We start from the raw sequence: 57,350 nt of genomic DNA, 5'->3' as shown, positions 1-57,350 counted from the left end.
GATCGGGTCCTGTAACTGATTGTTGGCGTTATAGAACTTCGCGCCCTGCTTTTCCAGCTCCGGCAGCGTGGAGATATCCGCGCCCTTAACAAAATCCGCAGGCACCTGGCCGATCGGGGTGATAACCGACGGCGTGGCGGCGAGCAGAGGGGTCGCCCAGGCCAGTGCCAGGGCGATGAACAGTGATTTACGCTTCATGATTTATCCCTTTGTACTGCCTGATGTCAGGCCGGAAACGAAGTATTTTTGCAGCGCCAGATAGAGGATGGCGACCGGCACGGCGATCAGCACCGCTCCTGCGGCATAGGTGGTATAGCTGGCCCCCATTTTCTGCGACACGAGGTTGTACAGGCCGATGGGCAGCGTGAACTGATCCGGGCTGCGCAGAATGGTGCTGGAGAGGATGAAATCCCCCAGCGGGCCGGTGAAGGAGAACAGCGCCACCACCGCCAGAATTGGCTTCGACAGCGGCATAATGATCTCAATAAAGATGCGGAAGTTCCCCGCGCCGTCCATGCGCGCCGACTCGTCCAGGTCTTTCGGAATGGCGTCGAGGTAGCCCTTCATCAGATAGGTGTTCATCGGGATCATGCCGCCAACGTAAATCAGCACCAGCGCCAGGTGGCTGTTGATTAAGCCCAGCAGCTGCGACAGCACGAAGATGGCAATCAGCGCCGAGAACTGCGGGATCATCTGCAGCAGCAGGAACAGCATCAGCCCGTTCTGGCGGCCCTTAAAGCGGAATCGTGAAAAGGCATAGGCGGTACAGCTGACGCTGATCAGGGTCAGCACCATGGTAAAGAAACTGATTTTCATCGAGTTCCAGTACCAGCTCAGGTACGGCACCGTGCCGTTAAACAGATTGCGGTAGTGCTGCAGGGAGGCGTTTTCCGGAATGATCGAGCTGCTGAGCAGGCTGTTGCCCGCGTTCAGCGACGCGCCCACCGTCCACACCAGCGGATAGATAATAATAGTGGAGACGATCAGCACCACCAGCCAGGTCAGCGACAGGCGCACCCATTTTTCGCGTTTAATACTTACTGATTTCGCCATGACTGTGCCCTTACGCCATTTCATCTTGTTTGAACGATTTGGTGGCCCGGAACTGCCACAGCGCCACGCCGACCACAAAAATCGACAGCAGGATCGTAATGGTGGCGGCAATCGCATACTGCGAAGACGACATGGTCAGCTTGTAGATCCACGAAACCAGAATGTCGGTGCCACCGGCGTTTGACCCGGCCACCGCCGGGCCGCCGTTGTTAAACAGATAGATAATGTTGAAGTTGTTAAAGTTGAAGGTGTACTGGGTGATGATGATCGGCGCGATGGCGTACATCACCAGCGGCAGCGTGATGGTTTTCAGCCGCGTCCAGGCGCTGGCCCCGTCCATCATCGCCGCTTCGTACAGGTCGTCAGGGATCGCCTGCAGCACGCCGGTGGTCATGGCGAACACAAACGGGAAGCCAAGCCAGGTCTGCATCAAAATCAGCGCGGTTTTGGTCCAGAACGGATCGGTCATCCACGCCTTCGGCGCAATGCCGAAGAAGTCAAGAATCGAATTGTTGATCACGCCAAAGGTGTCGTTGAACATCCCGGCAAACACCAGAATGGTGACAAAGCCCGGCACCGCCCACGGCAGAATGAAAATGGTGCGGATCAGCGGCTTGAAGCGCAGATCTTTCTGGTTCACCAGAATCGCCAGCATCACGCCCACGCTACACTGTAACGTCGTTGCCAGCAGCGTCCAGACCACCGTCCACTGCAGTACGTCGAAGAAGGTGGAGCGCCAGATGGATAAGGTGAAGATATTGATAAAGTTCTTCATCCCCACCCAGTCAACCAGCTTCGCCGGCGGCGTGTGGTACAGGTTGTAGTTGGTGAAGGCGATGGCGAACCCGAACAGGATCGGGAACACCACCACAAACACCAGCAGGATAAACCCCGGGGTGATCATCAGATAGGGGAAGCCCTCGCGCAGCAGGATCTGATACTGCTTGCGCACCCCGTGCAGCTGCTCGCCGTTATCGCGGCGGCGACCGTTCAGCCACGCGTCGCGGAACGACAGCCCCCACAGCGTCAGGCCAAAGGCAATAATCAGCACGCTGATAATCCCCTCCGCCAGCAGGAAGATGGAGTTGTCGCGCGGCACCTCTTCCCCCAGCGTCACCAGTCCCCACAGCCCCTGCTGCAGGAAATCATGGAACACGCCGGCAAAGCTGGCGAGCAGGATTAAAAAGCACAATCCTTTCGCCCACTGGCGATGATAGAACTGGCCGAAGCCCGGCAGTAGCGCCAGCAGTACGCCCGTTACGGCGTGCTGCCGCGAGCGTTTGTTAAGCATCAGTTTTTCACTGGGGGAAATCATCACACCATTATCCTTCTTGCTTCCTGATTCGGGCCGCCATGCGACGCTGACTTACTGATTACTGGCCTGCATGGCTTCAATCTGCATGGTGATTTGCTTCACCGCGCCGTCGAGGGCGGCCTTCGGCTCCTGCTTGCCGGACACGCTCAGTTCCAGAGCGGCATTGGCCGGTCCCCACACTTCCTGCATTTCCGGTACGCCCGGCATGGCGGAGGCGCGTGCGGCCTGTACCGCAACGGCGTTAGCTTTCTCATCGTCTTTGATAATCGGGTCATTCATCAGCGCCAGCAGCGGTGGGATCTCCTGGGTTTTCTGATAGCGCTCTTTGACGTACTGCGGCTGGTTGATGAACTCGATAAACTGCTGCGCCAGCGCTTTATCCTTGCTCCAGGTGGACACCACATAGCCCTTCACGCCGAGGAATGAACTCATCGGTTTGCCGTTTGGCAGATCGGGCAGCGGTGCCACGCCGTAGTTGATGCCCGCCGCTTCATACGGCTGGAACGCCCACGGGCCGTTAATCACCGCCGCCGCTTTTTTCTCAGTAAACAGGGAATCGATGGCGTTCAGCCCGTTATCCCCGAGGATGCCGCCCGGCAGCAGGCCCTGGGTGAAGAAGCTCTTCAGGTAGGTCACGGCCTCTATGCTGCCCGGGGTGTTCAGGCCGATATCGTGGGTGTTCAGCCCGCCCTTGCCGTCCTTGCCGAAGATGTAGCCGCCCATCGGCGCAATCGCGCCCCAGCTGTAGTAAATCTGGTCGAACTTCGCCAGCAGGCCGTACTGTTTGGCTTCACGCTGCTTCTGCGAGAAGGTGCGGTACTCGTCGAGGGTTTTCAGCGGCGACGGCAGCAGATCCTTGTTATAAATCAGCACCAGAGTTTCAATCGCTTTCGGAATGCCGTACACCACGTTGTTCTGGATAAACGCGGCCATCGCCGACGGGGTATACGCCGCCTGATGCGCCGCATCCACGGTGATTGGCGATAGCAGACCCTGCACCACGGCGCTGCCGAGCTGGTCGTTCGGGATCACCAGTACATCGGGGCCGATACCGGCCGGGCCATCCAGACGCAGCTTCTCAATCTGCTGGGCGAAAGGCATCTCCTGCACTTTGACTTCAACGTTATGCTGCTTCTGGAAGTCGGCGATGGCGGTTTTGATGCCGTCCGATTTCTTAATATCTTCCCAGACGGTGAGCTGCTGCGCGGCGTAGGCGGCCTGCGTGGCCATCAGTGCGGACAGTAACAGCGAGATGCTCGTTTTCAATTTCATTGCTGACCTCATGTGAAGGTATGACATTTTTATGTTTTATCGCTGAGTTCGCAGGTCGTTAACCGGTGGAAATCAGCCTGTAGAGCGAGAGGAACCAAAACCTGTTGATGTCATACGCTACGCAAGAGCACCCGATCCCACCAGCCCATATTTATCAATGTGTGATCGGCATTGCATAAATCAAACTAGCCGGTAGGGTGCTTGTCATCAGGGGGTTATAGTCAACCCGCTTCCCACAACGGTTGAAGCGCTGAAGTGAAGATTTGTAATACGTAATACATTTAACCCTGAAAACATTCCCGATGAGGATCCGCATGTCCAGCATCAGACTGAGAAGCGTGAGCAAGAAGTTCGGCGCAACCGAAACGCTGAAAAATATTCAACTGGATATCGAAGCTGGCGAATTTGCCGTATTCGTTGGCCCTTCCGGCTGCGGCAAATCCACCCTGCTGCGGCTGATTGCCGGGCTGGAGGAAGTCAGCGGCGGCGAGATCCTGATTGGCGATGAGATGGTCAACGACGTCGCCCCCGCCCATCGCGGCGTGGCGATGGTGTTTCAGTCCTACGCGCTTTACCCGCATATGACCGTGGCGGAAAACATGGGCTACGGCCTGAAGGTCAACCGCGTACCGAAGGAGCAGATCCGCCACCAGGTGGAGATGGTTTCCAAAACGCTGCAGCTTTCCCACCTGCTGGACCGCAAACCGAAGCAGCTCTCCGGCGGGCAGCGCCAGCGCGTGGCGATTGGCCGGGCGATTGTGCGCAACCCGAAGGTGTTTATGTTCGATGAGCCGCTGTCAAACCTGGACGCCGAGCTGCGCGTTGAGATGCGCCTGCACATCGCCAAGCTGCATCAGGAACTGAAAACCACCATGGTCTATGTGACCCACGATCAGGTTGAGGCGATGACCCTGGCCGATAAGATTGTGGTGATGAACTACGGCAAGGTTGAGCAGGTCGGCTCGCCGATGGCCCTCTACTACAATCCGGTTAACCGCTTTGTGGCGAGCTTTATCGGCTCACCGAAGATGAATTTCCTGCCCGCTCAGGTCGTGGAGTGCAGCGCTACCGGGCTGCTGGTCAGCATTAACGATGGGCAAAGCACCCTGGCGCTGCCTGCCCCGCAGCGGCTGCTGCAGCCGGGTGAGGCGCTGACGCTGGGTATCCGCCCCGAGCATCTGCGCATTAACAGCGACGCCCCGCTACAGCTGGACTTCCACTGCGAGGTGGTGGAGCGGCTGGGCAACAACACCTATCTGTTCGGTCAGAGCTACGGCCACGACGGCTTTAAAATGCTGCTGCCCGGCGATGTTTCCTTCCGCCCTTATCAGTCGCTGCGCCCGTCCTTCTATCCGCACCAGTGCATGGTCTTTGACAGCGAAGGGCTGCGCGTCAGCGCCGATATTGAGATCCCGCAGGATCAGGCGGCGTAATGCCGCCGGTTGTTTTACGCGGCCCGTATTAACCACTGAAGCAATCTGGCTGTGAGTAAAATCATTTAGCCTGAAGGGATTTAGCGCCAATAAAAAACCAGACCATGAGGGTATCGGCACTTCTGCCGGGGCATCATGGACTGGTAGCCCGCTTTGATTTTGATGTCTCCCTGTACTGTGAACCCGCCCTCGCCGCGGCATGACGGCCCCTCCTGTCTTTTATCGCCCTGATTCTCGGGGTTGAGATTCAACTCGCTTGTACAGGTATCATTTTTGTTACACCTCAATAACAAATTAAAAACACATAAAAAACATAAAAACTCAGACCTCATCAAAATATAACCACGTGCTCATCTTTCGTTCTACAACCGCCGATACACTCCAATTATCAACTGAGCCTTACCCTACTTTTTATAACGACCTATAAATAAATCAGGAGATAAAATGGCGATCGCGATCAAGGATATCAGCGTTAAAGATATTCGTTTCCCAACGTCCAGAAACCTCGACGGTTCTGATGCGATGAATGCAATATCTGATTATTCCGCAACGTATGTCACCCTGATAACCGATCGGGAAGATTTAAAAGGCTACGGACTGACCTTTACTATTGGCCGGGGAAACGATCTCTGCGTCAGCGCAGTAAAGTCTTTAGCTGAATTATTTGTTATTGGCCGCACGCTGGAAGAGATCACCGCTAATTTTGGTCAGTTCTGGCACGAGCTGGTTTCCGGTGATTGCCAGCTGCGCTGGGTCGGGCCGGAAAAAGGCGTTATTCATTTAGCCACCGCGGCAATTATTAATGCGCTCTGGGATCTGTGGGCGCGCTCGGAAAATAAAACCGTGTGGAAACTGCTGGTGGATATGAAGCCGGAAGAGGTGGTGAAGTGCATCGATTTCACCTACATCACCGACGTGTTAACCCCGGAAGAGGCGCTGACCCTGCTGCGCCGCGTCGAGAGCGGCAAAACGCAGCGCGAGCAGGAGATGTTTGAATACGGCTTCCCGGGCTATACCACCGCCGCAGGCTGGCTGGGCTACTCGGAAGAGAAAATGCGCCAGCTGGCGCGCCAGGCGGTCGCCGATGGCTGGACGCACCTGAAGCAAAAAGTCGGGGCGGATCTGGAACAGGACATGCGGCGTGCGGCCATTCTGCGCGAGGAACTGGGCTGGGACCGCAAGCTGATGATGGACGCCAACCAGATCTGGGGCGTAGACCAGGCCATTGCGGCGATGCGCAAACTGGCACAGTTCGATCCGCTGTGGATTGAGGAGCCAACCAGCCCGGATGATATTCTCGGCCATGCGGCGATTAAGGCGAGGATCGGTGATATCGGCATTGCCACCGGCGAGCACGCCCACAACCGCGTGATGTTTAAACAGTTCTTCCAGGCCGGTGCCATGGACTTCTGCCAGCTCGATCCGGCCCGCCTCGGTGGCCTGAACGAGGTGCTGGCGGTGGTGCTGATGGCGGCGAAATTTGGCGTGCCGGTTTGCCCGCACGGCGGCGGTGTTGGCCTGTGCCAGTATTCGCTCAATATCGTGCTGTTCGATTATATCGCGGTATCCGCCTCGCTGGAAAATCGCGTGCTGGAATATGTCGATCATTTACATGAAAACTTTGAAGAGCCTTTAATCATTAAACGCGGAAGATATTATCCGCTACAGCAACCGGGCTATGGCGTGAAAATGAAAGCGCAAACATTACTGGATTACTCATGGCCTGATGGCCGCGAATGGTTAAAGTAAAAAACTCTCATTATTAATCCTGTCAATTTTCTGCTATCCCGCCATTAAATAATGGCGGGATAGCAGAATGCCTTATGACGTTATTATCGAAGAGACCGACTGCATAACACTCAACGTGGAAGCACTCCTATGAGTCAGACTGAAGATGATAAAGTTGTTAATTCGGCAGTACGTAAATCTATTATCCGCCTGCTGCCGTTTCTGGCACTGATGTATGTTATGGCCTATTTAGATCGCGCCAATATTGGTTTTGCCAAAGAGGCATTCCAGGTGGATACCGGTTTAAGTAATGCCGCCTACGCGTTTGGTGCCGGGGTGTTTTTTATCGGCTATGCGCTGTTCGAAGTGCCCAGCAACATTCTGCTGTATAAAGTGGGTGCCCGGGTGTGGCTTTCCCGCATCATGGTGACCTGGGGGCTGATCTCTGCGGCGATGATGTTCGCCCACGATGAGCAAACCTTTATCATCCTGCGCTTCTTCCTCGGCGCGTCCGAGGCCGGTTTTATGCCGGGCGTGATGCTGTATCTCACCTTCTGGTTCCCGTTGAACGTCCGCGCTAAGGTGGCCGGTTACTTCTGGTTTGGCCCGCCGATCGCCTTTATCCTCGGCGGCCCGGCATCCGGCGCGCTGTTAACCATCCACGATATGTGGGGCTTACACAACTGGCAGCTGATGTTCCTGGTGGAAGGATTACTGGCGGCGTTCGTTGGCGTGGTGGCCTATTTCTATCTGGACGATAAGCCTGCCGACCGGCGCTGTAAGTTCCTTAACGAAGAAGAGAAGCAGGCACTCAGCCGGGTAATTGAGAAAGAAGAGAAGGCCAAGGTCAACCACGGCCCGCAGGGGATCCTGAAAGCCCTGTGCGATCCGCGCGTGCTCTACCTGTGCATGATCTGCTTTACCATCCAGGTGGGTTCCTACGGCATTGCGTTCTTCCTGCCTTCGCAGGTAGCCGCCCTTTCCGGCCAGAAAGTCGGCTTTATCGTCGGCGTGCTGTCCGGCATTCCCTGGCTCTGCGCCCTGTTTGCGGCCTGGTACATTCCGCACCTGTCGACGAAGCGCAAAGAAAGGCGCTGGATCGGCACTATCACTCTGCTGTGCGGCGGCCTGGGTGTGGCGCTGTCGGGGATGTTAGCGGCAACGCCGGTCTGGGCATTTGTCGTGCTGTGCATCGGCTGCGCTGGCCTGCTGGCGGTGCAGCCGATCTACTGGACCTTCCCCACCAGCTATCTGGGCGGTGCGGCGGCGGCGTCAGGGATTGCGCTGATCAACTCGCTGGGCAATCTGGGCGGTTTTGTTGCACCGAATATCCGCGTATGGGCCGAAAACACCTTCAATTCATCGGCGGCGGGGCTGTATCTGCTGGGCGCGATTGCCATTCTCGGTGCGCTGATGCTGTCCGGGGTGTTCCGCATCGGCATCCGCCGCGATCTGGACAGCCCGGCACCGGACAAAAACCGGGATGCACCAGCGGAAAACAGCGCGACGCTGACTTCGGGCTCGCTGAAGTAACGATGAAAGGAAACTACCCCGCCGATGCGGGGTATTGTTTTAACCCGGCCGGAACGCGTTCGATTTCCGCTCCGGCCGGGGAAAATAATCAACGGGGCGTATGTTCAGGCACGCGCAATGCCGCTTCCGACCAGCACTGCTGCATTCTGTCCGTGGCTGCCTGGAAACGCTGCGTCCACTGCTGCAGATAGTCCGACCGCTCTTTTTGCTGACGCTCGCGGGTGGACGGATCGCTGCTGAAGGTGCCCCACTGGCTCTGCACGGCCTTACTCTCATTCGTCAGGCTGTCCGTTTCGGCACGGCACTGCGGAATAACGATGTTGTCGAAATCAGCCACCGACACGCCGTAATCCCGGTAGATACTTAACATGCGATAGCGGTCATCGCTGCCGTCGGCATAATTTTTGGCGTTGTTATAGACTTTCATATCCAGCGCCGAGCTGCTGCGAAAATCCATCTCAATTGGATCAAGCACGGCGGACGTCGCTGTTAAATGGTAGGTTTTCACTTCACCGGCGGCGGCAGATGGTGCGGCACCGGGCTGCGCATTCACCGCTGGCTGTTGCTGGCTGGCACTCGCCGCTACGCCGGTACGGCAGTCATAAAGACTGGCATCAAATCTTGGCTTCATGCTGCCTTTCACCGAGGTGAAGATAAAGCTGAGGAACCCGTTGGCCTCGCTTTTACGGTAGAAGGAGGTGGTGCCGTCCTGCTCCTGCTTAACGTTCATAAACTCCCTGCCGCGCGGTGAAATAAATTCACTGTTCATATCACCCAGCCCGTAAAAACGTTCGAAGTGAATGATAAAGCTGTCGCCGTTATCGGTGACGCGCAGCCGGTTTGGCTGGGTTTTCTGGTTGGTGATGTACTGGTCGACAGCGTCTTTACTGTAGGTGACCTGCACCTGGCAGGAGCGTTCTACCGACGCCTGGCCCGCACTCGCTACGGGTGCTGCACTCTGAGCAACGGGTGCGGCCTGTGGTACTGGTGCAACGGCTGCCGGTACAGCAGACTGAGGCTGGCTGCCGGAAACCGCCGCCGACTGTGCGCTGCCGCTGACAATCGCATTCAGGTCGTTCACGCGGTTCGCGTAGGCGTTTTGCAGCTCGGTGAATGACGTGGACTTATTACGAACCTCTTTTAACCATGCCAGCTGCGATTTTCTGATGGCGGCTTTATTATCCGGGTTTTGCTTAATGGCCTGGCCGTATAAGCCGCTGACTTTATCGTCCAGCGCCGACAGCGCGGGCGTTGAGCAGATGGTTTGTTCAACATAGCCGCTGGCTTTATTACAATCGAAGCCGGCAGCGAAAGACGCTGAACTAAAAATAACACCCGTAACAGCTAATGCAGCGAGACTCAATTTCTTATTCATATAAAGTCCGATTAATATTGTTTTGCTGGTGAAGCATTATATTCCGACAAACTCACAGGGGCGTTTGTGGAAAGTCTTATTATTTAAACTGACTGATTTAACGATGCCTTGCGGTTGAAAATTAAAAATATCTCTATTATATTCCGTTAGTTATGTCAAAGCGCTGCTGCTGGCTTCCCCATTCAGAATACGCCCGCGATTGTATAGTATGCCCGCGTCACCCTGCTACATAATTTTACTCAAGCAGGTTCTGACTCGACTGGCGGTCTGACTTCATGAATAAATGACTTAACGATAATGGCCGTAAACGTACCGGATGAAAAAGTTTTCACTGTTCACCATCACTCAGATAAATAATCAATGCGGGTAGCACATACCTTAAGGGGTATATCAATTGATGCAGCAATTTCTGGTTTCGACCTGCCAGCGATTAATCCGACCAATTCTGGGCACTGCATTGTTAAACGATCCATCCGGAATGCTCATGTTCGGGCAGGGCTATGTCACCAGAACGGTCAGTCCCTGATTGGTTCCTGCACCGTCTGTACCCCTCCCCGGCATAATGACCCCGATCACAGAAATCACTTCTGCATTTTGTAATCGATTACTTTTGATCGTAGTTTGTAATCGATTACTTATTAATAACAGGATGAAAATTGATGAAAAATTTGATGGCAACGGTGGGCCTTTTGGCGGCCCTGAGCACCGCGTCTGGCCTGGCTTCGGCGGCGCAGGTGGATGATGAAATCGCGCTGCAAATGTATACGCTGCGCAATGTCGGTACACCAGCCGAGCAGTTCGCGATGGCGCACAAGGCGGGCTTTAAGCATGTGGAGCTGGTCGGCACGCACGATCTGAATGCTGCACAGCTGAAGGCGCTGCTGGAGAAAAATCAGCTGACGGTTACCTCTTCACACGTCCAGCTGAAGGCGCTGGAGCAGGACTATCAGCAAACCGTGGCCTTTAACAAGGCGGTAGGCAACAGCACCATCGTGGTGCCGTGGATTGAACCGCAGGATCGCCCGGACAGCACCCAGGGCTGGATCGACTACGCGCAGCGGCTGGATAAACTGGGCGCGAAGCTTCACAAGGACGGCATCCAGCTGGGCTACCACAACCATAATTTTGAAATGAAGAAGTACGACGGCGTCACCGCGCTGGACATCATCTTTAAGCACTCGCAGCCCGCCAACCTGAAGCTGGAAATGGACGCGGCGTGGGTATCGCGCGGTGGTCAGGACCCCGCACGTATTCTGAAAGAGTATCCGGGCCGCGTGTTTGCTATTCACGCCAAGGATAATGCCTCGATCGGCATCCGCGATGACGAAATGAACTTTGCCCCGCTGGGCGAAGGTCTGCTGGACTGGAAAACGATTCTGCCTGCCGCGAAGGCCAGCGGCGTGAAGTGGTTTATCATCGAACACGATAAGCCGAAGGATGCCTGGAGCATCATCACCACCTCGCTGAAAAATCTGCGCGCCGCGCTGGAAAGCCTGCCGAAATAACCGCAGGTGGGCGGTCCCTGAAACGGGGACCGCATACCGTCCGAACCCGCGCCGCTATTTATCCCCGCAGGTTTGCGCCTTATCAACGGGTTTAGCGCGATGTTGGCCCGCCAGCACCCGCGTTAACCGCGAATTCTTTTCACTCGCCCTTTCCCCAATGATTACTATATGATTGCCGCCGGTCGTTAAGAACGATAACTATTTTCATTCAGATACTCCGTCTCTCTTTCATGTCCGCACAAATCTGCGGTTGTTGGGATGCCACATTGTCAGCGTTTGAGCGTTACTACACCGAACTGTTCCGCTTTCTGAGCGGCAAACTGCGGGATAAGCATCTGGCGGAAGAACTTACCCAGGAGACGTTCAGCCGCGCGCTGGCCTCCCCGGAACAGGTTTCCTCGCACCGCGGCCTGCTTTACCATATCGCCAGAAATCTGCTGGTCGATCGCTATCGCCTGCAAAAACAGCATGAAGATGCGCCGGATGTGGATACCGACGAGCTGGCGGCACCCGGTCACGAACAGCCCGACAGCCTGCTGGAAAACCAGCAGTATGTTGACCACATCGTCGCTGCCATAGAGCAGTTGCCACCCCGCTGCCGCGAAGCCTTTATCCGCCATCGCATTGACGGCCAGTCGCAGAGTGACGTCGCGGCCAGCATGGGGATTTCAATCAACATGGTGGAAAAACACATTATTCGCGCCATGCTGGCCTGCCGCGCCAGCCGTGACAGCTGGCGGGATGAAAAACAGGGAGGTCACAATGACGACGCAGGATAAGCAGGCAATAGCTGAACAGGCAATCCGCTGGCTGCTTCGCCAGCAGGAAGGCCTGAGCCTGAGCGAACAGGATGCGTTCCAGCGCTGGCTGCAAACCCCGGCACACCGTGCAGAGTATGAAGACCTGAGGGGACTGTGGCAGCAAACGGCGGCCATCCCCGCCGGAGCGGTAGATCATCTGCGCCCTGCCCCCGTTCGCCGTACCTTCTGGCGGCCCGTCGTGTACGGCTGTGCACTGGTTCTGCTGGCGGCGGTGCTGTGGCTGCCGCTGCGCGATGAGTTTGCCGCCCCGGTTTACAGTGCCAGCTGGCAGACCGGTCGCGGCGAGATGCGCACCGTCGATCTCCCCGACGGCAGTCGGATCTCGCTGGATGCCGGCACGCAGCTGACCGTGCGCTATTACCCCCGCCGCCGGGAAGTGGAGATGCCGCAGGGGCAGGCTTTCTTCCAGGTGGCACATAGCCCGCAGCAGCCCTTTGCGGTGTTCAGCGGCCCGTCGCGCGTGACCGTGGTGGGTACCGAATTCAGCGTGCGCTACCTGCCGCATACCCTGAGCGGCGACGGCACCGATGTGGCGGTCCGCAGCGGCGCGGTGCGCGTTGGCCCGCGCGGCAGCTGGCAAAACGGCTGGTGGCGGGCGATGCAGCATTTGCATCTGCCGCAGGCCCGTGCGCATCTGGCCGTGCTCCACGCTTCCGAACGTGCGACAGGCGATGCCGAAGGGCGTCTGGTTAAGCGAACCCCCCTGCCTGCCGACAGCATCGCCGCCTGGCGGGATGACCGCATCGTGCTGGACAACGCACGGCTGGACATGGCGCTGGCGGAGTTTGCCCGCTACGGCGAGGTGTCCATCAAAGCGGATTCACCGACCGTTGCCGCGCTGAGGGTGAGCGGGAGTTTTGACACCGACCGCGCCGCGAGCTTTGCGAAATCGCTGCCGCTGGTGCTGCCGGTGAAAATAAAAACCATTAAAAATCAGCAGGCTATTGTTTTATCCGCCGCTGAACAAAAAAATAATTAAAACGGACGTCAGGGTTTAGCCGTGCGCTGCGTCTTCAGAAGAGAATGATTATTATTCATCTTAAATCTGGGGATTATGAATGGCCGTTTTTTCTGCTCTACGCTCGTTTCGTACACAGCACCTTGCCGTGGTGATTGCGGCAGCGCTGCCGGTCTGCAGCACTTACGCGGCGTCAGCCCTGTCGGTTTCTCTGCCCGCGCAGCCGCTGTCAACGTCGCTGAACCAGCTGGCGAGGCTGGCGGGCGTTCAGCTGATTGCCGCACCGGCATCGCTTGACGGCAAAATGGCCCCGGCGGTGAGCGGCACCCTGTCGCTGGAAAGCGCCCTGGACCGCGTGCTCAGCGGCAGCGGCCTGACGTGGAAGCTGATCGGCGGCACCGTCTCCGTCACCCCTTCCGCCTCGGCCGACGGCACGCTCACCGTAACCGCCAGCGTGAATAACGCCGACGCCGTGCCGCAGCAAACCCTCAGCGCCACCAAAACCGATACCCCGCTGATCGAAGTGCCGCAGTCGGTGTCGGTAATTACCCGCCAGCAGCTGGATAGCCAGAACGTGCAGACCGTTACCGAGGCGCTGCGCTACGTGCCGGGCGTGAAAACCGAAACCTACGGCGTTGACCCCAAGGGCTACGACTGGATTTACATTCGCGGCTTCAACGCCCTGACCACCAATGACTATCGCGACGGCCTGCGCCAGCTGAACAACAGCTACAGCTATTTCCGCACCGAGCCCTACGCGCTGGAGCGCGTGGACGTTGTCCGTGGCCCCTCTTCCACGCTGTTCGGCCTGGGCGATGCGGGTGGGATTATCAACCGCGTCAGCAAAATGCCGGACGCGCGCGGCGTGCATGAAGTGGAAGTGCAGCTGGGGAATTTCAACCGCCGCCAGGCACAGTTTGATATGAGCGACAAGCTGGACGAGGACGGCGAGTGGCTGTATCGCGTGGTCGGCCTGGCGCGCGACAGCGATACCCAGTTCCAGTATCGCGACGGGCCGCACGTGGAAGACAACCGCGTTTACCTGGCGCCAACGGTGACCTGGATCCCCTCGGCGGACACCAGCCTGACGCTGCGTGCCGATTGCCTGCGCGACACCTCCGGCGGCACCATCGCCGTACTCACCACGCCGGGCGGCAAAGCCACCGACACGCTGCTGGGCGACTACAGCTACAACCGCTTCCGCCAGGAGCAGTACAGCGTTGGCTACGAATTCAGCCAGCAGCTGGCGGAAAGCGTCAAGTTCCGCCAGAACCTGCGCTACGGCCAGACCGACACGATTTTAAACAACCTGCTGGCGGGCGATCCGGACTTCACCACGGACAGCGTCTCGCGCAACGCCATTCGGTTTGACGAGCACATGAAGGCCTTTAACCTCGACAACCAGCTGCAGATGGATTTCAACACGGCGTCGGTCGCGCACACGCTGCTGGCCGGGGTGGATTACAGCTGGCTGGACGGGAACGCCAAACGCTTCAGCGCGGTGGCACCGGCCCTGAGCCTGAGCAACCCGGTCTACGGGCTGGATATTGCCGACCCGACCAACGCGGTGAACAACAACGATCAAACCACCCAGCAGCTGGGCGTCTATCTGCAGGATCAAATCCGCCTGACGGACCAGTGGCTGTTAACGCTGGGCGGGCGCCATGACGATATCAGCATGCGCACGCAGAACAACCTGACCAGCAGCACCTCGTGGATCGATAAAGACGCCTGGACCGGCCGTGCGGGGCTGACTTATCTGCTCGGTAACGGCGTGGCACCGTACATCAGCTACGCCGAGTCGTTTGTACCTAACAGCGGCACCGACAGCCAGAACCGCACCTTCGATCCCAGCAAGGCGCATCAGTATGAGGTGGGGGTGAAATACCAGCCGGACAGCAACCTGCTGATGACCCTGGCCGCGTTTGAAATCACCAAATCCAACGTGCTGACCAATGAGATCGTCAACGGCAGCGCAACCGGCTATCAGATCGCCTCCGGCGAAGTGCGTTCCCGTGGGATCGAGTGGGAAACCCAGGCGAAGCTGACGGATAACCTTGATGCGCTGGCGTCTTACAGCTGGACGGATGCGGAAATCACTAAAAGCAACAACGGCGACGAAGGTAAGCAGCAGGCGAACGTGCCGAAAAACATGGCCTCCGCGTGGCTCAACTACGGCTTCCATCAGGGGCTGTTTGACGGGCTGATGCTGAGTTCCGGCGTGCGCTACGTCGGCAGCATGTACGGCGATAACGCTAACACCGTCCAGGTTAAGAACTTCACCCTGGTGGATGCCGGTGCGAAATACCAGGTGAACAAAAATATCCAGGTCGGCGTCAACGTGCAGAACCTGTTTGACCGCCACTACGTGGGCACCTGCGACGGTGATACCAGCTGCTACCCGGGCCAGGAGCGCACCTTTATCGGCTCGCTGAAACTGAACTTCTGATGTCCGGGTTCAGCCGCCGTGGCTGTCTGAAAATGCTGCTGATGCTGCCGCTGGCGGCGCGTGCGGGTTTGCCGACGGTGAACCCGCAGCGTATCGTGGCGATTAACTGGGCGGCGGCGGAAACGCTGCTCAGTATCGGCGTGACGCCGCTGGCGATTTCGGACACCGGCTATTTTCGCCGGCGCATCCCGCAGCCGGCGTTGCCTGCCAGCGTACAGGACATCGGGCCGTTCTGGGAACCCAATATGGAACTGCTCGACGCCCTGCGGCCATCGCTGATTATCAGCGATGTGCTTTCCGCGCCGGTGATGGCCAAAATGGCGGCCATTGCCCCGCTGGAAACGGTCACGGCCTGGTATGCCTCGGGCAAACCGTGGCAGGCGCTGCACGACTGGACGCAGCAAACCGGGCGGCGGCTTGGCGCTGAGGCCGCCGCCACGCGCTGGCTGCAGCTGGTGGCGGGGGAACTCAACGACTTACGCCTGCGTCTCGCGGCACGCCAGCAGGCGCGGGTGCTGGTGATGGTGCTGGATCAGGACGGCAGGTACGCGACGATCTACGGCCGCGGCAGCCTGGCGGATGCGGTTATCCGCCAGCTTGGCCTGCGTAACGCCTGGCAAAAAGCGGTCAACGCTGCGCACATTGCCCGTGTACGCATCGAGGAACTGGCGGATCTGCCCTGCGACCGGCTGTTTTACACCGAGCTGCCCACGGTGATGACGCGGCTGAGGCGCGCCAGGCAGCCCGACGGCCTGTGGCAGCAGCTGCCGCTGCTTAAAAGTGACCGCGTCACGCATCTGGACCGTTTTTTCCCGTTTGGCGGACTGGCGACCGGGCTGGCGCTGGCCGGGGATATGACCCGGGCGCTGGAGGCGGAGCAATGAAGTCCGTTACCGCCGCCGTTATTCTGCTTCTCTGCTTTGCCGCCGCGCTGGCCTGCGTGGCGATCAATTATTTCGCGCTGATGGCACGCTACCCGCCGTCGCTTTCAAGCCTGCTGCTGGACCAGAGCTTTCTGCCGCGCGTTGCGGTCAGCCTGCTGTGCGGCGCGGGCCTGGCGCTGGCCGGATTACTGTTTCAGCAGGTGCTGCAAAATCCGCTGGCGGAGCCGGGCACGCTTGGCGTGGCCGCCGGGGCTAACCTGGCGATGTCCGCCGCCCTGGTCTTCGCGCCCGGTCTGCTGACCCTCGGCCTGCCCGTTATGGCGCTCTGCGGCTCGGCAATCGCCGTTCTGCTGTTAATGAAACTCGCCGCCGGTCGTCGCTTCGCACCGCTCAGCGTGATCCTGGTGGGGATGGTGCTCAGCCTGTACGGCAACTCGCTGAATACCCTGCTGGTGCTTTTTAATCACGACTACCTCAGCGATCTGTTCAGCTGGCAGGCCGGTGCGTTAACGCAAAGCGGCTGGCGGAGCGGTATTGTGCTGGCGCTCGCGCTGTGCGCAGCACTGTTTATCAGCCTGCTGTTGAACAGGCCGCTGACCGTTCTAGGCCTGTCGGAGCAGCAGGCCAGCGCGCTGGGGATTTCGGTGGTGAAGGTGCGCATTGCGGCGCTGAGCGTGGCGGTGGTGCTCAGTGCCATCATCACCAGCCAGGTGGGGATTATCAGCTTTATCGGCCTGGCCGCGCCTGCCATCGTCAGGGCCAGCGGCATCCGGCGCTTTCAGCATCAGCTCTTCGTCACGGTGCTGTCCGGCGCGGTGATGCTGACGCTGGTCGATCAGCTGGCGCTGCATTTTTCCCCCGCCGCCGGGGATATTCCGGCGGGGGCGGTCACCGCTCTGCTCAGCGCACCGCTGCTGCTGGTACTGCTGTTACGCCAGCGGGTAACGGGATCGCCCGTCGTGCAGCCTGCCGGCCCGGCCGTCGCCGATTTTAAAATCCGTCAGCTGGGCATTCTGCTGCTGCTGTTAGCGCTGGCGCTGCCCGCCTCGCTGTGGCTTAACCGGGAACCGCCGGGCGCGCTGACCTCACACCTGCTGGCCTGGCGCTGGCCGAGAATAACCGGTGCGCTCTGTGCCGGGATGATGCTGGCCTGTGCGGGCGTGCTGATCCAGCGGCTGACCGGCAACGTCATGGCCAGCCCGGAGCTGACCGGTATCAGCAGCGGTGCCGCGCTGGCGGTGCTGCTGACCGTGCTGCTGACGCCGCTGCCGATGACCATGATGCTCGCCCCGGCGATAGCGGGCAGCCTGCTGGCGATGCTGCTGCTGTTTGTGTTTGGCGCACGCAGCCGGTTTAACCCGCAGAAGGTGGTGCTGATCGGCTTGAGCCTGACCAGCCTCGCCGGGGCGCTGAATACGATCCTGATGCTGAGCGGGGATCCGCGTGCCCTGATGCTGCTGAACTGGAGCACCGGTTCTACCGCCGGGATTGATGTGCACATGGCCGTTGAATCGGTGATTGCCGCTGCCGTGCTGTGCCCGCTGGCGCTGCTGATGCAGCGCTGGCTGCAGCTTCTCGGCCTCGGCCAGCTAACCGCGCAGTCGCTGGGAGTCAGCCTGCGCCGGACTAACCTGCTGGTGCTGCTGCTGATATCCCTGCTCACCGCCGCCGGGACGCTGCTGGTGGGGCCGCTGAGCTTTATCGGCCTGCTGGCCCCGCAGTGCGCCAGGTCGCTGGGCGCGCGGGCGCTGCGCCATCAGCTCTGTGCCGCCGCGCTGATTGGCGGAACGCTGATGGTGCTGGCCGACTGGCTGGGGCGCAATATCGCCTGGCCCTGGCCGGTTTCCGCCGGGCTGCTCACCGCGTTTATCGGTGCGCCCTGGTTTCTGTGGCAGTTTTCCAGGAAGGCGAGCCGCTAAGCCTTTTTGAAATAGTGGTCGGTCAGAATTTCCGCGCCGTCATCGATCGCTTTCAGAATCAGCTTTTCGCAGGTTTCCCCATCGCCCGTCTCTAACGCGTCCAGCAGCAGGTCGTAGTTATGATGCCCCTGCGCCATCTCCGTTGACTGCGGGTAGAGATAGTTAAAGCAGGGGCCAATCTGCACCCACAGCTGCTCAATGATCGCCTCCAGCGTCGGCATTTTCGCACAGGCGTAGAGCGTAAACCGAAACGCGCGGTTGGCTTCCAGCGCCGTTTCAACGTCACCGTTCAGCTTGGCCTGCATAAAGCGCGTGCAGAGTTTTTTTAACGCCGTCAGCTGCTTTTTCGTCACCAGCGGCGCGGCGGTCCTTACCGCCAACCCTTCAAGCTGCTTACGGATCAGCGTAATCTCCTGATAGCGCGCCAGCGAGATCTCCGGCACCAGAAACGCCGCAGCGGGCGTGGCGTCCAGCGCCCCGGCGGAAACCAGACGCAGCAGCGCTTCGCGCACCGGCGTGATGCTGGTCCCCAGCTGTGCCGCCAGATCGCGGGTCACCAGCCTGGCACCCGGCTTCAACTTCCCCACAATCAGCGCGCTGCGCAGCGTGGATTCAATCTGCGCGGTCAGGCTCATTCGCTGCGCTTTTTCCATCTCAATCATGCTGTTTAGTCCTTTCCCGGATATCGCAAATGGTTATTTAATTTTAATGTTTTATTGCTACTCAACCTGATTATAGGATATATCATGTATTACAAAAACACAGCATTGTCCTCACAGTATTCACTCTTTTCACTACCTTGCCGATGGCAATTTGGGAAAACGTTATGAGACTACCTGCAGTGAAGTTTGCCACTACCGCATTGCTTTTTGCTCTGCTGCCCGCCGGTGTGCAGGCGGCGGAGATCACCATTGGCCAGGCGGCATCCGCCACGGCGATGGATCCCGGTTTTCTGAAAGAATCCGCCACGCTGGTGGATAATATCTTCGATACCCTGGTGCGTCGCGGGGACGACATGTCGCTGCAGCCGGGCCTGGCTACCGAATGGAAAGCCCTCGACGCCACCACCTGGCTGTTCACCCTGCGCCCGGGCGTGAAATTTACCGACGGCGAGCCGGTGAATGCCGAAGCGGTGAAGTTCTCCATCGACCGTATTCTCGACCCCGCTAATCACGCGCCGACCATCTCCTACATCCGCACGATTAAATCCGTTGAGGCAGTCGGCGATAATCAGGTCCGCATTACCACCAACGGCCCGGATCCGCTGCTGCCAACGCGGATGAGCCGCTATCCGGCCTATATCGTCCCGCCTGCCTACGTGAAGAAAGTCGGGGCCAGCGAGTTTGCCCGTAAGCCGGTCGGCAGCGGTGCCTACAGGCTGGAAAGCTTTATTCCGGATGAAAAAGTGGTGATGGTTGCCAATGACACTTACTGGCGCGGTAAACCGACCATCGATAAGGTCACCTGGCGTCCGATCCCGGAAGCGACCGCGCGCCTGACCGCGCTGCTGACCGGCGAAGTCCAGCTGATTGAGAACGTACCGGCCGATCTGGTTCCGGCGCTGAAAAATCGCCCGAACGTGGAACTGGAGCAGGTGAAAGGCGGGGGCCTGACCATCTATCTTGGCCTGAAGGATGAGGAAAAACCGCTTAACGACGTGCGCGTTCGCCAGGCCCTGTCGCTGGCGCTGAACCGCCAGGCCTATACCCAGCAGCTGCTGCACGGATTCGGTACGCCGACCGGCACCACCGCCGGGGCGAATGACTTTGGCTATCTGCCGGTGCCGGCCACCGTGCAGGACGTGGCAAAAGCGAAGTCCCTGCTGGCGGAAGCCGGTTACCCGAACGGCTTCACCCTGCGCTTCCAGGCACCGCGCCGCTATATCGCCAGCGCCGACGTGGCGCAGGCCATCGTGCAGGATCTGGCGGCCATCGGCGTGAAAGCCCAGCTGGAAGTGCCGGAGTGGTCGGTCTACACCCAGCAGGTGGCGGCGCAGAAGCAGGCTCCGGTCTATATGCTGGCCTGGGGTTCAACGCAGACCCTGGATGCCGACGCCGCGCTGTTCCCGATCCTGCGCAGCGGCGAGCCTTACTCCACCGTGCATGATGCCGAACTCGACAAGCTGCTTGACCAGAGCCGCCAGATTGTTGATCCCGCAGCGCGTAAAAAGGTGCTGGAGCAGATCCAGCAGCGCGTCGCCGACCAGCAGCCGCTGCTGCCGCTGTATCGCGAGGATACCCTTTACGCGCACAGCAATTCGCTGGTGTTCAAAGGCCGCGTGGATGCCCGCATCCCCCTGTATGACCTGAGGCTGAAATGATTGCACCGACCGCCGTGCTGCGCCGTCGCCCAAGGCGACTGATCTATGGGGATGCCGTGATTGGCGCGACCCTGCTGGTCGCGGTTATCGCCGCCGCACTGCTGTCGCCGTGGCTGCCTCTGCCCGATGCGTTAAGTAATAATCTGCTGGAAATCTTCCTGCCGCCGGGTAGCCCCGGCGCGCAGGGTACCCACTGGCTGGGCACCGACCAGCTGGGCCGCGATCTGCTGTCGCGCATACTTTCCGGCACGCGGCTTTCGCTGCTGGTGGTGGTGCTGGCGGCGCTGATCGGCGCGGTCATCGGCACCACGCTGGGGATGGTGGCGGGCTATCTTGGCGGCTGGGTCGATGCGCTGCTGATGCGCCTGATCGACATCCAGCTGGCCATTCCGTTTATTTTGCTGATCCTGCTGGTGATTGCCCTGATGGGGGCGTCGCTGACCAATATCATTGTGATTATGGGCTGCACCAGCTGGGCGATCTATGCCCGCGTGGCCCGCGCCAAAACGCTGGAAATCCGCGAGCTGGAATATATACAGGCGGCGCGGGCGATGGATTTTTCAACCCTGCGCATCCTGTTCCGCCACATTCTGCCGAATCTGTTTACCCCGCTGGTCGTGCTGCTGACGCTGGATATTCCCCGGCTGATCGTGCTGGAAGCCTCGGTTGGATTTCTCGGTATGGGGATTCAGCCACCCACGCCGACGCTGGGTAATCTGATTGGTGAAGGGCGCTCCTATATGCTGCTGTCGCAGTGGCTGGTGCTCTATCCGGGGCTGGTGATTGCCGCTCTGGTGATCGGCTGCAACCTGCTGGGCGATGCCCTGCTGCGCCGCACGCACACGAGGCTGGATTAAGATGCTGAACCTGCTGCTCAACCGCGTCGGCCAGTCGCTGCTGGTGATGTTCGGTGTCTCGCTGCTGATTTTCTTCAGCCTGCATATTACCGGCGATCCCGCTGCGCTGATGATGCCGCCCGGCTCCAGCCAGCAGGAAATTGATACCTTTCGCCACAGCATGGGCTTCGATCGCCCGCTGCTGTGGCAGTACGGCCACTATCTTAACGGCGTGCTGCACGGGGATTTCGGTGACTCGCTGCGCTACAGCCAGCCGGTGCTGGCGCTGATTGGCGAACGGCTACCTGCCACCGCCCTGCTGGCGGTCAGCGCCCTGGCCTGGAGTTCGGTGCTGGGCCTGCTGCTGGGCATCGTCAGCGCCCTGCGCCCGCACAGCTGGCTGGATCTGCTGTGCCGCCTGGTGGCGTTCAGCGGCCAGGCAATCCCGGTTTTCTGGCTCGGGCTGCTGATGATCCTGCTGTTCAGCCTGCAGTTACAGTGGCTGCCCTCCAGCGGCTACGGTACCGTGGCCGCGCTGGTGATGCCGGCCATCAGCCTCGGAGCGTTCTACATGAGCGCGGTGGCGCGGCTGACCCGTGCCAGCCTGCTGGACGTGCTGCAAACGGACTATATCCGCACCGCCCGCGCCAAAGGCCTGAGCGCCTGGCGCATCGTTGTGCGCCACGGCCTGCGCAATGCGCTGATCCCGGTGATTACCGTGCAGGGGATGTATTTTGCCTCGCTGCTGGGCGGCGCGCTGGTCACGGAAATTATCTTCGCCTGGCCGGGTATTGGCCGGCTGGCGATTCAGGCGATACAAAACCGCGACTTCCCGCTGGTGCAGGCCATCGTGCTGCTGGCCGCGCTGGTGTTTGTGGTGATTAATCTGCTGATCGACCTGCTGTATCTGGCGCTGAACCCAAGGATCCGCTTATGAGCCGCCTCAATGCCACCCTGGACCTGCTGAGTGAACTCACCCGCTGGCGCAGTGTGGCGGGTGAGAAGGAAGCACAGCGTGGGCTGGCCGCCTGGCTGGAGCAGTGGATGGTCGACCGGCTTGGTGCCGCCGTGGTGCTGCCGGTGGCTGCACAGTCGCACGACACGCCGCCGCTGGTTCACGTGCGTATTGATAACGGCGGTGAGCGCACCGTGGTGCTTTACAACATGTACGACGTGATGCCCGCCGACGACAGCGGCTGGGACGTGCCCCCATTTGTGGGTGGTCTGTGCGACTGGCCCGAACTGGGCCGGGTGTTTGTCGGGCGCGGTGCCGAAAATAATAAAGGCCCGGTCGCGGCGATGCTGATCCTGCTCTGCGAGCTTCAGCAGCAGCGGCGGCTGGACTTCAATATTGAAATCCTGCTGGAAGGCGAAGAGGAAGTCGGCAGCGGCACCCTGCGCCGCTATCTGGCGCAGCAGCCCTGCCCGATCGCGCCAGCAGAAGCGGTGCTGTTTCCCTCTCTGTGCGAATACGGCGGCGGCGCTCCGCGTGTCTACCTCGGATTCACCGGGCTGGCCACGGGCCGTTTAAGCGTCAGCGGCGGCGAATGGGGCGGGCCGTCTTCCGCCATCCACGCCAGCAACGCGGGATGGATTGCCAGCCCCGCGTGGCAGCTGGTCAATGCGCTGAACGCCATTGCCCCCGCCGCCGACAGCGGCGTGCTGGGCCGTCTGATGCCGGACGAAGAGGCCAACCTGCTGCTGGCTAAACTGGCCGACTCGTTCAGCCTTAAGGATGAACTACGCTTTCGCCGCAGCCAGCGGCTGATGATTGAAGGCGACACGCTGAGCTGCCTGCAGACGCTGCTCGGCAGCGCCGTACTGACTCTCGCCGAGCTGCACAGCGATCCGCCCGGCGGCCGTGGGGTGATCCCGTATCGTGCCAGCGCGGAGCTGGCGTTCCGCATCCCGCCGGGCTTTGACCAGGAGGCGATGATCGAACGCGCCCGCCAGCGGCTGGCGCAGCCCGATCTGGCCGGAAGTGAACTGGCCCTGTTCGACAGCTACCCCGGCGTTCGCTTCGCCCGCAGCGCCAACGGCGTGGATGCGCTGATCGCCAGCTATCGGGCGCTGAACGCCACGCCGCAAATCTGGCCGTGGGCGCCGGGCTGCGCGCCCGCCTACGCCTTCGCGGCGGTTGCCCCGGCCTTTCTGATCGGCGGGCTGGGCCACGGCGGTAACGCCCACGCCGTTAATGAGTTTGTCACGCTGGAAGGACTCGAACGCTTCCAGCAGTCGCTGAGCCTCTGGCTCACAGGATTCAATGATCCGGCCTCTGGCCGGGTCGCGCGCCACACCAGGGAAACACCAAAGACTATTAAAACAGGTAAAAAACCATGAAATCAGTTGAAGAGTTCGAACGCGTTCCGCTCGGCTTCTTCCCCACCCCGCTTGAGCCGCTACCCCGGCTCAGCGAGGCGCTGGGGATTACGCTGAGCATTAAACGCGATGACTACAGCGGCTTCGGCGGCGGGGGCAATAAGGTCCGCAAGCTGGAGTATCTGATGGCCGAAGCCCGCCGTTCCGGGGTCAATGTGGTGATCACCACCGGCGGGCATCAGTCGAACCATGCCCGCATGGTGGCCGCGGCGGCACGCAAGTTTGGTATGCGTCCGGTGCTGGTACTCCGTGGGAATCCGCCGTCCAGCTGGCAGGGCAACCTGCTGCTGGACAAGCTGTTCGGGGCCGAGGTGCAGTTTCTTGACCCGGACGGCTACTTCACCCAGATCGAAGGGGCGATGCAGGCGCATGCCGATAAGGCCACTGCCAACGGCGAAACCCCGCTGATTATTCCGCTCGGCGGCGCGACGCCGCTGGGCGCGCTGGGCTACGTGCGGGCGGTGGAAGAGATTGCCGCACAGCTGGAGCCTGCAGGCACCGCCGCCCCGGACTTTATCGTCGCACCGACCGGTTCCGGCGGCACGCTGGCCGGGCTGCACGTGGGCACCCGCCGCTACTGGCCGGACAGCCGGGTGGTGGGCATCAGCGTCAGCGCCAAAGCCGACTGGTTCCAGCCGCGCATTGCCGGCATGGCGCAGGACTGCGCCGATCTGCTGCAGTGGCCGCAGCAGTGGCAGCCGGAGGATATCTGGATTGAGGACGACTATGTCGGCCAGGCCTACGGCGTGCCGTCGGACGGCGGCATTGAGGCGATCTACAAACTCGCGCAGTCGGAAGGCGTGCTGTTAGATCCGGTCTATACCGGCAAGGCGATGCACGGTCTGTTCTCGCTGGTTGAACAAGGTAAAATCCCGCAGGGATCGCGCGTCACCTTTATTCACTGCGGCGGTTCCCCGGCGCTTTATCCGTTTGCCGACCGCCTGCTGGAGCAGTAGTGGACGGCCTGCTGCGCGTCCTTAACGACGCTGACGTCGCCCGGCTGGGCGGCGCGGACGTGGCGCTGGCGCTGGAGGATGTCCGCGAGGTGGTGAAGCTGATGCGGCTCGGCGAGGCGCAGATGCCCGGCGAGAACGCCGTCGATCTCGCCACGCCGCTCGGCAAAGCGTATGCGCTGCCTGCCCGCGTCGGCGGCCGCTTCAATGCCGCCGGGGTGAAGTGGACGGCGCACCGGCCGCAGCGGCCGGATGCCTTCCCCGCCGCGCTGGCCCTGACGCTGATTAACGATGCGCAGAACGGCGTGCCGCGCGGCCTGCTGGCCAGCGGCGCGTTAACCGCCGCCCGCACCGCCGCCGTCACCGCCCTGGCATTAATGCACGCCGCACCGCAGCCGGTGAAGCGCGTGCTGCTGCTCGGCAGCGGTATCCATGCACAGGCGCATTTGCAGATGCTCAGGCAGCTGTTCCCGGGCCTGGCGCAGATTGGCGTCTGGAATCGCACCCCCGAAAACATTCTTTCCGCCGCCGATCTGACGGTTGAAACCGACCTTGATCGGGCGCTGGCACAGCCGTATGACGCGGTGATCACCTGCACCAGTGCGGACCGGCCGATGTTAACCGAGACCGCCGTCCGCCCGGGCCGGATCGTCATTCAGGTGGGCTATCACGAGGTGAGCTTTGACGCCATCCGCGCCAGCGATCGGGTGGTGGTGGATGCGTGGGGCGATTTTGCCGAGCGCAGCGCCAAAAGCCTGTTCCAGATGTACCGCGCCGGGCTGTTTCAGCCGCAGGAGGTGGCCGCCGATCTGGCCGCGCTGGTGCTGGACGGCTGGCGCGCCGCACCGGACGAGAGCGTCTACTTCTCTTCCTTTGGCCTGAACGTTTTCGATATCGCCCTTGCCGCCCGCGTGCTGCAGGCTGCGGAACGGGGCGGAGTCGGGCAACGGCAGTCGCTGTTTACGGGAGCACTTCAATGATTATCTCAGCTCAAGCGCTACACCTGCGCCAGTCGCGCGGCGAGCATTTTCTGCTGATTGACGTCCGCGATGCCGCCGAATGGCAGCAGGCCACGCTGCCCGGTGCGTTACACTGTAACGTGTATGACTATTTTATTGCCGACAGCACCGAGGCGGGGCTGGCGCTGATGGCCGCTGAGGCCGCCACCGCGCTGGAGCCGCTGCTGGCATCATATCCCGCTGCCACGCCGGTCTTTTTTGAGAATCAGATCGGGATGCGTTCGCCGCGCGGTGCCTGGTTTGCCTGGCTTCTCGGCCATGAGGATGCGCTGATCCTGGACGGCGGCATTGAGGCCTGGCGAGAAGCCGGGTTTGCAACCGCTGCCGGGCAGGGGTTAAGCCGGACGATCGCGCATCAGTCGGTGGCAGAAGCGCCGTTCTGGAACCGGGATCTGGTCTGCACCCGTCAGCAGGTGCAGGAGGCCGACGGCGTTGCGGTGATTAACGTCGATGCCCGCCGGCCCAGCGAGTTCGACGGTAGCTTTGCCCACGACTGCTGCCCGCGCGCGGGGCGCATTCCGCATTCCGCGCTGCTGTTCTGGGAGGATGTGGTGGCCGGGGGGCATTTCCTGCCGCCGGAGGAAATCCGCCAGCGCGCGCTTGCCGCCGGGCTGCGCGAAGAGGCAAAACTGCAGGTTTACTGCCATCGCGGCGCGCGGGCGGCTACGGTGCTGGCGGCACTGAAACGGGCGGGATTCAACGATGTTTCAGTGTACGTCGGCTCATGGCACGAGTGGGCCGAACATCCCGAACTGCCGCTACTGCGCGGCAGCTGAGCGCTGCGCCAGCGCCTGATGGACATCGGGCGCGGCGGCCAGCAGCTGCAGGGTGTAAGGATCCTGCGGCTGGCCGATCACCCGTTCGGTCGCCCCTTCCTCCACCACTTTACCGTGATACATCACCATGATGCGGTCGCACAGCTGGCGCACCGCGCTGAGGTCGTGGCTGATAAACAGCACCGACAGGCCGAGCCTGTGGCGCAGTTCGTTAAACAGCGCCAGGATCTGGCCACGAACCGATAAATCCAGCGCGGCCACTGCTTCATCGGCCACCAGCAGCTTCGGCTCCATCGCCAGCGCGCGGGCAATCACAATGCGCTGCCGCTGCCCGCCGGAGAACGCGCCCGGCAGTCGGCCGGCATGCTGCTCCTGTAATCCCACCAGCGTTAACAGCTCTTTGACCCGGGCCTGCACGGCCGCTTCGCCTTTGCGCAGCTGCCAGACCCGCAGCGGTTCGGCAATCTGCTCGCCGACGGTGATTTTTGGATTCAGGCTGGAGTAGGGATCCTGGAAGATAATCTGACAGTGGCGGCGCAGGATTTTACGCTGCCGTCCGTGCAGCACCTCTCCCTGAAAGCGGATCTCCCCGTTATCGGCCTCAATCAGCCCGATCGCCGCGCTGCCCAGCGTGGTTTTACCGGAGCCGGACTCGCCGATCACCCCAACAATTTCGCCCTCTGCGATGCTGAGATCCAGCGGATGCAGCACGGTCTGCCGCTGAGCGGGCCAGAACGGCAGCGTGCGAGGCAGCGGATAGCTTTTGCACAGCGCGCTCAGCTCAAGCAGCGGCTGCGTTTTGACCGGGGCCTGCGACGGCAGCTGCGCCACCGAGGCCGCAACCAGCCTGCGGGTATAGGGATGAACCGGGTTGCCAAGCGTGGCAACCGTTTCCCCCTGCTCTACCAGCTGCCCCTGCTGCATGACGCAGACGCGATCGGCATAGCGGGCGACCACCGACAGATCGTGGGTGATCAGCAGAATGCCCATGCCCATTTCCCGCTGCAGATCCTGCAGCAGGCTGAGAATCTGTGCCTGGATGGTGACGTCCAGCGCGGTGGTCGGTTCATCGGCAATCAGCAGGCCCGGCTGCCCGCTTATCGCGCTGGCAATCATCACCCGCTGGCGCATGCCGCCGGAAAGCTGGTGGATATACTGCTTCGCGCGCAGCGCGGGGTTGACGATGCCCACGCGATCCAGCAGGGCAACGGCCTCCTGCTGCGCCTGCTTCCAGCTCATCCGACGGTGGCGCACCAGCACTTCGGCAATCTGCTCGCCGATGCGCAGCGTGGGGTTCATACTGGACATCGGCTCCTGAAACACCGTGGCCATGCGGCAGCCGCGCAGCGATTTCACGTTGCCGGCTTCCAGCCGCCGGCCTTCAAAGCTCAGCTCACCCGCTGCACGCTGCACGCCCGCCGGCAGCAGATCCATCACCGCCAGCGACGTCAGGGTCTTACCGGAGCCGGATTCTCCCACCAGCGCCAGAATCTCCCGCGGGTTAAGATGAAACGAAACGTCATCGACCAGCAGACGGCCGTCTGGAGTCTCCAGCGACAGGTTTTCAACGGACAGCAGGCGGGAATGCGTCATCGGAGCAGGCTCTCTTCAGGCTTAAAGAATACATGATATATTCTGCGTTATAGCGCCTCAAGAACAATAGGTTTTCGTTCTGACCCGAATGGAATAAGGCCGATCGGGCCAGGCGTTTTACTGCACGACAAGACAGATAACGCGATCGCCGCTGCGAACCAATGAACAGAGACGAGAGTCTGGGGTAATTTAAAGCGCTTTATAACGCTTCTATTTTTTATTTCCATCATTAAAGGCTTAAATAACAGCTCTTATGTTATAATTCGGATAGTGTTCTTGATGCTGCTATAAAAGTGTTCTATACAGCCGTTATGTGTCTTTAAATTGATTTGAGGCTTTTATTATGTCTCTTAAACTTTATTCCGAATCGGCGCTGATTGCCCAGCTGGGGCAACGCCTGCGCGAGCATCGGCTGCGCCGTAACCTGCTGCAAAAAGAGCTGGCCGCAAAGGCGGGGATTTCTGTCTCGGCGCTGAAAAAGCTGGAAAGCGACGGTAAGGTGACGCTGGAAAACTTTATGAAGGTGGTGTTTGCCCTGCGGCTGGAAAGAGAGATGACCGGCCTGTTTGAACTCCCGGCAATGAGCATCGCGCAGGTCGAAGCGCTGAAAGCCCCCACCCGGCAGCGGGCGGCGAAGCGCAGGGTGCGGCCTGCGGCGCAGGATGCAGGCAGAAATGAGGGAAAATAATGAATAACTACGCTCCGCTCCGGCGGCTGGACGTGATCTATGAAGGCTGGGGAGAAAACTGGGCGCTGGGTACGCTGGCCGAAGGCCGCCAGCGCGGCGAGTGGCTGTTTGAATATTCTGCGCAAAGCATCGATCGCGGCATAGAGTTTTCGCCGCTGCTTCATCCGCCCGTCAGCACCACCTATGCCGATTTTGAGCGCCATCAGGAAGGGATCCCCGGATTTATTGCCGACTCCCTGCCCGACGGCTGGGGGCGGCTGTTAATGGACCGGCTCCTGCGGCGCAATGCCATTGAGCCTGCGGCACTCTCTCCGCTGGACAGGCTGGCGATGCTGGGCAGCAACACCATGGGGGCGCTCACTTACCGGCCGGTAATGGAGGTTCCGGGACAGGCGTCGGAGCAGCATACGATTAACGATCTGCTGCTGCTGGCGCGTGAAATCGAAGTGGAGGTTGCGGGTCTGGATTCTGACGTGCTGCCGGAGCTGGTGCGGCTGGGCGGCTCGCCGCACGGTGCGCGGCCCAAGGTATTGCTGGATTTTGAACCCGCCAGTGGCAAAATCCAGTCGTCGCCGTTTGCCGGCAGCGATCCCTGGCTGATCAAATTCCCGGCGGCGCAGGAGGCCGCCTGGGTCTGCGCGCTGGAAGAGGTCTATGCCCGGCTGGCGCGAAAGGCCGGTATTGAATTCCCTGAAAGCCGCTGGTTCGCGCTGGGCGACGGGCTGGCGGCCTTCGGCGTGAAGCGTTTCGATCGCCATCAGGGAATGCGGGTGCCGACCGTCAGTATGGCGGGTGCGCTGCAGGCCGACTTCCGCCTGCCCTGTCTGGACTACAGCGATATTCTGCAGGCCACGGCGATGATTACCCGCTCGGCCACCGAACGGGAAGCGCAGGCGCGCCGCATGGTGTTTAACGTGATCGTGAATAATCAGGACGACCACGCCAAAAACTTTGCCTTCAGCCTCAACCAGAATGAGGAATGGCGCATCTCCCCCGCCTACGACATCACCTTCCAGAGCGGGCCGGGCGGCCAGCACCAGTCTTCCGTTGCCGGGCATGGAAAAAACATCAGCCGCAGGGCGCTGATAACGGCAGCGAAATCGGCCGATATCAGCGAGAAGACCCTGAACCGGATTATCGAAGAAGTCTGCGACGTTGCGGCAGCCTTTGTCGCCACGGCAAAAGAGCTGGGCGATGCCATTCCGGCGGCGGTGATTAACGAGGTGAATGCGAAGATTCAGGCCAGCATCCGGGCGCTTTAACCCGCTGGTGAGGCGAAGGGCGCTTTCGCCGCTGCCGGCAGCGGCGCTTTCGCCAGAGGGTGGAATACAGGCCGCCTGCTTTCACAGGCGGCAGTAATCATCAGAACAATACCGAATAGTTCAGGCCAAACGTCCGGCCCCGGCCCTTATAGGTATACAGCCCAGCAGCCCCGTAGGTCGGGCTGTAGAGCCCCGGCGCACGCTGTCCCCATGCGGTGGTGTAATCCTCGTCCAGCAGGTTTTCAACGCTGAAGCTCAGCTTGCCGACCGGCAGCGCGTAGCTTCCCAGCAGATCCACGGTGTTGTAGCCGTCGATTTTCTTACCGGCCTCGTCGGACAGCGAGAAGGTCTGGGTGCTTTGCAGACGCAGCGTCCAGTCACCCGGTGCCCAGCCGACCCATGCACTGACCTTCGACGGGCTGGCGCTGTCTACGGTCAGTTTCTTCCACTGGCCGTCAACGCGGGTTTCAGATTTTATGGCGTTAAAGTTGGCACCGGTACTCCATTCACCGTCGTCGAAGAAGTAGTCCACCTGCCCTTCCACGCCGTAAATCCGGCGCTTATCGTCATCGATATTAATGGTCATATCGGATTTGTTGATGCTGATGGTTTTATCCGACAGCGAATAGTACCCGGCGATCTGCGTGCGCAGGTTATCGCCGATCAGGCGCCAGCCCAGCTCATAGGAATCGACCTTAATACCATCAAGTTTGGAGTCGTTGACGTTGACGCTGTTAAGCAGGTTGTAGTGGCCGTTGTTCAGCTGATAAGTGCCAGAGCCGTAATACTTTGCCAGGTCCGGCAGCTCAAAGCCCTGTGAAAAGTTAAACCACAGCTGCTGGCGATCCGTCAGATGGCCGAGGATCCCCGCGTTGAACAGCAGATTGTTGTAATCGGTTTTGCCACCCGGCACGGCATCGGCGGAGGTCGCTTTGCCGCTGGCGATAGCCTGCTGCTGGGCGTAGCCAACGAAATCCTCAACCTTGTTTTCGGTGTACTGATAGCGCACGCCGCCGCTCAGGGTAATCGCGGCAATGTCGTAGCTGCTTTGCAGGAACGGGGCAACGTTGGTGATGCTGTAGCCCGGATAGCGGCCGACGTTATAGGCATTGTCCAGTTTCATGCCGCCGCTTTCTGCGGCCCGGGCAAGGTTGAAGAACTGCTGATTGGCATCGAAGGTTTCGTGCTCAGCATCCAGACCCCAGGTGAGTGTCAGGTCGTCCAGCGGTTTGCTGTTGATGGTCAGCTTGCCGCCGTAGAAATCGGTTTTCTGCTGCGAGGCGCCAATCGACGTAACTTTACCGGCAGAAAGCGTCGGGAATGGATAGAAGCTCAGGCTTTCATCACGATAGTAAATCTGAGCCACCAGGTCCTGGCCCCAGAAATCGGTATTGGCGTACTGCAGGTTAATCAGGTGGCGTTCGGTGCCCGGCAGCCGGTCGGAGTCCAGGTTGCCCTGGTTGTACGCACTTCCGGTGCCGGTGACCGCCGAGAAGTTTTCTCCCAGATACAGGCCGTGCTTACCGTCGGACTGGCTTTTGTAATACTGCGTGGTCAGCTGTAGCTGCTGGGTCTCGTCGATATTGATCGTGCCGGTGCCCATCAGATCCAGTCGGTCTGAATACTGCAGGCCGGTCTGGGTATTATCGATGATAACTTCGTTGCCTTTGCCGTCATACCAGCCGCCGTAGCGCTGATACGCCACCGATACGCGCCCGGAGGCTTTTTCATCACCGCCGCTGACCGCAGCGGCAATATTTTCGTCACGATCGTTATGGCTGTTAAAGCCGCTTTTCAGCCCGGTCTGGAATTCAACCTGGGTACCCGTCTGGCCCTTTTTAGTGACGATGTTGATCAGGCCGCCGGTGCTGCCGCCGCCGTACAGCGAGGTGGCACCGGAAATGACTTCAATGCGTGAAATATTAAACGGATCGATGGAGTCCAGCTGGCGGCTGTCGCTGCGCGAGGAGTTCAGGCGCACACCGTCAACCATCACCATCATCGAGCGGCCGCGCATATTCATGCCGTAGTTGGTCCGCCCCTGGCTGCTGACATCCATACCGGGGATCAGCTGCGCCAGCACTTCTTTCAGCTCTTTCCCGCCCTGTACCTGCTGCTCGATTTCGCCCTGCTCTATTACCCAGGTGGTTTGCGCCATATCGGTCACGCTGTGGTTTGCGCGGCTGGCGGCAACCACCAGCGTGTCGTCTTTCTGCCCCTCCGCCCAGCTCCCGGTGGAACACATCATCAGTAAACAAGGATTTAAAGCCCAGAGAAAACGGTACTTCATGTCATAAATTCCCTTATAAGGAGAAAAATGCGGCTGTCAGCGTCCTCCAGCCGATAAAAATCATACCTGCTAGCGATAATGATAACTTTTATTATATTAATACTTATTAACATGTAAACACCATTTGTAACAACGTGACGATCGGGGACAAGGAGAAACACGCCCAGACAGGAGGCGGACGCAGAGGGGAAATAATGCGCGTAAGGGAATTAAATTCGTATTTATGACGGCGGTGAAATGCAACTAAACGAGCATTTATCCATGCGGGATAGCATCAGAAAAATAGGGCCTCGCCCGGCTTTCTCTTCAATAAATCAGATTTATTTATCTGATAATATTCTTATCGCTAAAAATTCCAACATCATGAAATAAATGATCTTTATTAGCATTTTCTGCTGAGTACATGATAAAGTTGCTTTTAAAATCATCTATATTCTTCCTGGTGTAGAGTTATGCAGCACGAGATAGAGCAGTACATATCAGTTATTCTTAATGAATGGATTCCCCTGAGAGCGAGTCTGCGCGAGGATACCGTAGCGTTATTATCTCAAATCGCTGAGTCCGAGTCAGAAAATCTGACCGGCAAATTCTATGACAGCATGTTGAAAGATCCCGATACCGCCACGCATCTTTCTTACGAGCTGGTGCAGGTCCAGCTGAGCCGCTCGCTGATTAAATGGCTCAAAGCCGTGCTCTGCGTGAAGACCGACGAGCTGGAGCCGCTGGCGAAACAGCAGTACCACATCGGCGGCGTGCATGCGCGGATCGGCATCCCCATCCAGTTTGTTCAGCGCGGCTCCCGTCAGATTAAATATGGCATTTACCAGTATCTGAAAGAGTATGACGCCGATCGTGCGGTCATTTTTGAAGTGAAACATTACTCATCAATGGCGATTGATATGGCGATTGAACTCATGAGTCACGCTTATGCGATGTCTCATCATCGCGCCACGCAGAACGAAGAGTCCTATCGGCTGCACGTGCTGATGAACAATTCGGACCTCGAACAGGGCAAGCAGCAGGCGGCGTTATCGAGCTGGGAAAACGGCGTGATGTACGATCTGATCAGCGGCGCCAGGAAGACCGAATCGTTAATCAGCCTCTCCAGTTCCGGGTTTGGCCTGTGGTTCCGGCACAAATGCGTGAAGAATTTCGGTGAAGATCGCAAAGTGAGTGAAATTCGCCAGTTCATTGAGGCGATCGACCAGGAATTACTGGCCGTTGATGCCGGCGTGGAGCTGGAAGTAAAACAAACGCAGGAACTGCTGCGCGTCATTCATTCCAACTGCCAGCAGATACACATGAATCTGGAAATGTTATTCAGCGACGCCGCGAATATGAAGGACGGCAAAGATGCGCTGACTAATCTGCTGAATAAACGCTATCTGCCGACGATATTAAAACATGAGGTGAGTCTGGCGATTGAAAATAAGCTGCCGCTGAGCGTGGCGATTATTGATGCCGACTATTTCAAGAAGATTAATGACAAATGGGGCCATCCCGTTGGCGATCGCGCCCTGATGCATATTGCTGGTCTGCTGGGCGATAATATCCGCTCCAGCGACTATCTGTTCCGCTACGGCGGGGAAGAGTTTCTGCTGATTCTGGTGGAGGCCGGCGAGTTCGACGCCCGCACCTCGCTGGAGCGGATCAGAAGAACGATCACCAGTACCCCTTTTGAAGTGCTGCCGGGGGAAACCATCCAGATCACCGTCAGTATCGGCTACGCGATCCATAACGGCCATCCCGACTACAACCTGCTGCTGAACAATGCCGATGCTGCCCTTTACGCCGCGAAGCGCAACGGCAGAAACCGGATAGAGCGGTTTTGATTTCGAAACGGTCAGTTAGCGAATTAACCCCGTGCCGTGAGCATCCCTGCTCCACGCCACCCGGGGTCTGAGCGGAAGAGAATTAACGCAAAGGCTTGCCGCGTACCGGCGCATCGCCCGCCACGTAATAGTCGGCGGTGCTGCGCGGCAGCGGCGTGCGGCCGCGAACAGCGTCGGCAATCTTTTCACCGATCATAATGGTGGTGGCATTCAGGTTGCCGGTGATAATCAGCGGCATAATCGAAGCGTCCACCACGCGCAGGCCGTCCAGGCCATGCACGCGCCCTTCCCCGTCAACCACCGCCATCTCGTCGTTACCCATTTTGCAGGTGCCGCACGGGTGGTAGGCCGTCTCGCCGTGGTTGCGCACGAACTCATCCAGCTCTGCGTCGGTCTGGTACGCGTCACCGGGGCTGATCTCTTTACCACGGAAGGCATCCAGCGCGGGCTGATTGATAATCTCGCGGGTGATGCGGATCGCCGCGCGGAATTCAATCCAGTCCTCTTCATCCGCCATGTAGTTAAACAGAATGCTCGGGTGCTGGCGCGGGTCGCGGGATTTCAGCTGCACGCGGCCGCGGCTTTTGGAGCGCATCGACCCGACGTGGCACTGGAAGCCGTGGGCTTCGACCGCGTTGGAGCCGTTGTAGTTAATCGCCACCGGCAGGAAGTGATACTGAATGTTCGGCCAGGCAAACGCGGCGTCGCTGCGGATAAAGCCACCGGCTTCAAACTGGTTGCTGGCGCCGATACCGGTGCCGTTAAACAGCCACTCCGCGCCGATTTTCGGCTGGTTCCACCATTTGAGCGCCGGATAAAGCGAAACCGGCTCTTTGCACTCGTACTGCAGATACATTTCCAGGTGATCCTGCAGGTTCTCGCCCACGCCGGGCAGGTCGTGCACCAGCGGGATGTCAAACTGCTTTAACAGTTCGGCCGGGCCGACGCCGGAGCGCTGCAGGATCTGCGGCGAGGCAATCGCCCCGGCGGAGAGCAGCACCTCTTTACGGGCGTCGGCGCGATGCAGCGTATCGCCGTCACCCACCAGATATTCCACGCCCACGGCGCGTTTACCGTCGAACACGATGCGGTTGGTCAGCGCGTGGGTGATGATTTTCAGGTTCGGACGCGGTTTCGCCTGGTCCAGATAGCCGCGTGCGGTGCTGGAACGGCGGCCTTTCGGCGTCACGAAGCGATCCATCGGGCCGAAACCTTCCTGCTGATAGCCATTCAGGTCTTCGGTGCGCGGATAACCGGCCTGCACGCCCGCTTCCACCATCGCGGCGAACAGCGGATTGTTGCCCGCCTTCGGCGTGGTGATGCTGACCGGGCCGTCGCCGCCGTGCCAGTCGTTGGCCCCGGTGTCGCGGTTTTCCAGCTTGCGGTAGTACGGCAGGCAGTCGAGGTAGCTCCAGTTCTCCAGGCCGGGCTGCTGCGCCCAGCCGTCGAGATCCAGCGCATTGCCGCGGATGTAGCACATGCCGTTAATCAGTGACGATCCGCCCAGGCCTTTACCGCGTCCGCACTCCATCCGGCGGTTGTTCATGTGCGGCTCCGGGTCGGTTTCATAGGCCCAGTTATAGCGTTTCCCCTGCAGCGGGAAGGCCAGCGCCGCCGGCATCTGCGTGCGAAAATCAAAGCGATAGTCCGGGCCGCCCGCTTCCAGCAGCAGCACGTTCGTGTTTGCGTCTTCGGTCAGGCGGGTGGCCAGCACGTTACCTGCCGAACCCGCACCGATAATAATGTAATCAAATTCCATGAGTTGCTCCTCTAAGCTGGGATTAAAACACCGACTGGAAGGTGGCCATCTCAATCTGTACTGACTTGACCTGCGTGTAGTTTTGCAGGGTCATCACGCCGTTTTCGCGGCCGATGCCCGAGTGCTTGTAGCCGCCTACCGGCATTTCAGCAGCGGACTCGCCCCAGGTATTGATCCAGCAGATACCGGCCTCAAGCTGGTGGATCACGCGGTGCGCGCGGTTCAGGTCGCGGGTGACCACGCCGGCGGCCAGGCCGAATTCGGTGCCGTTGGCGCGGCGAATCACTTCCTCTTCCTCGTCGTAGCTGAGGATCGACATCACCGGCCCGAAGATCTCTTCACGGACGATGGTCATCTCGTCGCTGCAGTCGGTAAATACGGTCGGTGCCACCCACGCGCCGTCGTCGAAGCCTTCGCCGGTTAAGCGCTCGCCGCCGCACAGCACGCGTGCGCCTTCGGCCTTGCCGCTGTCGATAAAGCGCATTACGTTGTCACGATGGGCGAAGCTGACCAGCGGGCCGAAGTTGGTTTGCGGATCGTTGAGGTCACCGGCGCGAATGCGGGAAACGCGGAAGCGGATTTTGGCTTCAAACGCGCTCTTGAGGGCCGAAGGAATAAACACGCGGGTGCCGTTGGTGCAGACCTGGCCTGAACTGTAGAAGTTGGCCATCATGGCGATATCCGCCGCCAGATCCAGATCGGCGTCGTCGAAGATGATCAGCGGCGATTTACCGCCCAGCTCCATCGTCACCTCTTTCAGGGTCGAGCCTGCGGCGTTGGCCATCACCTTCTTGCCGCTGACCACGCCACCGGTGAAGGAGACTTTATCGATGCCCGGATGCTCGGTCAGCAGCTGTCCGGTGACCGCACCGATGCCCGGCAGCACGTTAAACACGCCGTCCGGCACGCCCGCCTCGGTATAGATTTCGGCCAGTTTCAGCGCGGTCAGCGGGGTGACTTCGCTCGGTTTGAAGATCATCGCGTTACCGGCGGCCAGCGCCGGGGCGGATTTCCACAGGGCAATCTGGATCGGGTAGTTCCACGCGCCGATGCCGGCCACCACGCCCAGCGGTTCGCGGCGGGTGTAAACGAATGAGGTTTCACGCAGGGGGATCTGCTGGCCTTCCAGCGACGGGGCCAGACCGGCGTAATACTCCAGCACGTCCGCACCGGTAACGATATCGACGCTGGCGGTTTCGCTCAGCGGTTTACCGGTGTCGAGGGTTTCCAGCTCCGCCAGCGCGTCGTTGCGCTCGCGCAGGATGTCTACCGCACGGCGTAAAATGCGTGAGCGTTCCATGGCGGTCATCGCGGCCCAGATTTTCTGGCCTTTACGCGCGGCGTTCACGGCGCGATCGACGTCGGCGGCACCGGCGGCATGCACCTGGGCCAGCACTTCACCGTTAGCGGGGTTGATGGTGTCAAAACGCTCACCGCTTTCTGCTGCGACGTAGCCGCCATCAATATAGAGTTTCTGCTCCGGGAATCGTGACATGGTATCTCCTTTCTCAGGTTATTCGGTTCGTGCAAGCTGTTGACGAATAAAGCGGCTGGTCAGCGTCAGCGCCAGCTCTTCGTCAAACGGTTTGCCGCTTAGCGCGGCACGTAGCCAGAGGCCATCAATCAGCGAGGCCAGTCCGTGCCCGGCAATGCGCGCCGCTTCTCGCGGCAGTTCCCTGCGAAATTCCACCACTAACATGCTGAACAGCCTGCCGCTGCTGACCCGCTCCAGGCGGTGTAATGAAGGCTGATGCATGCTGCTGGACCAGAAATCCAGCCAGGCCTTCATGGCGGCGCTGTGGACCTGCGTTTTATCAAAGTTCCCTTCAACGATGGCACACAGCCGGGCCTCTGCCCCGGCACCGGCCAGTTTTTCCAGCCGTGCCGCCACGGCGTCGCGCAGCTGGCGGGTCACATCACGCATGGTCGCTTCCAGCAGACCGTTCTTGTCTTTGAAGTAGTGGCTGATGATGCCGGTAGACACGCCAGCCCGCTTTGCAATCTGCACAATGGTGGCATCGTTAATGCCGACTTCATTGATGGTATTCAGCGTGGCATCTATCAGCTGTCTCCGCCTGATTGGCTGCATCCCTACCTTTGGCATATCCTCAACTCCACGAGTAAAACGAGACCCTAGTGTAACTTTTTATTGATTGAACGTTCAATATAAAATGTTTTGTTGCTAGTATGTATGTGTTGCAGGCGATTCGTTACGAACCGCAAGTAATTGTTGTTAATTCTTTTGTTGAGTCAAAACCAGAGGTAATTGATGAATAATCCACCTGCCAGTGAAAAGGACAAAATCAATCCCGTGGTGTTTTACACGTCCGCCGGGCTGATTTTGTTGTTTTCCCTGATGACGATTCTCTACAGCGACCTCATGGCGAGCTGGATACTGCGCGCCGTTAACTGGGTTTCCGCCACGTTTGGCTGGTATTACATGCTGGCCGCCACGCTGTACGTGGTGTTTGTGATTTATATGGCCTGTTCGCGCTACGGGGCGATCAAACTGGGTCCCGAACAGTCGAAGCCGGAGTTCAGCATTCTGAGCTGGGCGGCGATGCTGTTTGCCGCCGGTATCGGTATCGATCTGATGTTCTTCTCGGTAGCCGAACCGGTGACGCAGTATCTGCAGCCGCCGGAAGGCCAGGGGCAGACGATCGAAGCGGCCCGTCAGGCGATGGTCTGGACGCTGTTCCATTATGGCCTGACCGGCTGGTCGATGTACGCCCTGATGGGCATCGCGCTGGGTTACTTCAGCTACCGCTACAATCTGCCGCTGACTATTCGCTCCGCGCTTTACCCGATCTTTGGCAAACGCATCAACGGCCCGATCGGCCACACCGTTGATATCGCCGCCGTGATCGGCACCATTTTCGGCATCGCCACCACGCTCGGTATCGGCGTGGTCCAGCTGAACTACGGGCTGAAGGTGCTGTTTGATATCCCGGAAGGGCTGGGGGCGCAGACGGCGCTGATCGTGCTGTCGGTGGTGATTGCGACGATTTCCGTCACCTCCGGGGTGGATAAGGGCATCCGCATCTTATCCGAGCTGAACGTGGCGCTGGCGCTGTTCCTGATCCTGTTCGTGCTGTTCTTCGGCAACACCGAATTCCTGCTGAACGCGCTGGTGCTGAACGTCGGGGACTACATCAACCGCTTTACCGGCATGACGCTGAACACCTTCGCCTTCGATCGCCCGGTCGAATGGATGAACAGCTGGACGCTGTTTTTCTGGGCGTGGTGGGTGGCCTGGTCACCGTTTGTTGGCCTGTTCCTCGCGCGTATTTCACGCGGCCGTACCATTCGTGAGTTCGTGCTCGGCACGCTGATTATTCCGTTCACCTTTACCCTGCTGTGGCTGTCGGTGTTTGGTAACGCCGCGCTGTACGAGATTATTCACGGCGATGCGGGTTTCGGTCAGGAAGTGATGAACCACGCCGAACGCGGCTTCTACAGCCTGCTGGCGCAGTACCCGGCCTTTAAGTTCAGCGCCTCGGTTGCCACCATTACCGGTATGCTGTTCTACGTCACCTCGGCGGATTCAGGATCGCTGGTGCTGGGTAACTTCACCTGCAAACTCAAGGACATCAACAGCGACGCGCCGAACTGGATCCGTATTTTCTGGTCGGTCACCATCGGTCTGCTGACCCTGGGTATGCTGATGACCAACGGTATTTCCGCGCTGCAGAACGCCACGGTGATTATGGGGCTGCCGTTCAGCTTCGTGATCTTCTTTGTGATGGCCGGTTTGTATAAATCGCTCAAGGTGGAAGATTACCGCCGGGTGAGCGCCAACCGCGATACCGCCCCGTATCTGGCCAGCGCGCACGACCGCCTGACCTGGAAGAAACGCCTGTCGCGCCTGATGAACTATCCCGGCTCGCGCTATACCGAGCAGATGATGCAGGGCGTGGTTTATCCGGCGATGCAGGACGTGGCGAAGGAGCTGGAGCTGCGCGGTGGGAAAGTGATGCTGGAAAGCCTGCCGGCGCAGGAAGGGGAAGATCTCGGCCATCTCGAGCTTCGCGTACACCTTGGTGACGAGCAGGACTTCGTCTATCAGGTGTGGCCGCAGAAATACTCGGTGCCGGGCTTTACCTATCGCGCCCGCAGCGGCAAATCCAGCTACTTCCGTCTGGAAACCTTCCTGCTGGAGGGCAGCCAGGGCAACGACCTGATGGACTACAGCAAGGAGCAGGTGATTATCGATATTCTCGATCAGTACGAGCGCCACCTGAACTTTATCCACCTCAACCGCGAAGCGCCGGGCAACAACCTGACCTTCCCGGATATGTAAATGCAGTACCGCACGCGGCGTTCTGCCGCGTGCTCTCTCTCCTCAGTTCATCACCAGCCCGCCATCCACATTCAGCGTTTGTCCGGTAACAAACTCGCTCCAGTCCGAGGCCAGGAACAGCACCGGCCCGGTAATATCCTCCACGCCTGCCACCCGCCTGAGCGGAGTCTGTGCTTCCAGCGCTGCACGAACGTCCTGCCGCGTGGTGCGGCTGGCATCCGTCGGGTAAACCAGCCCGGGTGCCACGCAGTTGACGCGAATACCCAGCGGGCCCAGCTCGGCGGCCAGCGTACGGCTGAAGCCAATCAGCGCCGCCTTGGCGGTGATGTAGTCGTGATAGGGAACGGACGGACGGGCGACCAGATCGCTGACCAGATTGACGATGCTGCCGCGCGCGCGGGACCGCATCAGCGGCAGCGCGGCCTGACAGACCTGATACGCCGCGCCGACCGCGCCGTCGAACTGCGTTTGCCAGGCAGACCACGGCGTTTCCCAGAAGCGCAGGCGGTTATCGGTATCGAAGACGTAAGGCGCAAAGGCGTTATTGACCACGGCATCGAGGCGGCCGGATGCCGTACCGATGCGATCCATCAGCGCGGCCACCTGCTCCGCCGAGGTGACGTCGGCCTGGATCGCCAGCGCTTCCCCGCCCAGCGCCCGGCATTGTGCCACCACGTCCCCGGCGGCGGCGGCATTACGCAGGTAGTTCACCACCACCAGCGCCCCTTCGGCGGCAAAGGCTCTGGCGATTGCCGCGCCGATTCCCCGGCTGGCACCGGTGACCAGGATTGTTCGGTTGGCGAATTTCACTGGGCGGCTCCGTTCGGGATCAGGTCGGATTTCACCACCTGACTCATATCCAGCGAGCGGGAAATGATTCCCAGGCGGGTAAAGGCATCCGCGCCCTGCTGCATCAGCGCCATATCGAAATGCCCCAGCCCCGCTTTTTCCGTGGTAGCGGAAACGCTGGAGAGGTTGCGTAGCTTAATCACTTCGAGGTTGATCGCCTCATCCCGTCCGTTTATCGCCCGGGTTACGGCAATTTTTGCCGCTTCCTGCGGTTCAGCAATCATCCACGCGGCGCTGTCGCGATACGCACTCAGAAAGCGCCTCAGCAGCGGCTTTTTCGTCCGCCAGGTCTGCTCGGTGACCACAAAGATATCGCTGGGCACGTTGAGGTAGTCTTTCACCTCGATCACATTGACCTCCGGCAGCCCCTTGAGGCGGCCCGTCAGCAGGCCGGTATCGGTGGCGGCGGTGGCGTCCACCTGCCCCTGGATCAGCGGCGCGAAGTTCAGCAGCCCGGTGACTTCCAGCTTCACGTCAGCCTCGCTCATGCCCGCCTGGTTCAACAGCACCTGCAGATTCTGCCGGGTGCCGCTGGACAGGCTGTAAACGCCAATTCGTTTGCCCTTCAGATCGGCAGGCCTGGTGATGCCGGACGCTTTCGGTGCCACCACGTTGAACACGTTCTGCGGATAGATGTTGTAAATCGCGATAAGCTTCTCCCCTTTATTCAGCGCGTGATAGAAAGAGGCCGGATCGGTGAAGGCAACGTCCGCCCTGCCGGTCAGCATGGTCTGGATGGCCGAAGCACCGCCGGTGCCGGGCACATAATCCAGCGCGATGCCCTGCTTTTTAAAGAACCCTTTATCCGGCTCGGCCAGCAGGTTAGTGATTTCGCTGATCGGCTGGCTCCAGCCCGCCACGGTGACGGTTTCTTCGCCGTGCGCCAGCGTGGGCAGGCTGCCGAACAGCAGGGCAAAAACGAGGGAGATCGACGAACAAAGACGGCAGAACTGTCGGGACATTTTAATGGTTCCTGTGATGGCGCAGCAGAACGCGTTCCAGCGTCAGCGCGGCGTGACAAAAAAGCATTCCGAGAACGGTGATAACAACCAGCAGGGCAAACATCAGCGCCGAATCCATCACCCCCTGCGCGGCAATAATTGACGCCCCCAGCCCGGCGCGGCCGCCAATAAATTCACCGACGACGGCCCCGACCAGCGCCAACACCACCGCTACACGCATACCGGCGAGGATCACCGGCAGCGCGGTGGGCAGCTTCAGCCGCCAGAGCGTTTGCAGGCGCGTCGCCCCGAGCATGCGGAACAGCTCAAGACGGGCGGGATCGACCCGCGTCAGGCCAGCGACGGTGTTTTCCATCAGCGGGAAGAAGCAGATCAGAGCGGTAATCACCACCGTTGAGGTGATGCCGAAGCCGAACCAGATAATAAACAGCGGGCCGAGCGCCAGTTTGGGGATCACCTGGCTGGCGACGATATACGGATGCAGCAGCCGCCGCAGAAAGCCGACTTCAGCCAGCACGATACCGGCCGGCAGGCCGATCGCGCAGCCCAGCGCCAGGCCGAGAGACATCTCCAGCGCGGTAGTGAAAATATGCGGCCACAGCCGTCCGCTGGCGAGTTCCTGCCACAGGGTCTGGAAAACCTGGCCGGGTGCGGGGACCACCAGCGGGGAGATCCCGCCAGTGCGGCAGGCCAGCTCCCAGCCCGCCAGCAGGATCAGCAGCAGCAGGATCGCGCAGAGTCTGGCCTTCATCGCAGACTGTCCATGGCGTGGCGCAGCTGCCGGCACAGAGCGTTAAAGGGCTGGCCGTAGCGAATATCACTGCCGCGCGGCCTGGGCAGGTCGATGTCCAGCACGTCGTTCACCCGCCCTTCGCCCATCACCGCAACGCGGTCCGCCATATACACCGCTTCGGCAATATCGTGGGTGACAAACAGCGCGGCGATCTGCTGCCTGTTGCAGAGCACCAGCAGGTCGTCCTGCAGCTGTTCGCGGGTCAGGGCATCGAGGGCGGCAAACGGCTCATCCAGCAGCAGCAGGTGCGGGTCACCGATCAGCGCGCGGGCGATGGCAACCCGGCTTTGCTGCCCGCCGGACAGCTGGTGCGGGAAGCGCTCCGCCAGGTGGCCAATGCCCAGCAGGTTCAGCAGATCTCTGGCTTTCTCAACCCCCTGCTTCTGCTGACGCTTAAGGGCCAGCGGCAGCAGCACGTTGTCCAGCACGCTCAGCCACGCCAGCAGCGTCGGTGACTGAAAAACAAAGCCGGTGGACGGATCCGGGCCGTGCAGCGCCCGCCCGTTCACCCGGATGTGGCCTGCGTCCGGCGAAAGCAGTCCGGCCGTCAGTTTCAGCAGCGTCGTTTTGCCGCAGCCGCTGCGACCAACCAGGCAGTGAAAGGCACCGCGCGGGATGTGCCAGCTGACCCGATCCACCACCGGCTGCGCCCTGCCGTGGGAAAAACGCACCTCGTCAATCGCGACAAACGCCGCAGCGTCAGCGTCAGTCGGCATAGGCGGCGTACTCCTCGCTGGCGGCGTCGGCGGCCCCGTCGATCTCGGTAAGGGTGACCAGGTCGAGCAGGCTGAAGCGGCCATCGTGATGCCAGCCCGCCTCCGGCGAGGTCATGGCACCCAGCGCGGCGATGCGGGTGACGCCAGCCTGCCCCAGCCGCCCGGCAATAGCGAACAGCTCTTCCGGCGAGGCTGCCACGCCTGCGGTCTGCAAAAATCGGCGCTGCGGGGCGATCAGGCCAGTCACCTCGTCCAGCGAGTCAACCGGCACGATTTTCACCGTGCGGGCGAACGCAGAAGGCGACAGCGGTTCAGCCTGATGGGTGTACACGACCGCCCAGCCGTCGGCCGGATCGCCAAACAGCGTGCGGTCACCGCTCAGCGCGCGCATTTCCTCCGCACTGCGCCAGGTGGCAACGGCGTTCTGTTCAGCCAGCGTCAGCGCGCCTCGCGGGTATTTGCGTTCCAGGGCGGATAGCGCGTGGGCAACACAGGCGGCAAACTCCTCCGGTGACTGCACGCCGCCGCGCTCCACGAACAGCATCTGCGGGGAATAGCAGCCTGCCTGGTCGTAGCGCATCACGTCAAAAGCCGCGCGGCGGGCCAGATCCGGGCCTTTACGGCTGTCCAGCGCCGAGCGTGAAACCAGCCCGAAGCTGATTTTGTGGCCGTGGGGCAAGAATCGCGTGGTGACCGGCAGCCGCTGCCGGATGGCCGCCAGGGTCGGGTTACTGCCGTAGGCGAGCACGGTATCCGCCTGCCGCAGCCAGGCGTTTTCGGTGGCCGTTTCGCCGCCCTTCCACCAGACCACCGCCAGACAGTCGCCGAGTTTCGGGTCGACTTCCGCCAGCAGCTGCGCGAACCAGCCGGCCATCAGCGGCTCGCTGCCCGGCAGCTTGCCGAGGGTTCCGGCCTTGACCAGCAGGCCGCCGATCAGGCTCCACAGCGGCAGGCCCGGAACATTTCCGGCCCAGATATGCAGCAGCAGCGACGGGCCGTACGCGCGGGCAAAGCCGCCTTTCGGCCGTGGCTGGAAATCGTCGAGCATTTGCGGAGCGGCAAAATCCTCGGCCAGAAACCGCTTCAGCTGCGGCTGGCGAAAGGTTTTCAGGTAGCCGGTCAGTCCGAGGCGGATCGTCTCCGTGTCATAGCCGGTGACCACCGGCAGCAGCCGTTCGGCACGGATACGCAGCGGATGGCTGCGGTCCAGCAGCTTCGCCACCGCCCGGTCGATGATGCTCACGATCTGCACCACGCTGAGCGTGCTGAGGTAGTCGCGGGCATGGCGGCGGATGTGCGTGGACAGCGCCTCAATCTGCGCTTCGGTCAGCTCCGGTACGCAGACTTCCAGGCGTTCGCCCTCGCGGCTGAAGTGCAGGCTGCGCCACTGCACCTCGCTGGCGTCCAGGCCCGGCAGATAACCGGCGACCTCCCTCACGGCGTCACCTGCGCCGCGCGGAGAAAATCCTCCATCGCCAGCGAACAGCCCCGGGCATCCGTCCCGGCCACCCTGCCCAGCAGCCGGAAACCGCCTGCCACCCTCACGCCCGCATCTTCGGTCAGGATGGCGGCCGCGCAGTTAAAATGCGCCAGATCGTGATGCACCAGTACGCCAATCTCCCCCTCCGGGACATCCTCTCCGGTCAGCGGATTAACCACGCGGGAACGGATCCAGTGCGGGCCGGATTTCACCGGCGGGCAGACGGCGTTACCGTCGTCGTAGAACTGGCTGCTCAGCTCGGTCATGCCGTACATATTGATGCAGCGGCTGCGCGGTACGCCAAGCATGTCCGTCAGCGCATCATAGAATTCGTCCGGCTGAATTTCCCGCGACTGGCCTTTAAACCCGCCGGTATCCAGAATTCGGCTGCCTGCGGGCAGGCGGAAGCGGCGCTGCTGGCGCTGCATCTCATCCAGCAGGTGGACAAAGCTGTAGCTGGCCCCCAGCAGCGCATAGGGTTCGCCGGTGCTTTCCGCATGTTCCAGCGCGGCGAACAGGCGCGGCAGTTCCAGCCCGCTGTCGGCGCTGACCAGCACCTCGCTGTCCGCGGTACCAAATTCCGCCACCGCCAGGGTTAGATAGTGCGCCAGCGAAGAGTTGGGCAGCGCGCGGTTATCCGGAAACAGGATCCCCATGCGGATGCGTTCCGTTCCGGCCATAAAGCGGCGGCGGAAGTTCAGGCGCATTGACTGTTTCCACACCTCCAGCGTGGGATGGTAGCTGCGGCCCCGCACGCTGCCGGTGGTGCCGCTGGTCATAAACACCGTGGAGATTTCTTCCACCGGGCGACAGCTGAGCGTCAGATCCTTGAAGGCGGTGATCGGCACGGCGGGGATTTTCTGCCAGCTTTTTACCGTCAGCGGGGTGCGCCCTCGCTGGATGGCAAAGCGACGATAGGAAAGATTGTGTTCAAACTGATAGCTGAAGATATCCAGCGCCAGCCGGTTGAAGTCGGCGTCGGTGGTATCGTCGCGCTGCAGAAAGGTCAGTAAGGCTGAAATGATTGCCGCTTCGGTCATGTCCGTTTCCATCCTGGTATTGTGCAACGGCTCCCCGGTAACGCATGGAGAGCGAGATCTGTCCGCTGCAAAGCACAAAGATGGAAAAAGGGCGTGTGGGCACCCATTGTCCCGCATCCCTACGCCGGTATTAGCCGGATCAGGTTCGGAGGGTCACCACGCTGTTTGAACGTATCAAACCGGTGGAATCTCAGCCCCCTGACAGGGCACCCCTTGGAACAAGGCGCAGTCTAGGGCGCGCGTGGACCGGGTGTCAAGGTGATTACAATTCGTCACAAACTGTCGGGTTTAAGAGGCTCAAGGTTACGTTTCTCTGCGGCTGGCGAATGAAACAGGGTGGGGAATTAATTCCGGAAGGTTATGGATAATATATTTCTGGTGACGGATGTGTTTATTTTATTAAACAGAGAATAAGATTATTCCTGCCTTGATTCTGTCTTCAACCTCATCAACTCCTTCACTTTTCGTGAGTTATCGCTTCCCTGTTTAATTAATTGCGTTGCCAGGTTCGGATAATTCTCATAATGCTGTCAGGTAAGCATTATTTATATGGGAGGACCAATTTTTCCGTGTAACTTTATGTATACAAAAAGACGTAAAAAGACATGGATTATTACAAACAAAGGGCTTTCATTAATGTTCAACTTTAAAACGACCTTGTTACTTTCTGTTATTGCCCTCACCGCCTGCGGTGGAGGCGGCGGTGGCGGTGGCGACGACAGCGCACCGCCGGTCACCACCTCGCCGGGCGAAACCGACAACGGCAGCGGCGGCGAGAATAACGGTGGCACCACCCCAACGCTGCCCACTTCACCGGCAGCCAGCTACGCCACCGGCGGGACAATTTCCGGCTACACCTACACCACGCCGGACGGCAGTGAATACACCATGCGCCAACCGGGTCTCGTCGTGACTGGCGTATTCACCCAGATGCTGACCCGCACCGACGGCACCCAGGTTTCCGCCACGTCCTGGTGCTGCGGCACGATGAGCTACACCACCTACGGCACCTGGACGCATTTTGAAAAGGGCACGCATGACGTGTTCTACACCGGCGATGCCACGCTGGCGGCCAACGTACCGACTCAGGGCACGGCGACCTATGCCGGTAGCGGCATGCGCGAAAGCACCCGCAGCGACGCCACCTTCAACGTCGATTTCGCGGCAAAAACCATTAACGGCAACATCGCCGCCGGTGCCGATTACGGCAGTGCGGTCGCCATGCAGGGCAAAATCAGCAACGGCGGCTTTAGCGGTGACGCCCAGTCCGGCGGCGAGAACGGCACCTTTATCGGCCACTTTAACGGTCCGGCAGCCGAAGAGCTGGGTGGCATCGCGCAGTTCAACGACGCCACCAAGAACACCTCGTTTGGTGCGACGAAAAAATAATCCCTTTCCGGCCAGCCCGCCTGGCCGGTTTTCCTGTGATGGTAATTTCTATGAAAGTCCGGGCTTTAGCTGTGCTGGGATTATTGTGCCCGGTCAGCCCCCTTTTGGCCGCACCACCTGAAACCCAGTATCTTCCCGCCGCCAGTCATTTGGAGCGGCTTGCGCAGCCGACTACCACAGGCGACAGCCGCCGTACGCAGCGCATCAACAACAGCGATCTTGCGGCTCAGCCTGAATTGGCCAGAGCGATGCTGGACCAGGCCGTCCACGAAGGCCAGTGGCCGATCGTGCGCGCGATTTTACCGGTTTACGCCGCGTCCCCGCAGCCGGACGAGATACTGATTCACTTTGCCCGCGCGGGTCTGGCCCGCAGCGAGGGGCAGTACGATCGGGCGATAAAACACTACCGCGCGATACTCAGCGCCCACCCCGATTTTGCTGCGGTGCGGCTGGAACTGGCGCGGGCGATGTATGAAAACCGGCAGACCGACGCCGCGGAATATCAGTTCCGCCGGGTGCTGAGCAGCAATCCGCCGGAGAATGTTCAGCAGATTATCGCCCAGTACCTGGATCGTATTCACAAGGGCAGCCCGCTTACGGGGAGTTTCAGCCTCAGCTATCTTAACGACAGCAACGTGAATAACGCCTCGTCGGGGGACACCGTACGCATCGGCGATCGCCTGTTTATCCGCAATAAAGACAGCCTGCCGCAGCGCGGTGAGGGCGTGCAGTTCAGCGGCGCGCTGCAAAAAGACGTGGCGCTGTATAATCAGCACGGTCTGCGCTTCCTCGGCACGGTGTATGGCAAAAGCTACTGGAACAACCACCGCTTTGACGACGTCACCGGGCGCGTTTACGCTGGCTATCAGTGGCGTGATTTCCGCCAGCAGTTCGCCGTTTTACCGTTCTATGAACAGCGTTGGTACGGCACCGAAAGCTACTCCTCCGGCCCCGGCGTGCGTGCGGAATACAGCACTCTGCTCTCTCCCCGCTGGCAGATAAGCCAGGCGCTGGAGTATCAGAAACTCGGCTATGACAACGGCGACTATGCGTTCCTGCGCGGCCATAACCGGCTGTCCTCCACCACCCTTTCCCACGCGCTGAACTCGCGGGTTTCCCTGTTTGGCGGCGTGGACTTGCTGGATCAGCAGACGCTGACGCAGAGCGAGAATAACCGCCGCATCGGGCTGCGTACCGGCGCCCAGGTTGATTTGCCCTGGAAACTATCTTTCTCCGCGATGGGCGCGTTTTCCCGCCGTCAGTACGAAGCGGACAGCGATATTTTCTCCATCCGGCGCAGGGACAACGAGCAGTATTACAGCCTGGCCGTCTGGCACCGCGATCTCGACCTGTTTGGTCTTATGCCAAAGTTGAATTTCACCTACAAACGGGTAAACAGTAACATCGATTTTTACGACTACCATCAGCGCAATATCAGTATTTCGCTGGATAAAAACTTCTGACAAACCGATCGCCGCCCGGCGTTATGCGCGGCGATTAACGGCTAAGGTGGAAAAATCGATGACGACACTACGTGGTTTCAATCATCTCTGGCGTGACCGCAACGACACCTCTGCACTTAAAACGCCGCGCGTGCTGATCCGGGTTTTTGTTAAACCCGGAGAACTGGAAAGCAGCGTGGCCTTTTACGAGCATCTGCAATCAACCCGAGCGGATGGCGGATTCCCGTTCCCGGAGGCGGGCTTAAGGCTGGCGATGGTCGGCGCTTTTTTGCTGATTGAAGGCAGCGATGACGCGCTGGCTCCGTTCACTTCCACAACCGGCACGCTGCTGGTAGATGACGTTCAGCCCTGGTACGACAAACTGGTTGCTGCCGGCGCCACGATCGTTTTTCCACTTCAGGTCGTGCCGACCGGTGCAGCGTTTAATGCCGTTCATCCTGATGGCACGGTCGTAGAATACGTTCACCATCGGCCTGATGGTGAGGGTCGCTAGGGTTTATATGGTGATAAATACACGGCGATAATTGCCGTGTATTCTTAATGCAATAAACCGCTGAACACTCCCTCAACTATGCTTATGTCACTCCCTCTTCTCCGACGCAGCAAGGTGACGACCGTAAATGGACGCTTTCGACTGGCATCGATTTCTTCTTGATGATAAACCGCTTTCTTTTCTGATTGAGGTCAGCCTGCGGGTGCTGATTGCCTATGTGGTGGTGTTTGTTTTTCTCAAGGTGTCCGGGCGACGAGGTATCAAGCAGCTCTCCCTGTTCGAGCTGGTGGTGATTTTAACCCTGGGTTCGGCGTCGGGTGATGTCACTTTTTATGACGACGTGCCGGTGCTGCCGGTGCTGGTGGTTTTCCTGGTTCTGCTGCTGCTTTATCGCCTGACCACCTGGGGCATTGCCCACAGTGAAAAGCTGTCGAAGCTGATCGAGGGCGAGGTCATTACGCTGATCGTTAACGGCCTCTACGAACTGAAAAGCCTGGACGGGCTGAACATCTCCGAAGATGAATTCTTTATGGAGCTGCGCCAGAGCGGCGTTGAACATCTCGGCCAGGTGCGGCTGGCGCTGATTGAACTGGACGGGCAGCTGAGCCTGTATTATTTCGATGCTCAGGACGTGCGCCCCGGCCTCAGCGTGCTGCCGCCGGAGCATCGACCCGCGTTTACCCGGGTGCCCGATACGGGGTTATATGCTTGTACCCGCTGTGGACAAACTGGGCAAATCACCGGCGGTGAAAGCCCGCCCTGCCCCCGCTGCAAAAATGCGTTGTGGTCGGCAGCACTGGCGACCCGACGCGCGCAGTAGCAGTTAATGAGAGTTCAGTTGCTAACGTTATCGATACACGTGAACTCGAACGTGCGTGCCTTGTGGCAATCAGGAACAGAATCAAAAAAGTAGAGACAGACTGAAATCTTTCAACTATCTCAAAATCAGCGTTTTTTGCGATAGTCTGTTGTGATTAATCACCAGAACCTCGTATAACTTAGCTCAGTGCGATGGTGATACTAAATTACCAGGCCGCAGACATTTTTCTGAATCAACCATGGGAAATACGATGAAGCTACATATCTATCAGCACTGCCCTTTCTGTAACCGCGCACGTATGATTTTTGGTTTTAAAAATCAGCCCGTTGAGCTGTCGGTGATTATGGAAGGCGATGTGGAAACGCCAACCCGGATGGTGGGTAAAAAAGTAGTGCCGATCCTTGAGAAAGATGACGGAACCTATATGCCGGAGAGCATGGATATCGTGCATTACGTTGATGGTCTGCAGGGCGAACGCGTGGCGGCAGAGCCAGCGGACGAAGCGATTGTTGAGTGGAGCAAGCAGGCGTCCGGCGCGATTTATAAGCTGGCGATCCCGCGCTTTACCCGCGCTGATTTTGCCGAGCTGGCAACGGCAGAAGCCCGCGCGGCCTATACCCAGCGCGAAATCAACGCGTTCGGGAATCTGGAAGAGCTGCAGGCGCAGAGCGAGGCGTTTATTGCTGAAACGGTGGAAAAACTGACCGATATCGAACCTTATCTGCAAAACTTCAGTAAGGTATCGACCACCGAGTTTATTCTTTTCCCCGTGCTGAACAGCCTGAGCATCGTAAAAGATTTCCCGTTCAGTCCGGCCTGTTTAGCCTATCTGCAGAAGGTTTCTGCGCTGAGCAAGGTACCGTTGTTTATTGAGAAAGCGCTCTGATTCACGCTTTCGGCCCTGCACGTGCGGGCTGGCGGCTGCCTTATTTTGTTCTGCCCGCCCTCATCCGATAATAGAGAAGCGACAACAGGATCAGCGCGCAGCCCAGCATCTGCTGCAGGCTCATCATCTCTGTAAACCACAGTGCGGCGGCGACCACGGTCAGCAGCGGCTCCAGCAGCATAATCAGCGCGGCGTTGGCGGCGCTGGTCATGCTCTGCCCTTTAAGCTGTAACCAGAAGCGCAGGCTGGTGGCGATCAGCACGCTGGCGGCCAGCCACCCCCATGTGGACAGCGCAACCTGCGGCGGCCAGGTTTCCAGCAGCAGGGAGAGTACGGAAGCAATAACGCCGGTACAGATCAGCTGGAAGGACGCCAGCGGACGCACGGAAACAAAGCTGGCGTATTTGGTGTTATAGCAAAAGTAGATGGCCTGCAGGATGGCCGAGCCGAGGAAAAAGAACTGGCTGGGTTCGAATACGATATCCTTTTTCAGGGTCAGCAGCCCCAGACCTACCATCCCGACCGGCAGCGAAATCCAGAATGACGCCGACGGGCGAGCCTGCAGGATCACCCACGCCACAATCGGAACAAACAGCATCGACAGGCTCATAATAAACGCCCCCTCCCCCAGCGATCGGGTGGTGGCGACGCCGTATATCCACAGCAGCATACAGCAGGCCAGCAGCAGCCCGCTGATCAGGACCGACCGACGGTGGTGCAGAGCCTGTCTTAATTCGCTTCGTTTGCAAAAGCAGAGCAGCAGCAGGCCGGCCAGCAGGAAACGCAGGCCGAGAAACGCCATGGTCGGCATGCCGGACACCGCCTCCCTGGAACAGATCCAGCCGAATGCGGCAATCAGCGTGGTGCATACCAAAAAGATATCTGCGTGGCCCTGCCGTGACGACATGTTCAGTCCTTAAGTCGTTGAAAAGTGATGTCTGCTTTGCTGGTGTGGGACAATGCTGGCTTTCGCCCGCCCTCATGCCGGGATGAGACGTGATACCGGTAAATTGTATGGAATTTTTCTTCCGCTTTATATATCGAGCGAAAATATTAATTCACTAAAATCTAATTGAAACAGGATCTGTTGATGGATGTTAATCTGGCAGGTTTTCTCCCCGCCCTGTTGCCCGTTGCGCTGTCACCCGGAGCCAGCTTTACGCTGGCGATGAACAGCGCCCTCGCCGGTGGCCGCAGCGGCCTGGTTCGCACGCTGGTGGGCACCGCGCTGGGGATTTATACCCACGCGCTACTGATCGGGCTGGGGGTGACGGCCGTTCTGGTGGCCTCCCCCGCGATGTTTGGCGTGCTGAAAGTGGCCGGGACACTGTATCTGCTGTGGCTCGGGGTACAGCTGATCCGCAGCGGTTTAAAAGCGGACGCGAAGGATTTCAGCGGCGGTGAAGGGGCCATCACGCTAAAGAGTGCCTGGCTGGCGAACGTACTCAACCCCAAGGCCATCGTGTTTTATCTGACCGTGGTGTCGCAGTTTGCGGGGCGACAGGGCGACATAACCGATTATCTCGTTCTGGCGTCGGTGCATATCGCGGTGATGTGTTTATGGCTGATGGCTGCCAGCTATTTACTGATTTTCTCCGCCAGCAAAGCCGATCCGGTGAAGATTAAAAAAACCGTGAATATTGCCGGTGGTGCGCTGTTAATTATCTTTTCAGTTCTGGCGGCTTTTCACTGAGCGATTTCTGCTACGGCTACCGTTGCAGATGCAACTACTGCTGAGGTGCATCTGCCAGAGGTCGTGAATTTTACTGTGTCGGAATAAAAACACCGCCAGCACAACGCCAGCGGTGTTTTCTAAGCGGAACGATTAGCAAGTTACGTTCTGACCCGCAGCGCCGCTTCAATCTTATCGGCGACCCTGGTCACCACCCATGCAATCACCATATAGAACAGCACCGCAATGGCGAAGGCTTCCAGGTAGTAGAAGTTCAGTGCGGCGGTCAGTTGCGCCTGGGCGAAGATATCCACCACCTCAATGGCAAAGGCCAACGACAGCGCCTTCATAATCACCATAAACGAGTTCGCCAGGTCAGGTATCGCCGAGACGATAATCTGCGGGAACATCACCCGGCGGAACAGCTGCCAGTTGCTGTAGCCCAGCGAGTGCGCGGCATCGGACTGGCCGCTGTCGAAGGAGTTCAGCGCCCCCTTCACCACCTCGGCCTGAAACGCCGACACGCAGGCGGTCAGCGCCACGATGATGATTACCCAGTTCGGCAGGGAATGGGCGTTCACTTCCACGTTCAGCACCGAGGCAACAAAATGCAGCGCGGGCGGCAGGCCGTAGTAGGCGAGGAAAATCACCACCACCATCGGCATTCCCTTAAAGGCCACCTTATAAGCAATCACCAGCTGGCGCAGCACCGGGATGCGCCGGTATTCCACCAGCGCGAACAGGCCACCGACCAGCGTGGAGGTGATAAAAATCAGCACCGCCATCCCCAGCGTAACGGGCACGGCGTCCAGAATGCTCCAGAAATCCGGCAGCAGTACATCGATATCAAACATCATTCTCTCCCGGTCAGAGACTCGCCGTGAACTTCACCTTCGAAGCGGCCGTTTTTGAGCTGTACTTCGCGTGGCGGCCTTCAAAGAAGCGCACGATAAGCCAGGCCACCAGACACAGCAGCGAGTAGATCACCGCCAGCACCAGATAGGTGCCGAACTGATACTGGTTGTAGTCGCGTTCCATAATCAGGTGCGCCGTTGCCATAATATCGGCGGCTCCGATGTACATCACCAGCGCCACGTTGTGGATCAGGTAGATGATTGCGTTACCGTAGCCGGGCAGCGCGATATGCACCGCCTGCGGGCCGATGACGCGAAACATTTTCTGCCGGAACGAATAGCCGAGGCTGTCTGCCGCGTCGTGCTGTCCACGTTCAACGGCCAGCCAGGCCGGGCGCAGCACCTCGGACAGATAGCCGCCGTGATACAGGCTCAGCCCGATCATCGCCGCCACGTTGGCCGAGAACACGTCGCCCAGCCCAAGCAGTGATGTCACCAGCGGCAGTCCGTAAAAGGCGACGAACAGCTGCAGCACCACCGGCACGCTGCGGGCATAGGATACGTACAGGTCGGCCAGCTGGCCGACCACGGGGATCCGGTAAACCCGGAGGGTTGTGGCGATCAGCGCGAGGAAAAACCCGACGATGATGGCGACGAACATAATCCCGAGCGTCAGCGGCAGGGCCGACAGCAGCTCGGGAATCATGGAGGCGAGATCCACGTTACACTACTCCTGAATACAGGTTCAGCCGGCGTATCCGGCTGAAACCCTGGGTTAAAGCGGCGGCGTTACTTGATGTACTTGCTGACGTCTTCGCCAAACCATTTCACCGACAGCTTATCCAGCGTGCCGTCCTCCTTCAGCTCTTTCAGCGCTTTGCTGATGTCTTCGCTCAGGGCCTTGTTCTCATCGGACTTGTGGATCAGCGCATAGGTATTGTTGATGACCACCGGCTCGCTGGCCACGATGTTCAGCTTCTGGTTGTCGATAACGGTCTGCTCGCCGAGGTTTGAAGGCAGGATCAGCGCATCGTACTTGCCGTTCTGTACTTCTTTCAGGCGGTCCGGGTATGGGATCCCGGCGCTGGAGGCTTTAATATCAATCTTGTCGCCCGGGTTTTCCTGCTGCCACTGGGTGATGAACTTATACACGCCTCCGCCGGCGGTGACCGGCACGATTTTCTTGCCGACCAGCGATTTCATATCTTCGATCTTGTCGTCTTTACGGCTGTAGATCTTCATCAGGCTGGCGCCCATCGGGCTGTCGGGGATCAGGAACTGCTTGCTGCGCGCGGGCGCTTTGTAATAGCCGCCGGTCGCCATGTCGTATTTTCCGGTGACCAGCCCGGTTTCCTGAGCGATATCCGCCGCGCCTTCCATCACAAATTTGTACTGCGGCAGCTTGGCGTTAACCGCCTTCAGCACGTCCGGCTCGTAGCCCTGCGGCTCCACGCCGATTGCGCCCCAGGAGAGCGGCTTGGATTCTGCAGCGGTGGCGATTTTGATGGTGCGGACGGATTCCGCATAGCTGGCTCCGGCGGCGGTCATCGCCAGCGTGACGGCAACCGGCAGGGCCAGGCGGCGTAAAACAGTTTTGAATGCAGGCATGTCTTCGTTTCCTTTTAATTATTAGATGATGCGTTCAGCGTTAAGGAATTGCGCGAGTCGTGGCGTGGACGGGTTATCAAAGATCTCCGCCGGGCTGCCTTCTGCAGCCACCACGCCCTGATCCATAAATACAATCCGGTTAGAGATACTTTTGGCAAACTGCATTTCGTGCGTCACCAGCAGCGAGGTAATGCCGGAAGACGTCACATCTTTAATCACCTTCAGCACTTCGCCCACCAGTTCCGGGTCCAGCGATGAGGTCGGTTCATCAAACAGGATCACATCCGGGCGCACCGCCAGCGCGCGGGCGATGCCGGTACGCTGCAGCTGGCCGCCGGAAAGCTGCGACGGATAATTGTCGAGTTTGGACGACAGGCCCACGCGATCCAGCTCCTGGCGGGCGATTTCCCGCGCTTGCTCTTTCGATTTGCGCTGAACCACCATCAGCGGATCCATCACGTTTTCCAGCACCGTCATATTTTTAAAGACGTTGAACTGCTGGAACACCATGGCGGTACGCAGGCGGATAGCCTGAATTGCCGCCTTATTCGCCGAGCGATAATCCATGTGGATATCATCAAAGGTGATGCTGCCCGACGACGGCTTCGCCAGAGAGTTAATGCAGCGCAGCAGCGTGGTTTTACCGGTGCCGCTCGGGCCGATTATCGACACCACATCGCCACGATTGACCGCAAGGTTGACGCCTTTCAGGATCGGGGTGCTGCCGTAGGAGAGCGTAATATCGTTAAGTTCAAGCATGGAATTCAGTGTCCTCTCGGCTGTGCCGGGCGCAGAACGGGTTTATTTTTCCACCCCGGCATGGCCGAGGACGTGCATCAGGCGATTCGCCCAGCCAAAAATGGCGGTGGCGTGGATCAGATCGATAATTTCGCGATCGTCCATGCCCACCTCGCGCAGCGCCGCCACATCTTCCGGCGTGGCTTCCGACGGCGTGACCGACAGGCGGCGGGCGAAGCGATAGATGGCCGCATCGCGCGGACCGAGCTGGTCAGCCCGGTCGTAATACAGGGCGCTGACCAGGGCGTTATCTTTGCGCAGCTGCGCGTGGCGGCGGGCGTGTACCACGGCGCAGTATTTACAGCCGTTGACCAGCGATGCGCCCAGCGCGCCCAGTTCGCGGTCGGCGCGATCCAGGCCGCCCTCCACGTACATAATGGCGTTGAACAGCAGCGTGCGGGCCACGTAGCTTTCCGGGTCATGGGCCAGGGTGCGCACGTACTCCGACACTTTTTTGTTCGACGGCGTAACCTGCATCGCAGCAAGCTGTTCCGGGGTGGCGTCGGCCAGCTCAACCGGGGCGATCCGCGGGTGCCAGCTCAGCGGTTTCAGGGTAACGGACGGGATCATGCAGACCTCATCAGGCGCAGACCCGCAGTGACGCGCGTCTGGAAATTCACAAAGGCAATCAGTTCGGACAGCGCGACAATCTGCGGATTGTTCAGACCGGCCTGCTCCAGCCGCCGAATTGCGTCGGCGTCGGCGCGGTCCGGCGTGCGGGTAATCAGGTCGCTGTGGTGGGCCAGGGTTGCCAGCGGCTCCGCCAGCGCAGATTCACCGGCGGCCAGCGCCTGCAGGGAATCGTCTGGCTGAGTGTCTGCCAGCAGTGCATCGTATTCGGCGATCAGCGGCAGATCGTTGTTCAGCGCGGCGATGCGGCGGGCCAGCGCCAGGCGCAGCGCCGCATTCAGTCCCAGATCGTTTTCGGGCATCAGCACGGAACGGCGGCACGCCTCCGCGCCTTCAACGAACTCGGCACGAAAGCGGCGGGCGCTGAACAGCGCATCGTCAGGGGAAAGCCCGGCGGCTTTGTCTATGGCGTCAATCACAACGCATTCTCCTTTTTCAGCAACGGCGAGGCATCCACCCACTCATCGCCCTGCAGTTCTGGGTTATCGTAAGCCTGTAAACTGGCGTAATGGCGGGCGACGTCTTCGGCAAACAGCGAGGCGGTAATGCCGCGAACCAGGCGCTCGGCTCCGGCGCTGACCGCCGGGATATCACCGGATACCTTGCCGTGCGTCAGCATGGCGGCATCGTTAAAGCAGTAGATAT

51 protein-coding genes and 1 riboswitch (2 of these 52 running past the window's edge) are annotated in these 57,350 nt (G+C 59.6%); of the genes, 26 read left to right on the top strand and 25 right to left on the bottom strand.

Annotation, left to right across the window (positions count from 1 at the left end; genetic code table 11):
- The 4 genes in view from PGH32_RS22455 to PGH32_RS22440 are tightly spaced (at most 51 nt apart) and all read right to left on the bottom strand, a layout consistent with a single transcriptional unit that may run on beyond the window.
- A protein-coding gene (locus PGH32_RS22455) for a glycoside hydrolase family 53 protein (protein ID WP_123333524.1) crosses the window boundary here: on the bottom strand, positions 1-198 show its 5' end (the start). 996 nt of this gene lie to the left of the window's left edge; 198 of the gene's 1,194 nt are visible here — the first part of the coding sequence; the start codon lies at positions 196-198; its stop codon lies off the left edge, out of view.
- Between the two features lie 3 nt (positions 199-201).
- Positions 202-1,053 carry a sugar ABC transporter permease gene (locus tag PGH32_RS22450; protein ID WP_123333526.1) on the bottom strand — a complete coding sequence of 284 codons (852 nt, stop codon included), beginning with the start codon at positions 1,051-1,053 and terminating at the stop codon, positions 202-204.
- Between the two features lie 10 nt (positions 1,054-1,063).
- Positions 1,064-2,368 carry a carbohydrate ABC transporter permease gene (locus PGH32_RS22445; RefSeq protein ID WP_123333529.1) on the bottom strand — a complete coding sequence of 435 codons (1,305 nt, stop codon included), beginning with the start codon at positions 2,366-2,368 and terminating at the stop codon, positions 1,064-1,066.
- Positions 2,369-2,419: 51 nt separating this feature from the next.
- Positions 2,420-3,640 (bottom strand): extracellular solute-binding protein, encoded by a 1,221-nt coding sequence (locus PGH32_RS22440; protein ID WP_314419093.1) that lies wholly within the window; start codon positions 3,638-3,640, stop codon positions 2,420-2,422.
- 314 nt (positions 3,641-3,954) lie between these two features.
- Here PGH32_RS22440 and PGH32_RS22435 point away from each other — a divergent pair, with 314 nt between their 5' ends.
- The 3 genes from PGH32_RS22435 to PGH32_RS22425 all read left to right on the top strand — a co-directional run bounded on the left by PGH32_RS22435 (position 3,955) and on the right by PGH32_RS22425 (position 8,334).
- On the top strand, positions 3,955-5,073 hold the full coding sequence (locus PGH32_RS22435) for an ABC transporter ATP-binding protein (protein ID WP_314419090.1): 1,119 nt from the start codon (positions 3,955-3,957) through the stop codon (positions 5,071-5,073).
- Between the two features lie 444 nt (positions 5,074-5,517).
- Complete coding sequence (locus PGH32_RS22430) at positions 5,518-6,822, top strand: enolase C-terminal domain-like protein (RefSeq protein WP_337895207.1); 1,305 nt, start codon at positions 5,518-5,520, stop codon at positions 6,820-6,822.
- A 129-nt stretch (positions 6,823-6,951) separates the two neighbouring features.
- Positions 6,952-8,334, top strand: a complete 1,383-nt coding sequence (locus PGH32_RS22425) for an MFS transporter (RefSeq protein ID WP_337895206.1) — start codon at positions 6,952-6,954, stop codon at positions 8,332-8,334.
- 88 nt (positions 8,335-8,422) lie between these two features.
- Here the strand turns inward: PGH32_RS22425 and PGH32_RS22420 are convergent, their stop codons facing one another.
- Positions 8,423-9,709, bottom strand: a complete 1,287-nt coding sequence (locus PGH32_RS22420) for a lysozyme inhibitor LprI family protein (protein WP_337895204.1) — start codon at positions 9,707-9,709, stop codon at positions 8,423-8,425.
- 659 nt (positions 9,710-10,368) lie between these two features.
- Between PGH32_RS22420 and PGH32_RS22415 the strand changes: the two genes are divergently transcribed.
- The 6 genes from PGH32_RS22415 (at position 10,369) to fhuB (ending at position 18,245) form a co-directional block, all read left to right on the top strand.
- Positions 10,369-11,214, top strand: coding sequence for a sugar phosphate isomerase/epimerase family protein (locus PGH32_RS22415; RefSeq protein WP_337895203.1), 846 nt, complete (start codon positions 10,369-10,371; stop codon positions 11,212-11,214).
- A 266-nt stretch (positions 11,215-11,480) separates the two neighbouring features.
- On the top strand, positions 11,481-11,993 hold the full coding sequence (locus PGH32_RS22410; RefSeq protein WP_123333544.1) for an RNA polymerase sigma factor: 513 nt from the start codon (positions 11,481-11,483) through the stop codon (positions 11,991-11,993).
- Complete coding sequence (locus PGH32_RS22405) at positions 11,977-13,014, top strand: FecR family protein (RefSeq protein ID WP_337895202.1); 1,038 nt, start codon at positions 11,977-11,979, stop codon at positions 13,012-13,014. The genes PGH32_RS22410 and PGH32_RS22405 overlap by 17 nt, the downstream gene beginning before the upstream one ends.
- A 79-nt stretch (positions 13,015-13,093) precedes the next feature.
- Positions 13,094-15,442 carry a TonB-dependent siderophore receptor gene (locus tag PGH32_RS22400; RefSeq protein WP_337895201.1) on the top strand — a complete coding sequence of 783 codons (2,349 nt, stop codon included), beginning with the start codon at positions 13,094-13,096 and terminating at the stop codon, positions 15,440-15,442.
- Positions 15,442-16,326: an ABC transporter substrate-binding protein gene (locus tag PGH32_RS22395; RefSeq protein WP_337895200.1), complete on the top strand. Its 885-nt coding sequence runs from the start codon at positions 15,442-15,444 to the stop codon at positions 16,324-16,326. Before PGH32_RS22400 ends, PGH32_RS22395 begins: the two co-directional genes overlap by 1 nt.
- The gene (fhuB, locus tag PGH32_RS22390; protein WP_337895199.1) at positions 16,323-18,245 is read left to right on the top strand and encodes a Fe(3+)-hydroxamate ABC transporter permease FhuB; all 1,923 of its coding nucleotides are present in this window, start codon (positions 16,323-16,325) and stop codon (positions 18,243-18,245) included. The genes PGH32_RS22395 and fhuB overlap by 4 nt, the downstream gene beginning before the upstream one ends.
- Here the strand turns inward: fhuB and PGH32_RS22385 are convergent.
- Positions 18,242-18,907, bottom strand: a complete 666-nt coding sequence (locus PGH32_RS22385; protein WP_123333551.1) for a GntR family transcriptional regulator — start codon at positions 18,905-18,907, stop codon at positions 18,242-18,244. The genes fhuB and PGH32_RS22385 overlap by 4 nt on opposite strands.
- A gap of 164 nt (positions 18,908-19,071) precedes the next feature.
- Between PGH32_RS22385 and PGH32_RS22380 the strand changes: the two genes are divergently transcribed.
- From PGH32_RS22380 to PGH32_RS22350, 7 genes are read left to right on the top strand one after another with little or no spacing between them, the layout of a single operon-like run.
- Positions 19,072-20,565, top strand: a complete 1,494-nt coding sequence (locus PGH32_RS22380; protein ID WP_337895198.1) for an ABC transporter substrate-binding protein — start codon at positions 19,072-19,074, stop codon at positions 20,563-20,565.
- The gene (locus tag PGH32_RS22375) at positions 20,562-21,422 is read left to right on the top strand and encodes an ABC transporter permease (protein WP_314419075.1); all 861 of its coding nucleotides are present in this window, start codon (positions 20,562-20,564) and stop codon (positions 21,420-21,422) included. The genes PGH32_RS22380 and PGH32_RS22375 overlap by 4 nt, the downstream gene beginning before the upstream one ends.
- A 1-nt stretch (position 21,423) precedes the next feature.
- Positions 21,424-22,338, top strand: a complete 915-nt coding sequence (locus PGH32_RS22370; protein WP_337895197.1) for an ABC transporter permease — start codon at positions 21,424-21,426, stop codon at positions 22,336-22,338.
- Positions 22,335-23,741, top strand: a complete 1,407-nt coding sequence (locus PGH32_RS22365; RefSeq protein WP_337895196.1) for a M20 family metallopeptidase — start codon at positions 22,335-22,337, stop codon at positions 23,739-23,741. The genes PGH32_RS22370 and PGH32_RS22365 overlap by 4 nt, the downstream gene beginning before the upstream one ends.
- A complete protein-coding gene (locus PGH32_RS22360) occupies positions 23,738-24,736 on the top strand; it encodes a 1-aminocyclopropane-1-carboxylate deaminase/D-cysteine desulfhydrase (protein ID WP_314419072.1) in 999 nt (332 codons plus the stop codon). The genes PGH32_RS22365 and PGH32_RS22360 overlap by 4 nt, the downstream gene beginning before the upstream one ends.
- A complete protein-coding gene (locus PGH32_RS22355; RefSeq protein WP_337895195.1) occupies positions 24,736-25,713 on the top strand; it encodes an ornithine cyclodeaminase in 978 nt (325 codons plus the stop codon). Before PGH32_RS22360 ends, PGH32_RS22355 begins: the two co-directional genes overlap by 1 nt.
- Complete coding sequence (locus PGH32_RS22350; protein ID WP_337895194.1) at positions 25,710-26,528, top strand: sulfurtransferase; 819 nt, start codon at positions 25,710-25,712, stop codon at positions 26,526-26,528. The genes PGH32_RS22355 and PGH32_RS22350 overlap by 4 nt, the downstream gene beginning before the upstream one ends.
- Here PGH32_RS22350 and PGH32_RS22345 read toward each other — a convergent pair.
- Positions 26,511-28,121, bottom strand: a complete 1,611-nt coding sequence (locus PGH32_RS22345; RefSeq protein WP_337895193.1) for an ABC transporter ATP-binding protein — start codon at positions 28,119-28,121, stop codon at positions 26,511-26,513. The two genes, PGH32_RS22350 and PGH32_RS22345, sit on opposite strands and share 18 nt — an antisense overlap.
- Positions 28,122-28,464: 343 nt before the next feature.
- Between PGH32_RS22345 and PGH32_RS22340 the strand changes: the two genes are divergently transcribed.
- On the top strand, positions 28,465-28,809 hold the full coding sequence (locus PGH32_RS22340; protein ID WP_314419066.1) for a helix-turn-helix domain-containing protein: 345 nt from the start codon (positions 28,465-28,467) through the stop codon (positions 28,807-28,809).
- Positions 28,809-30,071 (top strand): type II toxin-antitoxin system HipA family toxin, encoded by a 1,263-nt coding sequence (locus tag PGH32_RS22335; RefSeq protein ID WP_337895192.1) that lies wholly within the window; start codon positions 28,809-28,811, stop codon positions 30,069-30,071. The genes PGH32_RS22340 and PGH32_RS22335 overlap by 1 nt, the downstream gene beginning before the upstream one ends.
- Positions 30,072-30,171: 100 nt before the next feature.
- Here the strand turns inward: PGH32_RS22335 and PGH32_RS22330 are convergent, their stop codons facing one another.
- Positions 30,172-32,361, bottom strand: coding sequence for a TonB-dependent siderophore receptor (locus PGH32_RS22330; RefSeq protein ID WP_337895191.1), 2,190 nt, complete (start codon positions 32,359-32,361; stop codon positions 30,172-30,174).
- 452 nt (positions 32,362-32,813) lie between these two features.
- Between PGH32_RS22330 and PGH32_RS22325 the strand changes: the two genes are divergently transcribed.
- Positions 32,814-34,193 (top strand): diguanylate cyclase, encoded by a 1,380-nt coding sequence (locus PGH32_RS22325; RefSeq protein ID WP_337895190.1) that lies wholly within the window; start codon positions 32,814-32,816, stop codon positions 34,191-34,193.
- Positions 34,194-34,275: 82 nt separating this feature from the next.
- On the opposite strand, the gene betA is transcribed toward PGH32_RS22325, so the two are convergent.
- The 3 genes from betA to betI are packed head-to-tail and all read right to left on the bottom strand — an operon-like array spanning position 34,276 to position 38,056.
- Entirely contained in the window at positions 34,276-35,952 is a 1,677-nt protein-coding gene (betA, locus tag PGH32_RS22320; RefSeq protein ID WP_314419062.1) for a choline dehydrogenase, read from the bottom strand.
- A gap of 22 nt (positions 35,953-35,974) precedes the next feature.
- Positions 35,975-37,447 carry a betaine-aldehyde dehydrogenase gene (gene betB, locus PGH32_RS22315; protein ID WP_337895189.1) on the bottom strand — a complete coding sequence of 491 codons (1,473 nt, stop codon included), beginning with the start codon at positions 37,445-37,447 and terminating at the stop codon, positions 35,975-35,977.
- Between the two features lie 18 nt (positions 37,448-37,465).
- A complete protein-coding gene (gene betI / locus PGH32_RS22310) occupies positions 37,466-38,056 on the bottom strand; it encodes a transcriptional regulator BetI (RefSeq protein WP_337895188.1) in 591 nt (196 codons plus the stop codon).
- A gap of 165 nt (positions 38,057-38,221) precedes the next feature.
- On the opposite strand from betI, the gene PGH32_RS22305 reads away from it, so the two are divergent.
- Complete coding sequence (locus tag PGH32_RS22305) at positions 38,222-40,252, top strand: choline transporter (protein WP_314419057.1); 2,031 nt, start codon at positions 38,222-38,224, stop codon at positions 40,250-40,252.
- 42 nt (positions 40,253-40,294) lie between these two features.
- Here PGH32_RS22305 and PGH32_RS22300 read toward each other — a convergent pair whose 3' ends face one another.
- From PGH32_RS22300 to PGH32_RS22275, 6 genes are read right to left on the bottom strand one after another with little or no spacing between them, the layout of a single operon-like run.
- Positions 40,295-41,062 (bottom strand): SDR family oxidoreductase, encoded by a 768-nt coding sequence (locus tag PGH32_RS22300; RefSeq protein WP_337895187.1) that lies wholly within the window; start codon positions 41,060-41,062, stop codon positions 40,295-40,297.
- Entirely contained in the window at positions 41,059-42,063 is a 1,005-nt protein-coding gene (locus tag PGH32_RS22295; RefSeq protein WP_337895186.1) for an ABC transporter substrate-binding protein, read from the bottom strand. Before PGH32_RS22295 ends, PGH32_RS22300 begins: the two co-directional genes overlap by 4 nt.
- A 1-nt stretch (position 42,064) precedes the next feature.
- Entirely contained in the window at positions 42,065-42,814 is a 750-nt protein-coding gene (locus tag PGH32_RS22290; RefSeq protein WP_337895185.1) for an ABC transporter permease, read from the bottom strand.
- The gene (locus tag PGH32_RS22285; protein ID WP_337895184.1) at positions 42,811-43,572 is read right to left on the bottom strand and encodes an ABC transporter ATP-binding protein; all 762 of its coding nucleotides are present in this window, start codon (positions 43,570-43,572) and stop codon (positions 42,811-42,813) included. Before PGH32_RS22285 ends, PGH32_RS22290 begins: the two co-directional genes overlap by 4 nt.
- The gene (locus PGH32_RS22280; RefSeq protein WP_337895183.1) at positions 43,562-45,010 is read right to left on the bottom strand and encodes an acyl-CoA reductase; all 1,449 of its coding nucleotides are present in this window, start codon (positions 45,008-45,010) and stop codon (positions 43,562-43,564) included. The genes PGH32_RS22285 and PGH32_RS22280 overlap by 11 nt, the downstream gene beginning before the upstream one ends.
- Positions 45,007-46,092, bottom strand: a complete 1,086-nt coding sequence (locus PGH32_RS22275; protein WP_337895182.1) for a LuxE/PaaK family acyltransferase — start codon at positions 46,090-46,092, stop codon at positions 45,007-45,009. The genes PGH32_RS22280 and PGH32_RS22275 overlap by 4 nt, the downstream gene beginning before the upstream one ends.
- A gap of 99 nt (positions 46,093-46,191) precedes the next feature.
- Positions 46,192-46,316, bottom strand: a riboswitch (TPP riboswitch).
- A 412-nt stretch (positions 46,317-46,728) separates the two neighbouring features.
- On the opposite strand from PGH32_RS22275, the gene PGH32_RS22270 reads away from it, so the two are divergent.
- From PGH32_RS22270 to grxB, 5 genes are all read left to right on the top strand, one after another.
- Positions 46,729-47,481, top strand: coding sequence for a Slam-dependent surface lipoprotein (locus PGH32_RS22270; protein WP_337895181.1), 753 nt, complete (start codon positions 46,729-46,731; stop codon positions 47,479-47,481).
- Between the two features lie 104 nt (positions 47,482-47,585).
- Complete coding sequence (locus PGH32_RS22265; protein WP_337895180.1) at positions 47,586-48,944, top strand: porin family protein; 1,359 nt, start codon at positions 47,586-47,588, stop codon at positions 48,942-48,944.
- A gap of 58 nt (positions 48,945-49,002) precedes the next feature.
- Complete coding sequence (locus tag PGH32_RS22260) at positions 49,003-49,437, top strand: VOC family protein (RefSeq protein ID WP_337895179.1); 435 nt, start codon at positions 49,003-49,005, stop codon at positions 49,435-49,437.
- Between the two features lie 127 nt (positions 49,438-49,564).
- Positions 49,565-50,257 carry a DUF421 domain-containing protein gene (locus PGH32_RS22255; RefSeq protein ID WP_337895178.1) on the top strand — a complete coding sequence of 231 codons (693 nt, stop codon included), beginning with the start codon at positions 49,565-49,567 and terminating at the stop codon, positions 50,255-50,257.
- Between the two features lie 250 nt (positions 50,258-50,507).
- Positions 50,508-51,143: a glutaredoxin 2 gene (grxB, locus tag PGH32_RS22250; protein WP_337895177.1), complete on the top strand. Its 636-nt coding sequence runs from the start codon at positions 50,508-50,510 to the stop codon at positions 51,141-51,143.
- A 40-nt stretch (positions 51,144-51,183) separates the two neighbouring features.
- Here grxB and PGH32_RS22245 read toward each other — a convergent pair whose 3' ends face one another.
- A complete protein-coding gene (locus PGH32_RS22245; RefSeq protein ID WP_337895176.1) occupies positions 51,184-52,050 on the bottom strand; it encodes a DMT family transporter in 867 nt (288 codons plus the stop codon).
- 183 nt (positions 52,051-52,233) lie between these two features.
- Here PGH32_RS22245 and PGH32_RS22240 point away from each other — a divergent pair, with 183 nt between their 5' ends.
- On the top strand, positions 52,234-52,836 hold the full coding sequence (locus tag PGH32_RS22240; RefSeq protein WP_337895175.1) for a LysE family translocator: 603 nt from the start codon (positions 52,234-52,236) through the stop codon (positions 52,834-52,836).
- A gap of 140 nt (positions 52,837-52,976) precedes the next feature.
- Here PGH32_RS22240 and PGH32_RS22235 read toward each other — a convergent pair whose 3' ends face one another.
- The 7 genes from PGH32_RS22235 to PGH32_RS22205 all read right to left on the bottom strand — a co-directional run.
- On the bottom strand, positions 52,977-53,669 hold the full coding sequence (locus PGH32_RS22235; RefSeq protein ID WP_337895174.1) for an amino acid ABC transporter permease: 693 nt from the start codon (positions 53,667-53,669) through the stop codon (positions 52,977-52,979).
- A 13-nt stretch (positions 53,670-53,682) separates the two neighbouring features.
- Positions 53,683-54,375 (bottom strand): amino acid ABC transporter permease, encoded by a 693-nt coding sequence (locus tag PGH32_RS22230; RefSeq protein ID WP_337895306.1) that lies wholly within the window; start codon positions 54,373-54,375, stop codon positions 53,683-53,685.
- An 83-nt stretch (positions 54,376-54,458) separates the two neighbouring features.
- Complete coding sequence (locus tag PGH32_RS22225; protein WP_337895173.1) at positions 54,459-55,277, bottom strand: transporter substrate-binding domain-containing protein; 819 nt, start codon at positions 55,275-55,277, stop codon at positions 54,459-54,461.
- Positions 55,278-55,298: 21 nt separating this feature from the next.
- Complete coding sequence (locus PGH32_RS22220; protein ID WP_314419020.1) at positions 55,299-56,036, bottom strand: amino acid ABC transporter ATP-binding protein; 738 nt, start codon at positions 56,034-56,036, stop codon at positions 55,299-55,301.
- 42 nt (positions 56,037-56,078) lie between these two features.
- Entirely contained in the window at positions 56,079-56,645 is a 567-nt protein-coding gene (locus tag PGH32_RS22215) for a peroxidase-related enzyme (protein WP_337895172.1), read from the bottom strand.
- Entirely contained in the window at positions 56,642-57,124 is a 483-nt protein-coding gene (locus PGH32_RS22210; protein ID WP_337895171.1) for a hypothetical protein, read from the bottom strand. The genes PGH32_RS22215 and PGH32_RS22210 overlap by 4 nt, the downstream gene beginning before the upstream one ends.
- Positions 57,121-57,350, bottom strand: partial view of an NAD(P)/FAD-dependent oxidoreductase gene (locus tag PGH32_RS22205; protein WP_337895170.1) — the 3' end only. The gene runs 1,240 nt beyond the window's last position; 230 of the gene's 1,470 nt are visible here — the last part of the coding sequence; its start codon lies off the right edge, out of view — the gene reads right to left on this strand; it ends in the stop codon at positions 57,121-57,123. Before PGH32_RS22205 ends, PGH32_RS22210 begins: the two co-directional genes overlap by 4 nt.

The organism is Erwinia sp. SLM-02 (genome assembly GCF_037450285.1).
Lineage (GTDB): Bacteria > Pseudomonadota > Gammaproteobacteria > Enterobacterales > Enterobacteriaceae > Erwinia.
Note: the sequence above shows the minus strand (reverse complement) of the source record. Positions and strands in the feature narration are given on the sequence as shown.

What these genes read in the sequence shown, in the direction of transcription:
- PGH32_RS22450 (WP_123333526.1), bottom strand. Translation starts at nt 1,053, where the DNA reads ATGGCGAAATCAGTAAGTATTAAACGCGAAAAATGGGTGCGCCTGTCG.
- PGH32_RS22225 (WP_337895173.1), bottom strand. Translation starts at nt 55,277, where the DNA reads ATGCCTGCATTCAAAACTGTTTTACGCCGCCTGGCCCTGCCGGTTGCC.
- betB (WP_337895189.1), bottom strand. Translation starts at nt 37,447, where the DNA reads ATGTCACGATTCCCGGAGCAGAAACTCTATATTGATGGCGGCTACGTC.
- PGH32_RS22365 (WP_337895196.1), top strand. Translation starts at nt 22,335, where the DNA reads ATGAGCCGCCTCAATGCCACCCTGGACCTGCTGAGTGAACTCACCCGC.
- PGH32_RS22255 (WP_337895178.1), top strand. Translation starts at nt 49,565, where the DNA reads ATGGACGCTTTCGACTGGCATCGATTTCTTCTTGATGATAAACCGCTT.
- PGH32_RS22425 (WP_337895206.1), top strand. Translation starts at nt 6,952, where the DNA reads ATGAGTCAGACTGAAGATGATAAAGTTGTTAATTCGGCAGTACGTAAA.
- betA (WP_314419062.1), bottom strand. Translation starts at nt 35,952, where the DNA reads ATGGAATTTGATTACATTATTATCGGTGCGGGTTCGGCAGGTAACGTG.
- PGH32_RS22405 (WP_337895202.1), top strand. Translation starts at nt 11,977, where the DNA reads ATGACGACGCAGGATAAGCAGGCAATAGCTGAACAGGCAATCCGCTGG.
- PGH32_RS22305 (WP_314419057.1), top strand. Translation starts at nt 38,222, where the DNA reads ATGAATAATCCACCTGCCAGTGAAAAGGACAAAATCAATCCCGTGGTG.
- PGH32_RS22385 (WP_123333551.1), bottom strand. Translation starts at nt 18,907, where the DNA reads ATGATTGAGATGGAAAAAGCGCAGCGAATGAGCCTGACCGCGCAGATT.
- fhuB (WP_337895199.1), top strand. Translation starts at nt 16,323, where the DNA reads ATGAAGTCCGTTACCGCCGCCGTTATTCTGCTTCTCTGCTTTGCCGCC.
- PGH32_RS22345 (WP_337895193.1), bottom strand. Translation starts at nt 28,121, where the DNA reads ATGACGCATTCCCGCCTGCTGTCCGTTGAAAACCTGTCGCTGGAGACT.
- PGH32_RS22445 (WP_123333529.1), bottom strand. Translation starts at nt 2,368, where the DNA reads ATGATTTCCCCCAGTGAAAAACTGATGCTTAACAAACGCTCGCGGCAG.
- PGH32_RS22340 (WP_314419066.1), top strand. Translation starts at nt 28,465, where the DNA reads ATGTCTCTTAAACTTTATTCCGAATCGGCGCTGATTGCCCAGCTGGGG.
- PGH32_RS22420 (WP_337895204.1), bottom strand. Translation starts at nt 9,709, where the DNA reads ATGAATAAGAAATTGAGTCTCGCTGCATTAGCTGTTACGGGTGTTATT.
- PGH32_RS22285 (WP_337895184.1), bottom strand. Translation starts at nt 43,572, where the DNA reads ATGCCGACTGACGCTGACGCTGCGGCGTTTGTCGCGATTGACGAGGTG.
- PGH32_RS22430 (WP_337895207.1), top strand. Translation starts at nt 5,518, where the DNA reads ATGGCGATCGCGATCAAGGATATCAGCGTTAAAGATATTCGTTTCCCA.
- PGH32_RS22330 (WP_337895191.1), bottom strand. Translation starts at nt 32,361, where the DNA reads ATGAAGTACCGTTTTCTCTGGGCTTTAAATCCTTGTTTACTGATGATG.
- PGH32_RS22380 (WP_337895198.1), top strand. Translation starts at nt 19,072, where the DNA reads ATGAGACTACCTGCAGTGAAGTTTGCCACTACCGCATTGCTTTTTGCT.
- PGH32_RS22240 (WP_337895175.1), top strand. Translation starts at nt 52,234, where the DNA reads ATGGATGTTAATCTGGCAGGTTTTCTCCCCGCCCTGTTGCCCGTTGCG.
- PGH32_RS22435 (WP_314419090.1), top strand. Translation starts at nt 3,955, where the DNA reads ATGTCCAGCATCAGACTGAGAAGCGTGAGCAAGAAGTTCGGCGCAACC.
- PGH32_RS22440 (WP_314419093.1), bottom strand. Translation starts at nt 3,640, where the DNA reads ATGAAATTGAAAACGAGCATCTCGCTGTTACTGTCCGCACTGATGGCC.
- PGH32_RS22370 (WP_337895197.1), top strand. Translation starts at nt 21,424, where the DNA reads ATGCTGAACCTGCTGCTCAACCGCGTCGGCCAGTCGCTGCTGGTGATG.
- PGH32_RS22215 (WP_337895172.1), bottom strand. Translation starts at nt 56,645, where the DNA reads ATGATCCCGTCCGTTACCCTGAAACCGCTGAGCTGGCACCCGCGGATC.
- PGH32_RS22230 (WP_337895306.1), bottom strand. Translation starts at nt 54,375, where the DNA reads ATGATTCCCGAGCTGCTGTCGGCCCTGCCGCTGACGCTCGGGATTATG.
- PGH32_RS22415 (WP_337895203.1), top strand. Translation starts at nt 10,369, where the DNA reads ATGAAAAATTTGATGGCAACGGTGGGCCTTTTGGCGGCCCTGAGCACC.
- PGH32_RS22395 (WP_337895200.1), top strand. Translation starts at nt 15,442, where the DNA reads ATGTCCGGGTTCAGCCGCCGTGGCTGTCTGAAAATGCTGCTGATGCTG.
- PGH32_RS22360 (WP_314419072.1), top strand. Translation starts at nt 23,738, where the DNA reads ATGAAATCAGTTGAAGAGTTCGAACGCGTTCCGCTCGGCTTCTTCCCC.
- PGH32_RS22295 (WP_337895186.1), bottom strand. Translation starts at nt 42,063, where the DNA reads ATGTCCCGACAGTTCTGCCGTCTTTGTTCGTCGATCTCCCTCGTTTTT.
- PGH32_RS22335 (WP_337895192.1), top strand. Translation starts at nt 28,809, where the DNA reads ATGAATAACTACGCTCCGCTCCGGCGGCTGGACGTGATCTATGAAGGC.
- PGH32_RS22275 (WP_337895182.1), bottom strand. Translation starts at nt 46,092, where the DNA reads ATGACCGAAGCGGCAATCATTTCAGCCTTACTGACCTTTCTGCAGCGC.
- PGH32_RS22375 (WP_314419075.1), top strand. Translation starts at nt 20,562, where the DNA reads ATGATTGCACCGACCGCCGTGCTGCGCCGTCGCCCAAGGCGACTGATC.
- PGH32_RS22220 (WP_314419020.1), bottom strand. Translation starts at nt 56,036, where the DNA reads ATGCTTGAACTTAACGATATTACGCTCTCCTACGGCAGCACCCCGATC.
- grxB (WP_337895177.1), top strand. Translation starts at nt 50,508, where the DNA reads ATGAAGCTACATATCTATCAGCACTGCCCTTTCTGTAACCGCGCACGT.
- PGH32_RS22290 (WP_337895185.1), bottom strand. Translation starts at nt 42,814, where the DNA reads ATGAAGGCCAGACTCTGCGCGATCCTGCTGCTGCTGATCCTGCTGGCG.
- PGH32_RS22260 (WP_337895179.1), top strand. Translation starts at nt 49,003, where the DNA reads ATGACGACACTACGTGGTTTCAATCATCTCTGGCGTGACCGCAACGAC.
- PGH32_RS22235 (WP_337895174.1), bottom strand. Translation starts at nt 53,669, where the DNA reads ATGTTTGATATCGATGTACTGCTGCCGGATTTCTGGAGCATTCTGGAC.
- PGH32_RS22350 (WP_337895194.1), top strand. Translation starts at nt 25,710, where the DNA reads ATGATTATCTCAGCTCAAGCGCTACACCTGCGCCAGTCGCGCGGCGAG.
- PGH32_RS22245 (WP_337895176.1), bottom strand. Translation starts at nt 52,050, where the DNA reads ATGTCGTCACGGCAGGGCCACGCAGATATCTTTTTGGTATGCACCACG.
- PGH32_RS22400 (WP_337895201.1), top strand. Translation starts at nt 13,094, where the DNA reads ATGGCCGTTTTTTCTGCTCTACGCTCGTTTCGTACACAGCACCTTGCC.
- PGH32_RS22325 (WP_337895190.1), top strand. Translation starts at nt 32,814, where the DNA reads ATGCAGCACGAGATAGAGCAGTACATATCAGTTATTCTTAATGAATGG.
- PGH32_RS22270 (WP_337895181.1), top strand. Translation starts at nt 46,729, where the DNA reads ATGTTCAACTTTAAAACGACCTTGTTACTTTCTGTTATTGCCCTCACC.
- betI (WP_337895188.1), bottom strand. Translation starts at nt 38,056, where the DNA reads ATGCCAAAGGTAGGGATGCAGCCAATCAGGCGGAGACAGCTGATAGAT.